The organism is Nostoc favosum CHAB5714, assembly GCF_020829495.1.
Lineage (GTDB): Bacteria > Cyanobacteriota > Cyanobacteriia > Cyanobacteriales > Nostocaceae > Nostoc > Nostoc favosum.
On the sequence record NZ_JAIVFQ010000003.1, the window covers coordinates 1 to 57,671 of the forward strand.

At 43.3% G+C, this 57,671-nt stretch carries 50 protein-coding genes and 1 pseudogene (1 of these 51 running past the window's edge); 25 read left to right on the forward strand and 26 right to left on the reverse strand.

Going from position 1 to position 57,671, the window contains the following annotated elements; genetic code table 11:
• Window positions 1-281: 281 nt before the first annotated feature.
• Window positions 282-716 (forward strand): lactoylglutathione lyase, encoded by a 435-nt coding sequence (gloA, locus tag LC586_RS02955; RefSeq protein ID WP_229482908.1) that lies wholly within the window; start codon window positions 282-284, stop codon window positions 714-716.
• A 597-nt stretch (window positions 717-1,313) separates the two neighbouring features.
• On the opposite strand, the gene LC586_RS02960 is transcribed toward gloA, so the two are convergent.
• Entirely contained in the window at window positions 1,314-1,535 is a 222-nt protein-coding gene (locus LC586_RS02960) for a hypothetical protein (RefSeq protein ID WP_229482909.1), read from the reverse strand.
• A gap of 37 nt (window positions 1,536-1,572) precedes the next feature.
• Between LC586_RS02960 and clpB the strand changes: the two genes are divergently transcribed.
• The 4 genes from clpB (at window position 1,573) to rpmB (ending at window position 7,480) form a co-directional block, all read left to right on the forward strand.
• Window positions 1,573-4,215, forward strand: a complete 2,643-nt coding sequence (gene clpB, locus LC586_RS02965; protein WP_229482910.1) for an ATP-dependent chaperone ClpB — start codon at window positions 1,573-1,575, stop codon at window positions 4,213-4,215.
• Window positions 4,216-4,542: 327 nt separating this feature from the next.
• A complete protein-coding gene (locus tag LC586_RS02970; RefSeq protein WP_229482911.1) occupies window positions 4,543-4,875 on the forward strand; it encodes a methyltransferase domain-containing protein in 333 nt (110 codons plus the stop codon).
• Window positions 4,876-5,089: 214 nt separating this feature from the next.
• Window positions 5,090-7,078 (forward strand): molecular chaperone HtpG, encoded by a 1,989-nt coding sequence (htpG, locus tag LC586_RS02975; RefSeq protein ID WP_229482912.1) that lies wholly within the window; start codon window positions 5,090-5,092, stop codon window positions 7,076-7,078.
• A 165-nt stretch (window positions 7,079-7,243) separates the two neighbouring features.
• Entirely contained in the window at window positions 7,244-7,480 is a 237-nt protein-coding gene (gene rpmB / locus LC586_RS02980) for a 50S ribosomal protein L28 (protein ID WP_100900070.1), read from the forward strand.
• Window positions 7,481-7,738: 258 nt separating this feature from the next.
• Here rpmB and LC586_RS02985 read toward each other — a convergent pair whose 3' ends face one another.
• From LC586_RS02985 to LC586_RS02995, 3 genes are all read right to left on the reverse strand, one after another.
• The gene (locus tag LC586_RS02985; RefSeq protein ID WP_229483225.1) at window positions 7,739-8,386 is read right to left on the reverse strand and encodes a Uma2 family endonuclease; all 648 of its coding nucleotides are present in this window, start codon (window positions 8,384-8,386) and stop codon (window positions 7,739-7,741) included.
• 487 nt (window positions 8,387-8,873) lie between these two features.
• Window positions 8,874-10,412, reverse strand: coding sequence for a M16 family metallopeptidase (locus LC586_RS02990; protein WP_229482913.1), 1,539 nt, complete (start codon window positions 10,410-10,412; stop codon window positions 8,874-8,876).
• 46 nt (window positions 10,413-10,458) lie between these two features.
• Window positions 10,459-12,069 (reverse strand): M16 family metallopeptidase, encoded by a 1,611-nt coding sequence (locus LC586_RS02995; protein WP_229482914.1) that lies wholly within the window; start codon window positions 12,067-12,069, stop codon window positions 10,459-10,461.
• A 303-nt stretch (window positions 12,070-12,372) separates the two neighbouring features.
• On the opposite strand from LC586_RS02995, the gene LC586_RS03000 reads away from it, so the two are divergent.
• Window positions 12,373-12,987, forward strand: a complete 615-nt coding sequence (locus tag LC586_RS03000) for a TetR/AcrR family transcriptional regulator (RefSeq protein ID WP_229482916.1) — start codon at window positions 12,373-12,375, stop codon at window positions 12,985-12,987.
• A 241-nt stretch (window positions 12,988-13,228) separates the two neighbouring features.
• Here LC586_RS03000 and LC586_RS03005 read toward each other — a convergent pair whose 3' ends face one another.
• Complete coding sequence (locus LC586_RS03005; RefSeq protein WP_229482917.1) at window positions 13,229-13,675, reverse strand: DUF4332 domain-containing protein; 447 nt, start codon at window positions 13,673-13,675, stop codon at window positions 13,229-13,231.
• A gap of 234 nt (window positions 13,676-13,909) precedes the next feature.
• Between LC586_RS03005 and LC586_RS40495 the strand changes: the two genes are divergently transcribed.
• A complete protein-coding gene (locus tag LC586_RS40495) occupies window positions 13,910-14,035 on the forward strand; it encodes a hypothetical protein (protein ID WP_267921640.1) in 126 nt (41 codons plus the stop codon).
• Between the two features lie 37 nt (window positions 14,036-14,072).
• Here the strand turns inward: LC586_RS40495 and LC586_RS03010 are convergent, their stop codons facing one another.
• Complete coding sequence (locus LC586_RS03010; protein ID WP_229482919.1) at window positions 14,073-16,184, reverse strand: M3 family metallopeptidase; 2,112 nt, start codon at window positions 16,182-16,184, stop codon at window positions 14,073-14,075.
• 535 nt (window positions 16,185-16,719) lie between these two features.
• On the opposite strand from LC586_RS03010, the gene LC586_RS03015 reads away from it, so the two are divergent.
• Entirely contained in the window at window positions 16,720-17,676 is a 957-nt protein-coding gene (locus LC586_RS03015) for a hypothetical protein (RefSeq protein ID WP_229482921.1), read from the forward strand.
• Window positions 17,677-17,920: 244 nt separating this feature from the next.
• Here the strand turns inward: LC586_RS03015 and LC586_RS03020 are convergent, their stop codons facing one another.
• On the reverse strand, window positions 17,921-19,741 hold the full coding sequence (locus LC586_RS03020) for an ABC transporter ATP-binding protein (RefSeq protein ID WP_229482922.1): 1,821 nt from the start codon (window positions 19,739-19,741) through the stop codon (window positions 17,921-17,923).
• An 87-nt stretch (window positions 19,742-19,828) separates the two neighbouring features.
• Complete coding sequence (locus tag LC586_RS03025) at window positions 19,829-20,626, reverse strand: DUF6816 family protein (protein WP_229482923.1); 798 nt, start codon at window positions 20,624-20,626, stop codon at window positions 19,829-19,831.
• Window positions 20,627-20,823: 197 nt separating this feature from the next.
• Here LC586_RS03025 and LC586_RS03030 point away from each other — a divergent pair.
• The 3 genes and pseudogenes from LC586_RS03030 to LC586_RS03040 all read left to right on the forward strand — a co-directional run.
• Window positions 20,824-21,229 (forward strand): annotated as a pseudogene (locus tag LC586_RS03030) (transposase); the annotation flags it as partial.
• 440 nt (window positions 21,230-21,669) lie between these two features.
• Window positions 21,670-22,845: a HetZ-related protein 2 gene (locus tag LC586_RS03035; protein ID WP_229482924.1), complete on the forward strand. Its 1,176-nt coding sequence runs from the start codon at window positions 21,670-21,672 to the stop codon at window positions 22,843-22,845.
• A 612-nt stretch (window positions 22,846-23,457) separates the two neighbouring features.
• A complete protein-coding gene (locus tag LC586_RS03040; protein WP_229482925.1) occupies window positions 23,458-24,141 on the forward strand; it encodes a Crp/Fnr family transcriptional regulator in 684 nt (227 codons plus the stop codon).
• Between the two features lie 515 nt (window positions 24,142-24,656).
• Here the strand turns inward: LC586_RS03040 and bcsA are convergent.
• From bcsA to LC586_RS03065, 5 genes are all read right to left on the reverse strand, one after another.
• Complete coding sequence (bcsA, locus tag LC586_RS03045; protein ID WP_229482926.1) at window positions 24,657-27,269, reverse strand: UDP-forming cellulose synthase catalytic subunit; 2,613 nt, start codon at window positions 27,267-27,269, stop codon at window positions 24,657-24,659.
• A 57-nt stretch (window positions 27,270-27,326) separates the two neighbouring features.
• Window positions 27,327-29,666, reverse strand: coding sequence for a cellulose biosynthesis cyclic di-GMP-binding regulatory protein BcsB (locus LC586_RS03050; protein ID WP_229482927.1), 2,340 nt, complete (start codon window positions 29,664-29,666; stop codon window positions 27,327-27,329).
• Between the two features lie 179 nt (window positions 29,667-29,845).
• Complete coding sequence (locus LC586_RS03055) at window positions 29,846-31,102, reverse strand: family 8 glycosyl hydrolase (protein WP_233715452.1); 1,257 nt, start codon at window positions 31,100-31,102, stop codon at window positions 29,846-29,848.
• Window positions 31,103-31,141: 39 nt separating this feature from the next.
• The gene (locus LC586_RS03060) at window positions 31,142-33,499 is read right to left on the reverse strand and encodes a tetratricopeptide repeat protein (protein ID WP_229482929.1); all 2,358 of its coding nucleotides are present in this window, start codon (window positions 33,497-33,499) and stop codon (window positions 31,142-31,144) included.
• On the reverse strand, window positions 33,496-35,346 hold the full coding sequence (locus tag LC586_RS03065; protein ID WP_229482930.1) for a carbohydrate porin: 1,851 nt from the start codon (window positions 35,344-35,346) through the stop codon (window positions 33,496-33,498). Before LC586_RS03065 ends, LC586_RS03060 begins: the two co-directional genes overlap by 4 nt.
• Before the next feature lie 201 nt (window positions 35,347-35,547).
• On the opposite strand from LC586_RS03065, the gene LC586_RS03070 reads away from it, so the two are divergent.
• The gene (locus tag LC586_RS03070; RefSeq protein WP_229482931.1) at window positions 35,548-36,354 is read left to right on the forward strand and encodes a hypothetical protein; all 807 of its coding nucleotides are present in this window, start codon (window positions 35,548-35,550) and stop codon (window positions 36,352-36,354) included.
• Between the two features lie 215 nt (window positions 36,355-36,569).
• Here LC586_RS03070 and LC586_RS03075 read toward each other — a convergent pair whose 3' ends face one another.
• Entirely contained in the window at window positions 36,570-37,373 is an 804-nt protein-coding gene (locus LC586_RS03075) for a hypothetical protein (RefSeq protein ID WP_229482932.1), read from the reverse strand.
• Window positions 37,374-37,946: 573 nt separating this feature from the next.
• Here LC586_RS03075 and LC586_RS03080 point away from each other — a divergent pair.
• The gene (locus tag LC586_RS03080) at window positions 37,947-39,593 is read left to right on the forward strand and encodes a cellulase family glycosylhydrolase (RefSeq protein WP_229482933.1); all 1,647 of its coding nucleotides are present in this window, start codon (window positions 37,947-37,949) and stop codon (window positions 39,591-39,593) included.
• Between the two features lie 83 nt (window positions 39,594-39,676).
• Entirely contained in the window at window positions 39,677-41,458 is a 1,782-nt protein-coding gene (locus tag LC586_RS03085) for a M61 family metallopeptidase (protein ID WP_229482934.1), read from the forward strand.
• A gap of 129 nt (window positions 41,459-41,587) precedes the next feature.
• Here the strand turns inward: LC586_RS03085 and pyk are convergent, their stop codons facing one another.
• On the reverse strand, window positions 41,588-43,357 hold the full coding sequence (pyk, locus tag LC586_RS03090; RefSeq protein WP_229482935.1) for a pyruvate kinase: 1,770 nt from the start codon (window positions 43,355-43,357) through the stop codon (window positions 41,588-41,590).
• Between the two features lie 380 nt (window positions 43,358-43,737).
• Here pyk and crtR point away from each other — a divergent pair, with 380 nt between their 5' ends.
• The 4 genes from crtR to LC586_RS03110 all read left to right on the forward strand — a co-directional run bounded on the left by crtR (window position 43,738) and on the right by LC586_RS03110 (window position 45,933).
• Window positions 43,738-44,628, forward strand: coding sequence for a beta-carotene hydroxylase (gene crtR / locus LC586_RS03095; RefSeq protein WP_229483227.1), 891 nt, complete (start codon window positions 43,738-43,740; stop codon window positions 44,626-44,628).
• A gap of 83 nt (window positions 44,629-44,711) precedes the next feature.
• Window positions 44,712-45,008, forward strand: a complete 297-nt coding sequence (locus LC586_RS03100) for a papain fold toxin domain-containing protein (protein ID WP_229482936.1) — start codon at window positions 44,712-44,714, stop codon at window positions 45,006-45,008.
• Window positions 45,009-45,089: 81 nt separating this feature from the next.
• Window positions 45,090-45,455 carry a hypothetical protein gene (locus LC586_RS03105; RefSeq protein WP_229482937.1) on the forward strand — a complete coding sequence of 122 codons (366 nt, stop codon included), beginning with the start codon at window positions 45,090-45,092 and terminating at the stop codon, window positions 45,453-45,455.
• A gap of 211 nt (window positions 45,456-45,666) precedes the next feature.
• Complete coding sequence (locus LC586_RS03110; RefSeq protein ID WP_229482938.1) at window positions 45,667-45,933, forward strand: hypothetical protein; 267 nt, start codon at window positions 45,667-45,669, stop codon at window positions 45,931-45,933.
• A gap of 336 nt (window positions 45,934-46,269) precedes the next feature.
• Here the strand turns inward: LC586_RS03110 and LC586_RS03115 are convergent, their stop codons facing one another.
• Genes LC586_RS03115 through LC586_RS03125 form a run of 3 tightly spaced genes read right to left on the reverse strand, consistent with a single transcriptional unit; the run spans window position 46,270 to window position 47,121 of the window.
• Entirely contained in the window at window positions 46,270-46,437 is a 168-nt protein-coding gene (locus tag LC586_RS03115; RefSeq protein WP_229482939.1) for a hypothetical protein, read from the reverse strand.
• A 25-nt stretch (window positions 46,438-46,462) separates the two neighbouring features.
• On the reverse strand, window positions 46,463-46,870 hold the full coding sequence (locus tag LC586_RS03120) for a type II toxin-antitoxin system VapC family toxin (protein ID WP_229482940.1): 408 nt from the start codon (window positions 46,868-46,870) through the stop codon (window positions 46,463-46,465).
• On the reverse strand, window positions 46,867-47,121 hold the full coding sequence (locus LC586_RS03125) for a hypothetical protein (protein WP_229482941.1): 255 nt from the start codon (window positions 47,119-47,121) through the stop codon (window positions 46,867-46,869). The genes LC586_RS03120 and LC586_RS03125 overlap by 4 nt, the downstream gene beginning before the upstream one ends.
• Before the next feature lie 81 nt (window positions 47,122-47,202).
• Between LC586_RS03125 and LC586_RS03130 the strand changes: the two genes are divergently transcribed.
• Window positions 47,203-47,388, forward strand: coding sequence for a hypothetical protein (locus tag LC586_RS03130; protein WP_229460353.1), 186 nt, complete (start codon window positions 47,203-47,205; stop codon window positions 47,386-47,388).
• The gene (locus LC586_RS03135) at window positions 47,369-47,734 is read left to right on the forward strand and encodes a type II toxin-antitoxin system PemK/MazF family toxin (protein WP_229482943.1); all 366 of its coding nucleotides are present in this window, start codon (window positions 47,369-47,371) and stop codon (window positions 47,732-47,734) included. Before LC586_RS03130 ends, LC586_RS03135 begins: the two co-directional genes overlap by 20 nt.
• Window positions 47,735-47,830: 96 nt before the next feature.
• Here LC586_RS03135 and LC586_RS03140 read toward each other — a convergent pair whose 3' ends face one another.
• The 4 genes from LC586_RS03140 to LC586_RS03155 form a co-directional block, all read right to left on the reverse strand.
• Window positions 47,831-48,382, reverse strand: coding sequence for an opioid growth factor receptor-related protein (locus LC586_RS03140; RefSeq protein ID WP_229482944.1), 552 nt, complete (start codon window positions 48,380-48,382; stop codon window positions 47,831-47,833).
• A 176-nt stretch (window positions 48,383-48,558) separates the two neighbouring features.
• Window positions 48,559-48,972 (reverse strand): chorismate mutase, encoded by a 414-nt coding sequence (gene aroH / locus LC586_RS03145; RefSeq protein WP_229482946.1) that lies wholly within the window; start codon window positions 48,970-48,972, stop codon window positions 48,559-48,561.
• 102 nt (window positions 48,973-49,074) lie between these two features.
• On the reverse strand, window positions 49,075-49,896 hold the full coding sequence (gene sppA / locus LC586_RS03150; protein ID WP_229482948.1) for a signal peptide peptidase SppA: 822 nt from the start codon (window positions 49,894-49,896) through the stop codon (window positions 49,075-49,077).
• Window positions 49,897-50,437: 541 nt separating this feature from the next.
• Entirely contained in the window at window positions 50,438-50,734 is a 297-nt protein-coding gene (locus LC586_RS03155; protein WP_100899994.1) for a hypothetical protein, read from the reverse strand.
• A gap of 301 nt (window positions 50,735-51,035) precedes the next feature.
• Here LC586_RS03155 and LC586_RS40500 point away from each other — a divergent pair, with 301 nt between their 5' ends.
• From LC586_RS40500 to plsY, 5 genes are all read left to right on the forward strand, one after another.
• On the forward strand, window positions 51,036-51,164 hold the full coding sequence (locus LC586_RS40500) for a hypothetical protein (protein WP_267921641.1): 129 nt from the start codon (window positions 51,036-51,038) through the stop codon (window positions 51,162-51,164).
• A gap of 27 nt (window positions 51,165-51,191) precedes the next feature.
• Complete coding sequence (locus tag LC586_RS03160) at window positions 51,192-51,986, forward strand: MlaE family lipid ABC transporter permease subunit (RefSeq protein WP_229482949.1); 795 nt, start codon at window positions 51,192-51,194, stop codon at window positions 51,984-51,986.
• A gap of 140 nt (window positions 51,987-52,126) precedes the next feature.
• The gene (locus LC586_RS03165) at window positions 52,127-52,513 is read left to right on the forward strand and encodes a DUF3119 family protein (protein WP_229482951.1); all 387 of its coding nucleotides are present in this window, start codon (window positions 52,127-52,129) and stop codon (window positions 52,511-52,513) included.
• 137 nt (window positions 52,514-52,650) lie between these two features.
• A complete protein-coding gene (locus LC586_RS03170; protein ID WP_229483228.1) occupies window positions 52,651-53,913 on the forward strand; it encodes a DUF3086 domain-containing protein in 1,263 nt (420 codons plus the stop codon).
• Between the two features lie 84 nt (window positions 53,914-53,997).
• The gene (gene plsY, locus LC586_RS03175; protein ID WP_229482953.1) at window positions 53,998-54,675 is read left to right on the forward strand and encodes a glycerol-3-phosphate 1-O-acyltransferase PlsY; all 678 of its coding nucleotides are present in this window, start codon (window positions 53,998-54,000) and stop codon (window positions 54,673-54,675) included.
• Between the two features lie 87 nt (window positions 54,676-54,762).
• Here plsY and LC586_RS03180 read toward each other — a convergent pair whose 3' ends face one another.
• The 4 genes from LC586_RS03180 to LC586_RS03195 form a co-directional block, all read right to left on the reverse strand.
• Entirely contained in the window at window positions 54,763-55,020 is a 258-nt protein-coding gene (locus LC586_RS03180; RefSeq protein ID WP_229482955.1) for a hypothetical protein, read from the reverse strand.
• Between the two features lie 63 nt (window positions 55,021-55,083).
• A complete protein-coding gene (locus tag LC586_RS03185) occupies window positions 55,084-55,323 on the reverse strand; it encodes a hypothetical protein (RefSeq protein ID WP_229482956.1) in 240 nt (79 codons plus the stop codon).
• 697 nt (window positions 55,324-56,020) lie between these two features.
• Window positions 56,021-56,593, reverse strand: a complete 573-nt coding sequence (locus LC586_RS03190; protein WP_229482957.1) for a hypothetical protein — start codon at window positions 56,591-56,593, stop codon at window positions 56,021-56,023.
• Between the two features lie 124 nt (window positions 56,594-56,717).
• On the reverse strand, window positions 56,718-57,671 hold the 3' portion of the coding sequence (locus LC586_RS03195) for a hypothetical protein (protein ID WP_229482959.1). 645 nt of this gene lie beyond the right edge of the window; 954 of the gene's 1,599 nt are visible here — the last part of the coding sequence; its start codon lies off the right edge, out of view — the gene reads right to left on this strand; it ends in the stop codon at window positions 56,718-56,720.

The window sequence follows — 57,671 nt, forward strand, 5'->3', positions numbered from 1 at the left end:
TCGTTTATTGAATTCGGGTGGTCGTTTATTGAATTCAAGCAGTGGTTAGGGTGGGGTAAAACCCAGATTCAAAGAACAACGTAGAGACTTGTGTGTACACCGTAGGCTTGCGGGGAGGGGTTAGGGGTGGGGTGTATTAAGGACTTTTGCAAGAGGTCTAATGTTTATCCTGCCCTTTCCCTTTTTATTCTTTCTTTGATAGCATTTCTACCTTCAGACTTTGAGCTAGGTAAAATATTGGCAGAGAATAACACTAAATCAATTACAGAGAAAAGGTCAATATGCGATTACTACACACAATGCTACGGGTGGGCAACCTTGAAGAATCTTTAAAGTTCTACTGTGAACTTCTAGGAATGAAATTACTGCGCCGAAAAGATTATCCCGGGGGAGAATTTACCCTGGCTTTTGTTGGCTACGGCGACGAAAGCGACAACTCAGTGATAGAACTAACCTACAACTGGGGGGTAGAAAAGTACGAATTGGGTAATGCTTACGGTCACATTGCCCTTGGCGTTGATGATATTTACGCTACGTGTGAGGAAATCCGCAATCAGGGCGGTAAAGTCGTGCGCGAACCAGGGCCGATGAAACACGGTTCGACAGTAATTGCTTTTGTAGAAGATCCAGATGGGTATAAAATTGAACTTATTCAACTGGGAACTCAAGGGTCAACAGTCAAACAGGAATCACAAGAGCAACTTGTGAGTCAGTAATTCTTATAATTAAGAATATTAAGTCAATATGCTTGGGTTAAGGCTTGATCTTCCCTAACCCTCCTTAGAAAGCTATCCATTATCCACATTTTGTAACAGTTAAGGTGTCGCATTAGCCGACATCCCGCCCAGAACTTAAGTTCTGGGCTGATAGCTCAAGTCCACTTAAGTGGACTGAAATTTTCCCTAACACACAGAGTTTAGCCATCTACATCGATTAAAATCTTATATTTAGTCCTCTTGAGAGGACAGTAGCTCTGAGCCTGGGAATAAATTCCCAGGCGGGTTAACAACGAAGCGTCAGATTTATTTGATGTTAGTTAATGATAAACCTTAAAAAGGAGCGAATTAAGCCACCCAGTAAAACCCTATCAAAGGCAATAAAGTTGTAGGGAAATTTACACCGATGTCTTGAAAAGTTGAGCTACATAGGGCGAAATTGCTTCTTGCTGCACATCGGCATTTCATGCAGGTAAACCCAGATGCGCGATACTTTTCGCTTTTTGCCTCCCCTTTTTAGGCGGGTTAGGGGAACTTCTCTGCATAAATCCTATTAATATTACGCCCATACTGTCGTTGATGAGCAACACTAACAGCTTAGGCGTAGCCCCTCGTAGACATCGCTCCAATATTACCATTTGGTAAAGTCCGTTCAGAACAGTGTTTTCGTTTTAAATTAGAAAATAGGTAATGGATTAAACTATCACCAATTACCAAGCCAACAATTGCCACTGGAGATACACGCGGATATACGCCCAGAATGTTTGGATAATTAGGGACTAGGGAAGAGTTTTCCAATACCCAGTCCCCAGTCCCCACTCCTTAAACTAAAAATCAAAATTCCAAAATTATAAAGATGCAACCTACAGATCCAAATAAATTTACTGATAAAGCCTGGGAAGCGATTGTTAAATCTCAGGATATAGTCCGTGCTTATCAACAACAGCAGCTAGATGTTGAACATTTAATTATTGCCCTGTTAGAAGAACCCACTAGTCTAGCAATACGTATCCTGGCTCGATCTGAGGTCGATCCAATCCGCTTGCAGCAGCAGCTAGAAGCCTTTACCCAACGTCAGCCCAAAGTTGGTAAAAGCGATCAGCTTTACCTTAGCCGCAATTTAGATATTTTACTAGACCGAGCCGAGGAAGCTAGAGCTAGGATGAAAGACTCCTACATTTCTGTGGAACACATACTTTTGGCCTTTGCTGAAGACGATCGCGTTGGACGAAAGATACTCAAAGGCTTTGGTGCGGATGCAGCTAAACTAGAAGCTACTATCAAAGCGATTCGCGGTAGCCAAAAGGTGACAGATCAAAGCCCAGAATCCCGCTATGAAGCCTTACAAAAATTTGGCAGAGATTTGACAGAACAGGCAAAATCTGGAAAACTCGACCCGGTGATTGGGCGGGATGACGAAATTCGGCGGGTAATTCAAGTCTTGTCTCGTCGTAGCAAAAATAACCCTGTATTAATTGGTGAACCTGGGGTAGGAAAAACTGCGATCGCTGAAGCTTTAGCGCAGCGAATGGTCAATGGTGACGTTCCCGAATCCCTGAAAAACCGAAAACTCATCTCTTTAGACATGGGTAGTTTGATTGCTGGGGCAAAATACCGGGGTGAATTTGAAGACCGTCTAAAATCTGTTCTCCGGGAAGTTACTGAATCTAACGGTGACATCGTACTATTTATTGACGAACTGCATACCGTAGTCGGCACCGGTTCCAACCAACAAGGGGCGATGGATGCCGGAAATTTACTCAAACCAATGCTGGCGCGGGGAGAACTGCGTTGTATTGGCGCTACTACCCTCGACGAGTTCCGCAAACACATTGAGAAAGACGCTGCCCTAGAACGCCGCTTTCAGCAAGTATTTGTCGATCAGCCAACTGTGGAAAATACTATTTCCATTCTGCGGGGGTTGAAAGAACGTTATGAAGTGCATCACAACGTCAAAATTTCTGATTCGGCGTTGGTAGCAGCAGCAACACTGTCAGCACGTTATATTAGCGATCGCTTCTTACCAGATAAAGCCATTGATTTGGTGGATGAAGCAGCAGCACAGTTGAAAATGGAGATTACCTCCAAACCAGCAGAATTGGAAACCATTGATCGCCGCCTCATGCAGTTAGAAATGGAAAAGCTATCATTAGCTGGCGAAGAAAAGGGTATCCCCCAAACGAGAGAACGTTTGGAGCGAATTGAGCAAGAAATTGCCGATTTAACGGAAAAGCAACAAATATTTAATGAGCAATGGCAAGGTGAAAAGCAGATATTGGAGGCTATAAGCGCCTTAAAGAAAGAAGAAGATGCGCTGCGAGTGCAAATTGAACAGGCGGAACGCGCTTATGACCTAAATAAAGCTGCACAACTGAAGTATGGCAAATTGGAGGGAGTGCAGCACGAGCGCGAAGCCAAAGAAGCGAGCCTTTTAGAAATTCAAAACCAAGGTTCCACGTTGCTGCGAGAACAAGTCACCGAAGCGGATATCGCCGAAATCGTCGCCAAATGGACAGGAATTCCGGTCAATCGCCTATTGGAATCGGAACGGCAAAAGTTGCTGCAACTAGAAAGTCATTTGCATCAACGAGTCATTGGGCAAGAAGAGGCTGTAGAAGCGGTAGCAGCCGCAATTCGTCGCGCCCGTGCGGGGATGAAAGACCCTTCTCGTCCCATTGGTTCATTTTTGTTCATGGGCCCTACAGGTGTGGGTAAAACCGAACTCGCCCGTGCTTTAGCTCAGTTTCTCTTTGATTCTGATGATGCATTGGTGCGCTTGGATATGTCTGAGTATATGGAAAAACACTCAGTTTCTCGGTTAGTGGGAGCGCCTCCAGGATACGTAGGCTATGAAGAAGGCGGTCAGCTTTCCGAGGCGGTTCGCCGCCGTCCTTACTCAGTGGTGCTGTTGGATGAAGTTGAAAAAGCGCACCCCGATGTGTTCAATATTTTATTGCAGGTGTTAGACGATGGGAGAATTACTGACTCTCAGGGAAGGACGGTAGATTTTCGCAACAGCGTCATTGTTATGACTAGTAACATTGGTAGCGAACATATCTTGGATGTATCTGGTGATGATTCCAAGTATGAAACGATGCGGAAGCGGGTAATGGATGCTTTGCGATCGCATTTCCGCCCAGAATTTCTCAACCGCGTCGATGACATTATTCTCTTTCATACCCTAAATCGCACGGAAATGCGGCAGATCATCCGTATTCAACTCAAGCGGGTAGAAAATCTCCTTCGTGAGCAAAAAATCTTCTTTGAAATATCCCAATCTGCCTGTGATTACCTTGTCGAATCAGGCTACGACCCAGTTTACGGTGCCCGTCCACTCAAACGGGCAATTCAGCGAGAAGTAGAAAATCCCCTTGCCACCAAATTATTGGAAAATACTTTTATCTCTGGAGACACGATTATCATTGATAAAAATGAAAACGGTTTATCTTTTAGCAAAAAAGTGCTGGTGAAGGTATCAGTACCACAGATTGCTACATAGTTATTAATTGCGTGGAATATATTAGGGGCGCACATTTGTGCGTCCCGACTGTGTGTTGTATCAATTTGCTTCTGATGAATTACGAATTAGAATGAGAAACTATTATTTTCAAAGTTTTTCAGGGAATCCTGTATAGGACTTACGCAAAAACCCTCTCAAACTCTCATTCCTCCGTGACGCGCCAGTTGCTTCAAGTCTCTTAACCGCAAGGGCGCACTGGCTTCTCTGCGCCCTCTGTGGTTCGTTTTCCGTTACCCGTGCGTAAGTCCTACTGTAGTTGTATACCCACCACATTTGTCAGTCCATCATGTTAGGTAGACATTGTTTATGCAACTCATCACCTCGTTAGATATTAGAAATTCGGAATATTTATCAAAAAATCGGCTCATCAGTTACCACCACCAGTTGCGTCTAATTTTTTCGCTGGGTAATCAGGTAAAAAAGGTTCTGGAAATTGGGATTTTTAATTCTTTGTTAACGGACATTTTGAAGAACAATGGATACAACATCACTACTGCTGATGTTAACCCCAATCTCAAGCCAGAAATAATTTTGGATCTGACAACAGATTTCTCATTACCGAAAGATAAATTTGATGCGATCGTCTTGTTTCAAGTACTGGAACACTTCCCTTACAGACAGCAGTCTCAACTAGGCTAATAAACCTGCGGTGAAAATCGGGAGTAGGGAAATCCGAATCACAAAATGGGGGCAAACAATGCTTAGAAAAGGAGCGATCGTCTAAGCTATGCTTTTAAAATCCTAATTGGTATCATGCTCTCCTGTGTTCTCCGGGTTTATTCTGGAAAGCAGAGAGCTAGGCTGTATTAACCACTATCATCATTTCAGATACTAAGATCGAAAACTACCAATTATGCTAGAACAAGGCACTATCAGTATTCATACTGAGAATATTTTCCCGATCATTAAGAAGTCGCTTTACTCAGATCACCAAATCTTTTTGCGGGAACTGGTATCCAACGCTGTAGACGCCATCCAAAAGCTGAAAATGGTATCCCGCGCCGGAGACTACGCTGGAGATATTGGCGAACCAGAAATTGAAATTGCCATTGACAAAGATAAGAAAACTCTTTCCATCTCCGATAACGGTATCGGGATGACCGCAGATGAAGTTAAGAAATATATCAATCAGGTTGCCTTCTCTAGTGCTGAAGAATTTATTCATAAGTATGAAGGCAAATCAGATCAACCTATAATTGGCCACTTTGGTCTTGGTTTTTACTCTTCGTTCATGGTGGCGCAAAAGGTAGAAATTGATACCCTCTCATACCAAGAAGGAGCGCAGGCGGTTCACTGGACTTGCGATGGTTCGCCAGCATTCACCCTAGAAGAATCGCCCCGGACAACTCGCGGCACTACTATTACTCTCAGCCTGCAAGGAGAAGAGGAGGAATTTCTAGAGTCAGCACGGATTAAGAATCTTGTCAAGACTTACTGCGACTTCTTGCCAGTACCGATAAAACTGGAAGGTGAAGTATTAAATAAGCAAAAAGCACCGTGGCGAGAGTCTCCAAGTAATCTGAGTCAAGAAGATTATTTAGAGTTTTACCGCTACCTGTATCCTTTTCAGGAAGAACCTCTGTTGTGGGTACATTTAAATACAGACTATCCCTTTATCATCAACGGGATTCTGTATTTCCCCAAAATGAGGCCCGATGTAGATGTTACGAAAGGGCAAATCAAGCTATTTTGCAATCAAGTTTTTGTTAGCGACAACTGCGAAGAAATTATCCCACAATTTCTGACTCCAATGCGGGGTGTGATTGATAGTACCGATATTCCCCTGAACGTATCGCGCAGTGCTTTGCAAGGCGATCGCACCGTGCAAAGAATCGGTGATTACATTGCGAAAAAAGTAGGCGATCGCCTCAAAGAACTTTTCCGTGATAACCGCGAACAATATATTAGTGCTTGGAAAGACCTCGGTACCTTTGTAAAATTCGGCGTTCTCAACGATGACAAATTCAAAAAACAAATCGAAGATATCATCGTCTTCCGAACCACCGCCAAGCTGACAGAAAAAGTTGCTGCTGAAACTCCAGTGGTTGAAGTACAGTCTTCAGACGGGGATGCTTGGGAAGATGTCACTCCCTCGCCCAGTTCTGAGAACTCAGCACCCAGCGCTCCTTACACCACGCTCAAAGAGTATCTAGAACGTAACAAAGAACGTAACGAAAACCGGGTTTTCTACAGCACTGATGAAGCAACCCAAGCTACATACATAGAACTGCACAAAAATCAAGGCTTGGAAGTCCTGTTTATGGACTCCTTCATCGACACCCACTTTATCAACTTCCTAGAGCGGGAATATCAGGATGTTAAGTTTACACGGGTGGATTCTGACTTAGATAATACCCTGCTGGAACAAGACAAAGCTACGGAAATTGTTGATCCTAAGACGAATAAAACTCGGAGTGAGAGCATCAAAGAATTATTTGAGAAATCCCTCAACAAACCCAAACTCAACATCCGCACCGAAGCTTTAAAATCAGACGATCCTCATGGAACACCACCTGCGATCGTTCTTTTACCTGAGATTCTCCGCCGTATGCGGGAAATGAATGCCATGATGCAGCAGCAGTCAGTAGAGTTTCCCGAAGATCACGTTTTGCTGGTGAATACTGCTCACCCGTTGATTCAAAATCTGGCAAATCTTAACCAAGGTAGTATTATTCAAGGTGACGGTCAATCGTCTACCGATCAGTTAGTGAACTTGATTTGTCAACACGTCTACGATTTAGCGCTGATGTCTCAGAAAGGATTTGACGCTGAGGGAATGAAATCTTTCGTCGAGCGATCGAATGAGGTACTCACCAAGCTGACGGAACAAGCTAGTAAGTAAGAATAGTTAGGAGTAGAGACGCGATTAATCGCGTCTCTACAGGAGTTAAGAGTTAGGAGTTATTTCTCCCCCTGCTCCCCCTGTTCGCATCTCCTTTCCTACTTCTGTTGCCTAAGACCTAAAATGGAAAGGCTGTATTAAAATAACAATCTGGAGATACTTGCTATGTCCCGTCGCTGTGAACTAACTGGTAAGAAGGCAAATAACGCTTTTGCTGTTTCCCACTCCCACCGCCGTACTAAACGCCTTCAGCACGCTAATCTGCAAAGCAAGCGTGTTTGGTGGGAAGGCGGAAATCGCTGGGTGAAGTTAAAGCTGTCTACCAAAGCAATCAAAACCCTACAAATTAATGGGTTAGAAGCAATGGCAAAAGAAGCTGGCATTAACCTGAATCATTACTAAGTGAAATACAGGTGATTAGTAGGGGCGCACAGCTAGCTGTACGCCCCTACTGCTTATTACATCTTGAATAGTACGCTTTTTATATTTTCAATACTGATGGCAGCAATAGAGAAATATGTAATTATTACACCACTGTTAAAACCGGGTGTCTTTGAATATAGATGCTTATCAGTTTTTTTATTTTTCATAACTGAACTTAGGCGGCTCTGTACCTAAAATTAATTACGAATTACGAATTACGAATTACGAATTATTCAGTCATTGCTGTTGTATCTGCTTTTGTACCCGAAAACGAAAAGCCTTGAGCGTTGCATTTCTGCCTGCTGTTGTACTTTGCTCCAGATATTGGGGAATCGTTTCAATTAGTTTAAATTTAGGAAAATTTAGGCTTTGCTGAGACTCTACATAATGCCCGTCTTGCAGAACATTAATTTGGAGCTTTCCTTTATCAAAACGCCAAAGCTCAGGCACTTTTAAAGCTTCATAGATATTAGGATGAGTGCGAGAAGTAATATCAATCTCTAGAGCTAAATCTGGAGGGGGGTCTACTGTTAAATCTAGTCGCTTCTTGCCGCGAATCTTGGATTCATTTTTGATATAGAAACACTGGTCAGGTTCTATACCTTGAGCCATTGCTTGGTTTTTGAAAGTGGTAGAACCAAGACATCTAAACTCAATATCTAACTCTTCCAAAAGCGCTTTGACTAAATCACCAATAATTTCTTTATCGTCTTCATGTTCTGGCAGTGGTGCCATAATCTCCAGTATTCCCCTGTTATAAGCAATTCGTGCAGCACGGTGTTCCCCTAAATCCTCTAGAATTGTTTCCAATTCCTGCCAGGTTACATCTCGCAGTAACACCCTTTGTCCGGGTGGAACATGGATGCGCTTTAATTCCAACAACATCATCTCCACTCCCAGTAGCTCAAACCTAAATTTAGCTTACTCCAGTTAATGCGACAATTGTTTGCTGCTTCATCACTAAATTGTCGGATGCTTGGACACGCAGCAGTTTGTCGTCGGATCTCGCCTGCTTAATAAACCCTTTTATTGAACAATACGGTTCAGTTCAGGACAGGACTTACCCAAAATTAAGAAACGAACCACAAAGGGCGCAAAGGACACAAAGGAATAAGAGTTTCAGAGAGTTTTTGCGTAAGTCCTGAAAGGTTTTTGGCACTAACCCAAGCGTATTGCTTTATTGAAGTGGGTGGGGCGATCGCTCCTAAAAAAGCGTAATTTAAAAAAAAACCTCTGGAAACTCCAGAGGTTTTGGTTCCTGATTTAGTTTCTACTGCTTACTACAATTTGTTCTCAGTCATTTCCCGATAACGAACGAAATTATTTGATTTGATTAGTTAGTCAGTTACTTGTGAACGCGGATTAGCAGAGATTAATTTTTCACCTGTGGCTGCGAACCAGGAATAGTTATATCTATTGGTGTCACCTGTGCTGCTAGCTTCGTCAATGGCGGTTGAATAGCGGTTTGATTCCCCACCACTAGAGTCACTATCTTTTCTGGTTTGAGGTATTCTCGTGCTACTCGTTGCACATCAGCAGCTGTGGTGGCGGCGACAGCTTTTTGATAGCGAAAGAGAAAATCAGCAGGATAGCCGTAATATTCGTATCGCATCAACCGTGATAAGGTTTGACTAGGGTCTTGAAAGTTGAATACAAAGGAGTTGAGTGTAGACTCTTTCGCAAAAGCGAGTTCTTTTGCTGTAACTCTTTGAGTTTGGATGCGCTTGATTTCATTTTGTAAGGCTTTGACAAACTGCACAGTAGCATCCGATCGCGTTTGTCCACCAGCAATAAACATGCCAGGATAGTCAAAACGGGGACTCCACTGGCCATAGACAGAGTAAGCTAAACCTTGACGCGATCGCACTTCATTAAATAAGCGTCCACCAAATCCATTTAACACCCCATTCAATACATCCAGCGCCGCATAATCAGGACTGTCAAACCGTCCGCCTAAATGCCCGATAAGCACACTACTTTGCGTCAGTTGTGGCTGATTGACAAAAAAGACTCCACCTGTATTAGCTGGCGAAACGTTTGGTAATTTGGGTTTAGCAATACCTGGGTTGCGGTTCCAGTCGCCAAACTTAGCTTGAATGAGCGATCGCATTTTCTTGGACTCAAAATCCCCCACAATCCCCAAAATCATATTATTGGGGTGGAAATATTGCTGATAAAAGTTGAGCAAATCCTCACGCTCAACCTGATTTACTGTTGCATACTCTATCGTGCGAGCATAAGGACTATTTTTTCCATAGATCAATTTCTTAAATTCTCGGCTAGCAATACTATCTGGATCGTCATTGCGACGAGCAATGCCACCCTTAGCTTGTGTCTTAGCCAAGTCTAGCTTTTCTTGAGCAAATACTGGCGATCGCAGCACCTCGGCAAACAGCCCAAACACTGTTTCTAAATCTTCACTCAGTGCGTCAAAGCTAGCACTACCAGAAGCTTCACTAATACTCGATTCTACAGATGCCGCGCGTTGTTCCAATATCTCGTTGAGTTCATCAGCCGAATGCTTCTTAGTTCCTCCAGTTCGCATCACCGCGCCTGTAAAACCAGCTAAACCAACTTTCTGTTGTGGTTCCAAGCGATTTCCTGTCCGTACAAATGCCGTCCCATTCACCAACGGTAACTCGTGATCCTCCATTAAATAGACAACCAAGCCGTTTTGGAGAACAAACCGTTCATACTTGGGTAACTTAATCTCAGGTAGCGGTGGAAGTTGCAATTCTGTATAATGCTTTGCTTGAGTCGTCGCCGCCAGAGAAAAATTACAAGTTAAAAGTAAACACGCAAAAACACTAACCAAAGCATAAATAAGTCTCTTCCCATTTTGAATCTTGAATTTTAGATTTTGGATTTTGAATGTGATCTGCCTTTTACCCTTCACCTTGTACCTCTGCATATCTCTCTACCTTTGCGCCCTTTGCGCCCTTTGCGGTTTGTTTCTCTTAAGCTTCTTTCGACAACAGCTTCCCAATCGTGCGATTTTTCGGCGTAAATGTCTCCTTTGCCACCCGCACAATATCAGCCGTTGTTACCGCCGAGATATCATCCAACTGCTTAAATAAATTCCGCCAAGAGCCAGTTTTCACCTCATATTCCAACAATTGTTGAGCCATCCCCATATTTGAATCGAGGGTACGTAACAAACCCGCCCGTGCTTGGGTTTTCACCCGTTCCAAATCAACCGTCGCTACAGGCTCAGTTTTTAATTTGTCAATTTCTTGGCGCAAAGCCACTGCCAACTCATCAACCCTATGACCAGGAGCCGTGAGAGCATAGAATAACATCAGGTTTGGGTACTTATCTCCAGGAAAACCGCTGAAACCTTGGGCATTTAGCGCCAAACGTTGCTTTTCTACCAAAGATTTATACAACCGCGACGTGCGCCCATCACTTAATAAACTGCCAATGATTTCATAGACTGCATTATCTGGATGGGTAATTGCCGGACGATGATAACCTTCTAAATACCAGGGTTGAGAAGGTAGCTGTAAAGTAACTTCCCGTGTTTCTTGTTGTGGCGGTTCCACCGGAATTTTTTCAACAACTTTGGTTCTTGCCAGATAGCGGCCAAAATAAGTTTGCGCCAGTTTTTTCACCTCAGCCGGGTTAACATCTCCGACAATAGCAATGGTCAAATTACTTGGTACATAGTGAGTATCAAAAAACTTTTGGACATCTTCTGGTGTCAGATTACGGATATCTTCGTCATAACCAATCACCGGACGTCTGAAGGGATGAACTTTGTAAGCAGTATCAAGAAATTTCTCCACCATCAGTCCAATGGGTGAATTTTCCACCCGCATCCGTCGCTCCTCTAAAATTACATCCCTCTCTTTATAAAACTCACGACGAATTACAGGATCGAGAAATCGTTCCGACTCCAGCGACATCCAAAGTTCCAGCTTATTGGCAGGAAAGCTGTACAAATAACGGGTAGCTTCGGTTGAAGTATTGGCATTTAAACCTACACCTCCCGCTTGTTCAACAATTTGCCCCAATTCGTTTTGCTTGACAAGCTTGGCTGCTTGCGCTTCCACTCGCTTAAACTCAGCTTCTAACCGAGCAACCTCATCTTTTTTGCCATCGGCTTTTGCTGTTTTAATTTGGCCATCTAATCGTTCTAAGGTTTCTAATAGAGGTTTTTCTGCCTTGTAGTCTTCTGTACCAATGCGCGTTGTGCCTTTAAACGCCAAATGTTCTAGAAAGTGAGCTACACCAGTTTTGCCATCTGGCTCATCCACACCACCGACATTCGCGTATGTAAGAAAAGAAACCACAGGCGCTTGATGTCGTTCTAAAACAATGAATTTTAGACCATTGTCGAGGCGAAACTCCGTTAACTGCTTGATAACTCGATTCAAATAAGGTTGGATCGAACTTTCAACTGGTGGAGTTTGAGTTTTTGTAGGTTGTAGAACTCTTTGGGGAGGGGGTGCTGTCTGAGTTTGAGCCAGAGCAATTTCTGGCTGCAATCCCCACCAGAGGATGATCAAAGCCAACAAAGCGACAAACAGCCGCCGCAATATGACAGATACTTTATCTGACCAATCCAAAATCGTTCGACTGAGCGTACCCCTACTCTTAAGCAAGCTACGCGTAGCGTCTCGTAGAGAAGTCGTACTCCTTCGGAGAAGCAAGCTACGCGTAGCGTTCCGCAGGAAAGTCCCCAATCTAAAATCTAAAATTGACTGACTGTTCTGGTTCATAAGCACAAATTAAGATAAAGTTACACTACCTAAAAAACAGGTTACTTAGCAAAATGACGTTAATCTTGTATTAAGCATGTTAGGCTTTTTGTTCTTGACGTTAGACAATAATGCTACCAATCGTGTTCCGCAAATTTCACCATAACTGTTATGCGAGTTTTTAATTCTTCCCCACCCTCAGAGGCTCAGACGCGCACCCGAATTTTACAGGCAGCACAACGGTTGTTCGCTGCTCAGGGATTTGACGGCACTACCACCCGTGATTTAGCACAGGCGGCAAGTGTAGCTGAAGGCACTCTATTTCGTCATTTTCCCAATAAAAAGGCAATTTTAGTGGAAGTAGCGACGAGTGGATGGGTGGAGATTCTCACAGATTTGCTGACAGAATTAAGTGAAATGGGCAGCTATAAAGCCGTAGCTCAGGTGATGCGTCGCCGGATGTGGAACTTCCAAAAAAATGCCGATTTAATGCGCGTTTGTTTTATGGAGGTGCAGTTTCACCCCGACTTGCGCGATCGCATCCAGTTAGAAGTCATTACCAAAATGACCGATGTGGGCGAAGCATTCTTTCAAACAGCGATGGATAAAGGCATTTATCGCAAAATGGACGCCAAGCTGGTAGCCAAAGTCTTTCTGGGAATGTTTGCGATCGCAGGTTTTTCTAACAACACCCTCATGGAACCTGATGCCTCACCACAACAAATGCAGGAAATGGCAGAAGGACTCGCCGATATCTTCCTTAATGGTGTTTTAGCTAAAGATTAGGGAGTGGGGAGTAGGGAGTGGAGAGTAGGGAAAAAACAAGTGAGACACTTCTTCAATAGACCTATTACAAAAATCCCTAACACCCCACCCCCAACCCCTCCCCGCTTGCGGGGAGGGGAGCGTTTGCGTTAGCAAATGCGGGGTGGGGTTCTTTATTTTTGATTTATGCAAGAGGTTTAATAATTATTCCTTGTCCCCTTGCCCCCTTATCCCCTTGTTCCCTTTCCCCACTCCTCACTCCCTAATTCCCACTCCCCACTATTTTCGCTTGCTGGCTCCACTGTTGTACTAATTCAATTGTTGGACACAAATCTCGTCGCTGCATTGTTGCCACTTGCAAGCGCATGATTTGTTGGTGCAATCTGTGAGTGGGAGTCTGAGCCAACTGCGCCACAGAACCAATACCCGCATGGAGCAATAAACCACAATATTGTATGCCTACACTGGGAATACGCGCCAAGTCAGCTAAAGCCATCCATTTATTTACATACTGAAGATGAATCTGTAGTTTATTTGCTAATGCTAGTCTTTTCTCTAGAGTTTTGCCTTGTTTGATTAGCGCTACTGTGCTAAGAATTCCACAATTGTGCAGTTGAGATTGTTCCTCGTGGCTCAGTCCAGGTAATTGCTCGATTGGCCAGTCACGAGATTGGATACGACTCTGATTATTTGTATTTTTAGCAGACATTTTTGAAATTAAAATATAGGCTTGTTTACATATTGTGAGAGTCGCTTCTTTGCAAAATAGGACTTACGCACGGGTAACGGAAAACGAACCACAGAGAAGCCAGTGCGCCCTTGCGGTTAAGAGACTTGAAGCAACTGGCGCGGCGCAGAGGTCACGGAGGAATGAGAGTTTAAGAGGGTTTTTGCGTAAGTCCTAGCAAAAAATAGAGGTAATATCATGTCTGGGTAATTGCTTATGATAAAACAACTGAGTGTAAAGATGATTAATTGGAGTTTAATCGTAACTAATTACCGGGACATGATATTAGCCTACGGCATAACACACCCTACACCTTATATTGCGCCGATTGGCGATCGCTAATTGTGGATTAAAAATTTGATGCGAGTAGGGACGTTGTTTAGTTTACAGCAGCACTAACTAAACCATTGTGCCTGAGTAAAGCGATCGTACTTGGTTCACGACCCCGGAAAGTTTTAAACACCTCCATTGGATGCTGACCACCACCAAGCGCCAGCACCGTATCCCGATAACGCCGACCTGTAGTTTTTATAGCCTCTTCATCTTCTAGCCCCGCTTCTTCAAAAGCGGCAAAAGCATCAGCACTTAGTACCTCAGCCCACTTGTAACTATAATAGCCTGCCGCATAACCACCCTCAAAAATATGTCCAAAAGCACATAAAATTGAATCTTCTGGAAGTGGCGGTAAAACGGTAGTAGTCTTGGCTATACGATGACGCACATCTGAGGGAGTTTCATTACTACCAGGGTGATAGCGGTAGTGTAGTTCTAAATCAAGACTGCTCAGGTGGATCTGCCGCAACGTGGCAGTACCACTCATGTAATTACGCGCCGCTAGCAGCTTTTGATAATAATGCTCCGGTAGGGCTTCACCAGTTTCGTAATGCTTCGCCATTCCAAAGAAAGTAGGTCGCTCATAACACCAGTTTTCCATAAATTGACTAGGTAATTCTACCGCATCCCATTCCACGTTATTGATGCCTGCGGCTCCGGGATAGTCAACCTTGGTAAGCATGTGGTGCAATCCATGACCAAACTCGTGGAACAAAGTCTCTACTTCATAGAAAGTCATCAAACTAGGTTTACCATCTACGGGAGGACTTTGATTACAAACCAAATAAGCTACAGGTAAGCGGATGGCAGTCACACCATTTTCAGTGATTTTGGCCCGATTAATGCACACATCCATCCAAGCACCACCGCGTTTCTCGGCTGGACGGCTGTAAGGGTCTAAGTAGAAGTAGGCTATGGGAGAACCAGCTTCGTCAGCAATTTGGAAATAACGGACATCCTCATGCCATACTGGCGCTTGACCATCAGCAGAGGTAACAGTGACGCCAAATAGCCGCTTGACTAGTCCAAATAAGCCGTCTAACACTTGGGGAAGAGGGAAATAGGGACGCAATTCTTCAGAGGTAAAGGCGAATTTTGCTTCTCGTTGGCGTTCTGCCCAAAAGCTGATATCCCAGTGTTTTAAATCCTCAGCTTCTGCTGCTCCCTGTGCTGCTGCAAAAGCTTTGAGTTCTTCCAATTCTTTGACAGCAGCATCATAACTAGCGCGGCGTAGTTCTTCTAATAGGGCGTTGACTGCCTCAACGTTGGGAGCCATTTTACTAGCGAGGCTCAATTGGGCAAAACTTTTAAAGCCTAGTATATCTGCGAGTTCTTGGCGCAACTTCAAAATGCGCTCAATTAAGGGGTTGTTATCCAAATCGCCAGCAGAAGCGCGGGTGATATGAGCTTTGTAGAGCTTTTCACGCAAATCTCGACGGGTGCTGTGCTGCATGAAAGGGCCATAGCTGGGGAAGTCCAAAGTAATCCGCCAGGGGCCATTTTCTGGTGTAGCATTGCTTTCGCCAGCTGCACGAGCAACTTGGGCTGCTAAACTCACTAAGCTTGGTGGTAAACCGTCAATTTCCGCTTGTGTTGTTAGGGTTAGGCTGAAGGCTTTAGTGGCATCAAGTACATGGTTAGAGAATTTGGTAGAAAGTTCTGCTAACTCCATTTGTATGGCGTTAAAACGTTCTCTTGCCTCTCCTTCTAAGCCAACACCAGAAAGTTCTGCATCTCGAATGGCGGCTTCTACAATGCGCTGTTGGGCTAATTCTAAAGTTGCCCAACTATCACTGGTACGGAGTGCCTTGAAAGCATTATAGATAGGTTTGCTTTGACCAAGCTTATTGATAAATTGTACAACTAGTGGCTGTACGATTTCATGAGCTTCGCGCAGTTCTGGGCTATTTTTAACACCCATTAAATGATTCACCACCCCCCAACTCCAGGTAAGCCGTTCAGTCAGCTTTTCTAAGGGTTCTACTAAACCACTCCAAGTAGGCTGTACATTAGCCTCTAATGTGGCAAGCTGCTGGTCAAGTTCTGCCAACAACTGATTGAAGGCTGGTACTACTCGTTCTGGTTTAATCTCTGCAAAAGCAGGTAAACCAGTGCCTTGGAGTAAGGGATTGTCGGAAATAATGGTACTTGCACTCATGGTTTTGTGTGAACTGCGGATGAATAAAAATCAACAATGATTTTGATTTATATATCTTCTAATGTAGCGATCGCTGTGCTAATTAGTCTTGCCATTATGACAAAAAGGCAAAAAAAGCGATAATTCCTCAGAAAATTATCCTAATACAGCTATTTTGTTTGCTTTATGAACAATATCTGACGGCGTGACAGTTCCAAAAATATCAAAGCGATCGCCATTTACGTAGTGGACGCACCATCGCAGAGTGCATTCACCTACCTCAACTTGACCAAAGGCGATCGCTAAAAGACATCATAATGTACTATGTCAAACAGGTAGCGCGTCCACCAGCATGGGCGTTATCCTGAAAGCGCAGTTTCAGCCCAAGAATCCCACGCTTTCAAGGCGTGGGAGTGTCAAATTAACTTAGTGCAACCAGCGTCCTTGCCAAACTGAAAAAGGAAGCTCTATATTTATGATTTTATTTGGCAACTCATCTTTTTACTCGTAAAATCGAAAACAAGATCAAGGTCAGTAGAAAAGAGTCCCTAAATTAATGAATACGTTAATCAGTCAGGGTGGAAAAGCTATCACTAAATTTCAGGTGGTAGACCGGATAAATGATATCGTTTGGCAAGCTCACCAAGGTAGCGTTGCTGCGATTATTCAACTATTGAACGAAAAGCTAGCCAAGTCTGGTGTTAGAACTAGAGCCATTTTTTCTGATGGTGTCTTACAACTTCTGTGCGAAGCGGCTAGGATAGAGCAACTTGAGCAATCTCCCCTCGTAGAACAAATCCAGCAAATTCTTGATTCCATCGCCCCGCGTCACATTCGGCGAGTCAATATCAACAGTCGGATTGTTCGGGAACAACAATTATTGTGGTTAAAAGAGATAGATAGCGATCGCGACAACCAATTGCTTTGGTCGCAGGAAATTACGTTAATTCAGCCTAATATTGTAAAGCAATTAATTACAGATTTCACAGAAGCTCAAGCTGAACTTGGAAAGCCAAATTTTCCTAAAACTCCAGTTTCTCGTCCTTTAGTACTTATTAACAAACAAAGACACAAAAAGAAGCCTAAAACAAAGATATTAGCTGCGGCTAGTTTCTGTTCACTGTTGTTGCTTAGTTGGGTTATTTATGCCCAGTTAGGTAATAATCTTATAAACCTAATGCAATTACAAAGTTCTAAATCTATAACTCCAGAAAATACGAGCTATAGGAAAGTTCAAACACCACTTAGTCCTGCTAAGAATGACCTTTCTGAACCGTCTAATGACCAATTTGCCACAGCCGTGCGAATTGCCAACCAAGCTTCTGCATCTGGTAAAACAGCCACAGTCTCAACTCAATGGTTAGAGATAGCTGCTAAGTGGCAACGGGCTTCAGATTTAATGGGTAAGGTGCCACAAAAACACAGCCGTTATCAGGAAGCCAAGATTCGTACTCAACTTTATAAGAAATACAGTGAGGCGGCGCAGAAAGAAGCAGATAAGACTAAATCTTAGTTTTTTGTTATTAAAAAACTTCGATTACTGAGCGGGCACAATTCAGTAGACAATGATTTTTACTTAAAATCTATTATCACATATTGTATACATCATGACTGGTGGCTCAGAATTTCGGTTTTTGTACCAAATACTGTTGGGGACAATTAGAAAAAAATCGACTTTATTGTGTTGTCAATAAGGTCGATTTAATCAAGCTGATTGATTCGTGGAGTCAATCTAAAATCCAAAATCTGTATGTCCCCTAACTCAGGAGTTCTCCTGTTTCTTGCAGAGAGTGCAAGCGGCGATAAATACCCTCGTGACGCAAGAGTTCATCGTGGCTACCCACTTCTACAATCTTTCCTTGCTCCAGAACCACAATTTTATCGGCTTCTCGCACTGTACTTAGACGGTGAGCAATAACAATGGTGGTGCAAGTACCCTGAATCGATCGCATCGCTAGCTGAATTGAACGCTCAGACTCATAATCTAAGCTAGAGGTAGCTTCGTCAAAAATCAGTACGTCTGGTTCCACTAACAACGCCCTAGCAATTCCTAACCGTTGTCTTTGTCCTCCAGATAACCTGACACCTCGTTCTCCCACGACGGTGTAATAACCTTTGGGTAAGTGCTGCACTACTTCATCGACTCTGGCAATTATACAGGCTTGTTGAACCTGCTCCAAACTAGCATTTGGTCTGCCGTACGTGAGGTTATCCAATATAGTACCGTTGAAAACGTCTACTTCTTGGTGAACGATCGCTAATCTCCGTCTATATTTACCCACATCCAAAGTCCGAATATCTTGACCATCAATCAGAATTTGACCTTCTTGAGGTTCAAAATATCGCAACAGCAACTTCACTAAAGTAGACTTACCAGAACCGGAACGCCCCACTAATGCTACTGTTTGGTATGGTTCAATCAACAAGTTAATATCTTGTAAAACTTGACGCTTGGCATCATATCCAAAACTGAGGTGCGACAACTCAACTTTTCCAGTAAATTTATAAGGTGATTCTGTCTGGTTGCTTTCTTCTAAAAGACTAGCTGAATCAGATGCAGTTGGCTCTTGCAAAAATTCGTGAAACCGCAGCATAGGAGAATAACGACGCGCAAAAACTTCTGCCAAGTTACTAATAGGTTCTAATTCGGCATAAGCCATGCTAGAAAGAGTTAAGGTCATGACAAAGTGACCGAGAGAAATTCTCCCATTTACTGTTGCTGCTAAAGTCAAACCCAGAATTGTAAACACACAAAACTGAATCACGGTTCTTTGCCAAGTACCCAGTTTTGTATAACCTTGGTGGATGCGATAATCAAGCACCAAGAATTCACGATTTAAACGTTGCTTTTGCCGTTTCAGTTCCCTAGCTTCTGTAGCAAATGCTTTCACCGTTTTAATATTGGTGATTAATTCAGAAGTGCGGCTTTCGGTGTCCTCTCCATATTTATCCAGACGACTTTCGTACCTAATTAGCTGTTGTAAACTCTTCAAGCTGAAGCTGAGAATAATTACAAAGGAAATTAGATATAAAATTGCAATCCGCCACTCAATGAACAAGATAAACACAAAAATTCCCAGAACACGAGCCAGTTTAGGAATCAACTGTCCGGCAACTTCAGGGTAACTAAAAGTGTGGTTAGAAATACCTCTAGCTACTCTTCCGGCAATACGTCCAGGGTTATTTTCATCATAAAATTCTAGTGGGAGAGTAAGAACTTTGGCGATCGCTGTTTCGTTTTTCTCTCGACGCGACCTGAAGGCTATATCCCAATGAAACCAATTGGTTAACCAGGGTTGTGTGGGCGCTCTGACTACCGTGACAACGAAAATTAAACCCAGTAATACACCCAAAGATAGAGTTTTATTAACTGGGTAATTGGTAATGTCCGAAAAACTTGCGATCGCACTTTCAAGTGGTTTATCCAATGGTTGATTAGACAAAACGTTTAAAATCTGCCCGATCGCGTAAGGGACAACCAAATCAATAACTTCGTAAATGCTAGATGCTGTAATACTGAAAACACTCAACTTCCAGTAAGAGCGAAAGTAATTGACGATATCTCGAAATTTTGCCATGATGCACACCGTCCAAGAGCGCGATCGTAAACTTGGAATTTATATACTACAAATGTATTACAAAGTAGTCAAGGGCTATAGATTAAATCACTCCTTTGGAGTAGTAGGCATTTGTGCGGGGATAAATTCTAGGCGATAGCGATAGAGGGCTACTGGTCGAGAACCAGCTTTAAAGTAATCTGGATCTTGCGGTGAAAGATAGACAGCAGTAACTTGATCTGCCTCAATCGCCGGATTCGCTGTTGAAAGTTTATGATAAGCAGTGGTGGATTCTACAGAGTTTAAATAGGGGCGTGAACCGCCTTTGAATAGTTGTTGAAACACTTCTGTAGTGATGAATTTGTCATCAGGGGTAGTTTCTGTAGCCCGTGCAGTCACAATGGAAACTAGTTGGCGACTGCTACGCAAGAACGTAATCTGACGATTAGGTGAATCTGGATCTACTTTGACTAATAGCACTGCTTCATCCCCTAAATAAGCTCTTGCCAAATTCAAGCTATTAAACGCTCTATCTGCTACTAAAGGGGATTTTTTATCTATCTGAGGTAATATTTTTAACTTAGTAATAGATGGTTGCTCTTTCACAAATCTTACTACAAAACTCACAGGCTGATTTAATTGTCGGCGATTACCTTCAAATCCTGGAGTTACTATATCTGGTGCTAAAGGTGCAGCTAAATCTACCAAAGTACTTGTAACTTGCCAAGTACCAGCCATCCATTCAGGGTAAACCAAATCACCCGAAGCAGGTTGTACTGAAGTTAATTTTTCCCATTGAGGAAAATTTGCTAACCGTTCAGACAACTCTCTTGCTAGAGCATCACCACCCCACAAAAGAAATAAAAACAGCAAGCAAAAACTCCAAATCGCCTTTATTGTAAGCATTAGCAGTTTTGTATTTAACGTTTATTATTATTTATCGATTAAAAATTAAGTAAGTTTGTGTAAAAAATTAAAAGTTTGTAGTAAGATATTTGACCTTACAATCCCAACTTATGGTTATCAGGACTTAAACAAAAAAGAAAATAAAAACAGGGTATAATGCTTTATCAGCATAGCTTTCACATTGAAGTAACTCCCAAATGAAAGAGACAACCCCCGCAGCCATGCCACCGTGCTTTGAAAAATGGTGTAAACGGTTTGATGACGTGTTTACTCATAAAGCTCAAAAAAGAGAGTTTAGGCATCCTCCACGGGGGATTATTGGGAGAAAGTGAAAGAAAAAACATATTCCAGCTCGCAGAGAACGCGGTAGGGGTAACTTACCATCGTTTACACCACTTTTTAACCGAAGCCCCTTGGTCTAGTTCCCTGGTTAACGAACACCGCTTGCAGATCATGAACAAATGTAGTCAAACCAGAATCAGCAGAGGTTTTAGCTTAATCATTGATGATTCAGGGCAAGTGAAAAAGCGCAAAGCCGGAGACGCGGAGCCTCCGGGTAATTTTACGGATGGAGTGGGTAGACAGTATATTGGAGAAATTGGCAATTTGGGCTTAATTTTTGTCTAAGTCCCGCTAAGTATTTTTATACGTAAGGCCTTGTAGAGCCTTGAAACTTATACGGGTGGAATTACGCCTGGCATTGAGTTAAATTAGATTCGTTCCTTGGCTCAGTTGCAAAATGTTTAGATTTTCTCAACCCATCTCGTGCAAAGGTGTATCCCGAGCACTGTAGGCAGATTTCTATCTCAGTTAAAAAACATAACTTTACAAAAAGGTTAAATTAAAAAATAGCCCCAAAAGCTTCATAGGTATGGGTTTGGTGAATTTTGAAATTGGAAGCTAAACATCAATATAGAAATTTCTGCATAATTCCAGTGAATTAAGACGTAATAAAAGTGGAATCACTGAGCTATTTTCATGAGACTCATGAAATTCGGGCAAGTTGCCAGTTAAACAATTAGGTGGGACGAACGGGGGTTGTGATGCAAACTTCAAAATTGAGTTTCGAGGAACGCAATCTCACTATGACAACAGATGTGGAACAACTAGCTCTAGATTGGCGAAAGCGCTTGGCTGCGGAATGTCCAGACCAAAATGAAGCTGCTAGGCAAAGTATTATTCTCTGGCTGTTGGGATCTGACTCAAAACGGTTTGATCTGTTTAACCCTAAGGAACTCGATATCGCCAAACAAGCGATGGAATATCGCTGGAGAATTTTACGTCAACGCTATTTGGGACTAGGGCGAGAACGTGCTTATCGGAACTTGATAACGCGATTGGGGAGTTTAGTAACATTACGGAATAAAATTCAGACTTGGGTTGCCCTCAGCCGCGATCGCCAGCGTAGTGTGATGGATGTGTTGCAAGAAGTACTCCAAGAATTACTGCAAAGCGACAGCCAGATGCAACAGCAAATGGCTGATATTGCCAAATATACAACTGATAGACGATTGGGGGATGCTCTGCTATTTGCCAGTGTAGAAGAATATTGTCTGCGACCAGTACGCAATCAACCCCTATTAGCTTATCGGTTTGTGAATTATTTGCGTCGCACTCAGCGCGGTGGCTTAACCCAAGTGCCAAGTCGTGACTTAATTAGACTGGTGTCAGAAGAAGTTCTCACAGACGACAATGACAATCGAGTTAACTTAGTCGATAGTCAGGCGATCGCAGAATTTATTGAAGCACAACAGCTACAGGAACAACTTGCCCTGCGTCAGTCAGTACAAAAAGAATTTGAAAATTATTTACAAGAAAATCTGGGAACAGACGCACTAGAGTGGCTACGACTGTATTTACAAGGTAAATCCCAAGAAGAGATTGCCCACAGATTAAATAAGCAGACTAAAGAAGTATACCGTCTGCGAGAAAAAATTAGTTATCACGCGGTGCGTGTTTTTGCCCTCAAAGGTAAACCAGAGCTTGTAGACAATTGGCTCTCAATTTCCTTGCAAGAGCATAACTTGGGTTTAAGCCAAAACCAATGGCAGCAACTTGATGAAAAATTGACTCCTCTGGGGCGGCAGATTCTAGATTTGCGGAAAGCAGGTAACTCAATAGAAGCAATAGGCCAACAGTTAAAACTCAAAACCCATCAAGTGTTAGGCGAATGGACAAAAATCTATCTTGTAGCCCAAGCTTTAAGAAGCCAGGAGTAGCCTGTGAGGCATTTAGTTGCTCAATTAAGGTGGTGTACCAAACTAGGAGATGGGGAGCAGGGGAGAATTCATAGGAAATTCCTCCCCTTTGCCTTTTCATCCCCTCATGCCTCAGTTACTAGAGTAGAACTAGAACTTTAGAAGCCAGAAGGCAGTCCCGATGAAGCAAGTTTCACAACCAAGCATGAAAGTGGTCTTTCCCCACTCACCACTCCCTACTCCCTACTCCCAACTCCCAACTTTCAAGTCAGGAGGCAAAAAGCAGAAGGAACTCACGCTTAAAAGCATGGGATTGATCTTGGACGCCTTGTGTCTTGTGGCACTTGACGCTCGATATATTTTTTTATACTAGTAGGCTTTATATCCACAACTAAAGTTTTGATTAATACTTCGGCATTTTGCCCTCTAATCATAGTTCTGTAAGTGCAATCCCTGATTCCAATTTTATACATAATTGTTATGTTGTAATCGAACTCTAGACTGATCAAGCTTAGAGTTCAACTTAAATAGGTAAAAATTTTGCTACCGTATTCTAAGTAAGATTACGGTTTAAACAAATTTATAGTGACAAAGTTAGTTTCCTGCTCTTGAATCCATTTTTACAAATATTTCATGCAGACTGAGGTTTTTAGTGAACTTTTCCCCTTAATGAGTACAGCCACCCCACAGACTTTGGAATGGCTGCTCAACGTTGCAATTGAACATGAATACCCATCTGGGCGAGCCGTTGTAATGGAAGATGCCTGGGGTAACGCCGTTTACTTCGTTGTTTCTGGTTGGGTCAAAGTTCGGCGTACCGTCGGGGAAGATTCAGTAGCTCTGGCAATTTTTGGTAAAGGCGATTTTTTTGGAGAAATGGCAATTTTGGATGAATCTCCACGCTCAACCGATGTCATTGCCCTTTCGCCCGTGAATTTGCTGAGTATATCCAGAGAGCGTTTTATTCAAATCTTGTTCAAAGACCCGCAGTTACATCACCGGATGTTACAACTTATGGTGCGGCGATTGCGGCAAATTAACTTGCGCTTACAAATGCGGTCTTCACCACCAGCAGTCAAACTCGCCCATACCCTAGTGACTTTAGGCGAAAGCTATGGTCAAGAATCGAATTTTGGAAAGGAAATTTTTAACATTCCCTTCAAAGATTTAGCAGAGGTAACAGAAATTGGTGTTGAAGAAACCACCAAAATTATGGAAAAGCTGCATGAGAAAGGGTGGATTAAAATTGACAGCGCCAATAACATTATTTATCTCGTAAACTTTAAACAGTTGATGAACTTGGCTGGCAAAGTGTGATTGCTAAGGGTTATTAAGGACTTCCAAATCAAAAAATATTCAATTACCCCTCTTCTGTCACTCTCCGAAAACATTTGCCATTTCTGCATTCTAGAGCTTTTGTATAGCAAGCGATGGCTCCGCCCGCCGCAGGCATCGCGCGATTATTTTCTAATAACAAATACAAGACCTATTTTTTCTAATAGTATAGCTTGTATTGATTGCCTCATAAGGCTTCTAGCGTTCGCCCTACCGGAGAGTGACAGAAGAGGGTTACAGCGTATTTCAGGTAAATGAAGTACACGGGTAGGGGCACAACATGTTGTGCCCCTACGATTATCTGTACCTCACGCCTGTTGCAATCTGCTGTATTTATTGTGGGATGGGCGACACGAACGCCATATAAACTGGGTGGGCTTTTCGGCCCACCCCATAAAAATTGAATTAAGTTTTGTAATTTAAAACACTCCCAAGCGCAAGCAACATCTGGACTGAAATGGAGCTTGCGCTGGTCAAAATCTAGTCAAGTACTTCTGCTACAGAACCTCCAACAGTTGTTTAATTTTTGTGTCTTGACGTTCTTTGAATTTTTCTGGAAAAACTAATTCGAGTGCAATCTTGCCATTTGTCTGTTCTTCTACTGCATTAATTTCGGCAACAAATCGGTTAGATGAGAGGTTTTCCTCATCCTCATTCAACAGTAAACCAACTAATGGTTTAACAGTTCGCATAGTGTGCAAATCCTGTTGTCCTAGCATTTTGTGAGAAGACACGGCTTTTGTATCCTCTATTTCCAAGCGCAAACCCGTTGTTCCTAATTCTGTGGCTACTGCAAAGAAGAAGTTACCATCCCAGTAGAGTCGGCTATGGCTATTTACCTGCTTGCGTACCTTTTTACGGCTAGTTTGTTTCACGTCACGCAAGGCGCGAGTCAGACTTGTGGCTAAGAATCCAAGAGAAGCGAAGGGTCGGTCTACATACTGGCCCTTTTGAGAATACCACTCCCGGACATCAGAATACAAAACTAGAGTTAAAGCATCGCGTTGGGCATCGTTGAGCTTCACGAAATCAACAGCCAAAAGCGTTTCTGTGTCATTAATAGGAGAGACTCGGACAATCTGCGCTGTTAAAGAGGCGCTAGCAGTATAATCTCCCATCACCTCAACTTCCGCTTCATCCAGTAAATTGGGCCAAGTTTCTAAAGAAATTAATGCCCCAGTTTCTGAAATATTCACCGTTTTGCCCATGATTGTTTGACCGTTACTGGTAATTAAGATGGGGAGGCGACGCTGTAAACGGTGAGCAGTACGTACTTGTGGTTGTTCAAAGCCAACCAGCAAAGCAGCTATCAGCAAAACCAGATTAAAAATAGACCACATGGTGTTGACTAAGACCGCTTGCCAATCTTCAGGATGTAGCAGCAGCCAATAGGGAACAGCTAGCAAGGAAGAGACTACAAGTGCTGTCACCACCAAAAGACCACGCATCGATTCCCAATCAAAGGTGCGTTTGGTTATTGACGTTCCTTTGTCGGTAACGTTAAATGAACCCAGCTTGGGATTAAATAGCGCTAACATCGTCACCCACCCAGCCTGGAAAGCCATCGCAAATTCAAAAATTTCATTCCAGAAGGAGAAACGGACGTTTTTGTAAATGATGTAGTTAGTAAAAAGGGAGAGGAGAATATGGGGTAGGGCGTAGGCTAAAGTTTCTAAACCCAAACCTTGGACAGAGTTAACGCCAAATAATAGAAATAGTGTCGGAGCGATCGCATATATTAGTCGAGGATAGCCATACAAAAAGTGTGAAGTCGCGCTAAAGTAACAAATCCGTTGTGCAAATGTCAGGTTCAGCTTCGGATTAAAAATGGGGTTTTCTAATCGCAGAATCTGCGCCATCCCCCTTGCCCAACGCACTTGTTGTCCCACGTAAGAAGAAAACGTTTCTGGCGCTAAACCAGCCACCATAATTTTGTCGTAGTAGACAGACTTGTAACCCAGCGAATGCAATCGCAAAGCAGTGTGGCAATCTTCCGTCACTGTTTCCACTGCAATTCCCCCAACTTCTAAAGCGTGGGATTTGCGGATTAATGCTGCAGAACCGCAGAAAAAGGCGGCATTCCAAAAATCGTTACCTTTTTGCAGTACCTTATAAAACAGTTCATTGCCTGCGGGTATTCTACCTTTGGTGAGCAAATTACGCTCGAAGGGGTCGGGGTTATAGAACCAGTGAGGAGTTTGGACAAACGATACTTTGGGATCGAAGAAAAAACCCATTGTATGCAAGAGAAATTGCCGCGATGGAATGTGGTCGCAGTCCAAAATCAACACTAAATCGCCGTCGGTTTTGTAAAAGGCGGTATTGATATTACCAGCCTTAGCGTGGTCGTTATTGTCCCGCGTCATGTGTATACAGCCAAGTTCTTGGCACATTTGCCGTAGCTGTTCCCGTCTTTTGCTAAACTGTTCTCGGCGTGGGTCGTTCTCTTTATACTTTTCTGGACGACCATCATCAAGGACATAAACCTTTTTTTTATCAGGAGCATAATCACAGGCCAAGGCTGCCACGGCAGTCTTACGAACAATCTCCACATCTTCGTTGTATGTGGGGATGTAGATATCAACTTTGAACCATTCCTGTTGAGGAATGTTTGTGAGATTAACTGGTTGGCGTTCTTGAATTTTCAGGGTTTGAAAGTATGCCAATACCAAGGTGAGGATGGCATAAAGTTCGGCGGCGAACAAGAATACGCAAGCGATGCTGTTGAGCCAACCATCAAAGTTGAGGGTGTAGCTGGTGCGGTAGTATAAATAACGCAGCGTTGTTACCATACTCAGCCACAGCAGAAACAAGTGGTAATACTGGCTGATTTCTGAAGATGACTCTTGAAACTCTGCGTGTATGACCAGTTGACCGAGTAGCACGAGAAACACTGCTACCAATCCCTGCTGCCAAACTTCTATCGGGGTAACAATCAGTGGCACTGAGAGCAACAATAGCAGCAGGATAAACCACTTAAACTGTTTCACACCCACCCTTTGGAGAGTGCGGTCAAAAAATCGAGGGGTAATATCAATCAGCCAATTGCTCAATTTTAAGCGCTGGCGATCGCGTGATTTCCGGGGCGATGTGTGTGGAGAAGAAGACATTGTGGATCTAAATTTTGAAATTTAAATTTAAAATGGGCGATACCTGACTGAAAGTGTCTACTTTTTGTCAGCAGTCAAGCGCTTGAGATACAACTGAAGAATTCCGTAAAGAATTAGAGACACACTGAAAATGCCCACAGGTAGCAATAGCCAATTTTCTTGTAAAAAGCGTGATGCTTTACTGAGGATAGTGGTATTTTCTAAGCGACGAGTGTTTGGGGCGCTTTGGAAAAACTGTAGTTGATAGGCATCAGCATCGTAGGAAACTGGGTCTTTTTGATCGCTACTAATTAGCACCGTATCCTTTTTGAGTTGGAAGAACCACGGGTCTTGATTGAGGACTTGTCGCACTCGCTCTAAACCAGTTTCGGTTTGAGAAGTTAAAGCTAGAACGACGCGATCGCTATTCCAAGGAGAGATAATTTGCTTAATCATCCCTTGGGTATCCTGCGGGGTCTGAACCACAGCATTGGCAGAGGAGCGCGAATATGCCTGACTCAAGTTGAAGCCAGTGGAATTAAATACTTCGGGAAAAGGAAAGTCTTCTCGCGTTCCAATTCCTACCAGATGGTCATTTTTGCGGACTTTTGTTGGCAAAGCATCCGGTGTATAAACATTTAGTTTGACAGCATCTGCTTGACTGAGCCTTCCCAAGCGTTCGCTAAAAGCCAACAAGGTCAACACATCTGTCTTCGAGGGGATTTGTGGCACAACAATCGCTGTCTGAGACAAATCCTGTGGTGCAGCAAAGGGAAAACCGAATTTCAGCAGGTTCAAGTCTGGTAGTTGTGTAGAGATTTCCCGCTTCAGGTCGAAGCTAGTATCAGAATGCACCGTACCTGTCAGTTGTTGATCTGGTGGCTGAAGACAGTTTTGTTTATCAAACGGTTCTCTCGGATTCATCCGCAAGAAAACTTGCAGTTTCGAGTTGGGTTTGATCAAGTTTTCCGGCAAATTGACTTTGAGGTTTTTGCGAGTTTCTCCCGACTCAGAATCAAGACGTGCCCCACCAATGAAAACTCCATCCAGTAAAACTTCGATCGCAGAAGTTCGCGGATTAACCTGTGGCCCGTAGCTGTACACCAGATTCATCGAACTACCCCGGAGAAATCTATCATCTGGTAAAGCCCGAAAATCAATTTCAACTGGCGGCGCTCCGATCCCACGTACAGTCACATCACTAAACGGCTCACCATTTACCTGGGTTTTGATGTCGCCCAGTTTAAAAGAATTTTGTTCTGGCAAATAACGAGGCCATTGGCGGAGTCCTGGTGTCGAGCCTTCCTTGAGGGTATCGACAAAAACCACCTGACCAGTACCCATTTTCCGCAAGTCTGGCTGTGATAAAAATTGGGTTGCCTTTTCCACAGCTTTTGCACTGTTGCCAGTAGCAATTAAAACCGGAATCCCGCTCTTTTCAGCTTTAGTTATAATCAACACTCCTGTTTCATCTGGTACGGGGTTATTATCCCGATCGAGAATTTGATTGCTGACGATTTTCAGGGGCAAATTCTTCCAAGTATTTAAGGCTGGTTGCTCATTTGGAGTACCAATGATCACCAAGCGATCGTTAGCCTTCACATTTGCGACATCAGACACCACGCTCGTCTGAATCGGGCGAAAATCTGCAATTCTCCCCAATGCCGCTTGTAAGCGAGCTGCTGCTGTCAACCAGGATTGATCGACTTGACTCGGTTGCAAATAAGCAATTTGGTTAGTTTCTAAGCCGAGTTCGTCAAAGAAAGGATAAGGATAGCGGCTGAAATTCAGGGGAATCGGCTGCCGTTCAAAGTTCAAGATTAATTTGGAATCTGGCAGAATCTCTGTCCACAAGTCGGGGCTACTAGGGTCGCTACATTCGAGGGTGTTATTTTGCTGTGCCACCAATACGAGTTCGTTGTAGTCTTGCAGCAGCTTTGGTGGGATATTGAACAGTACTTGACCTACTTGCGACTCTTTGCGATTGAGTGGTACGCTACCAACACTGATGCCATTCAATAGCACGGTCAGGTTAGAGCGATTGGCATACAGTGCTGGTGAGTGTTGAAAACGGATTAAAGCTTGTACCTTACCCCGATCTAGTTTCCAGCCACGAGGACGGGTAAAGGCAAGACGACCTTCTGAGTAAACCCCGCGCAAGCGCATCCGGTTGCCCACGATCGGACTACGATTAAATTCTAAGGTGTAACTTGTCAGGTTCTTAGCACTAGGAGCTTTTAAGTCTGCTTTACTAGTATTTTCTGATGTCGTTGCTTGAGCTAATAAAGTTACTTCTTGTTGCAGATCACCTTTGGTTTGAGCTTGAGCGCTCAATAATGAACTAGGAAACAAAAAAAAGCAAGAAGTAACAATAATTGCTTTTTTACTAATTTGGGAAAGATGAAACAATTGCTTCATGGTAGAGCGTGATTTTAGTGTGAATTTACTCAAATTGTTGACGTAAAAAGCACAAGTATTTTGTTGCTTTTAGAACTTCAAAATCATCCCATCGGATTTTAAAAAAATCAACGGAAGTCAGTCTGCGGGGAGTAAAAGCTATTTGGGAAGCTTGTACCCTAACTCAGCGTCAGGGAATGTCATTTAAACAATCGCTGGGGAATTGTCTTTGGAGGTAGCAATCCTAACCAAGCCAAATTCTGGGTGTAATAAGCAGATTGGTCTCCCCAAATTCCCTGCTTGTATTGAGGCAGTATTTTTTTCACAAGCAGTTCTTGAGCGATCGCTGGTTCCACTAACTGCATGGCGGCATACAACATAGCGTATTGGGATGTAGCTTCGTAATCTACTAATGGTTTCCCTTGGAGATCAATGCGTGCTGGTATTGATTGTTTACTCCATAGTTTTTGCAGGTGCTGAGTGGATGTCACTAGATAGCGCTGCGCTTGGGGTGAGTTGAACCAGGCAGCATCCAACGACAAACGCCACCAGACTCGATAGGAATCAAAACTATACAAACTCTTCAAAGTGCTAGATGCTGGTAGGGTTTGGTATTGTCCTGTTTTGGTATTTAGAGCTACCCAATCACTGGGTAAACCTACGCGAGAAAGCTTTGCGGAATTTTCTAGCACTTGATAGCTGCTGTCTACCAAACTCAACCAATCATGTTGGGGGTCAACTTGTGCAAAGATGCGAAAAGCATAGGGTGCAAAATAAGAGGGATTCAGGTAAACGGTAGATGCATCTGGGACAAATGCAGCTACAGGCCCTGGTAACAGGTAGCGCTCACCTTGGGTTTTTGAGATAGTGGACAAGTTCCACAAATCTTGCAGTTTGAGTTTTGCCAGTTCCAGGTATTCGGGTTGATTCCAACGCCGTGATGCTAAAATCAGGGCAGTAATCGCATCTATATCTCCATCGCTAGCAAAGTTGGCGTCGATGACACCCCAGTTACCATCTTCTTTTCGTCCCCACTTCCAAGCCCACAAACTATCTGTGCGTTTACCAGCTGCTTGGCGCTGGAGGTTATTTTCCGACCAGTTTAAAGTCAGGGCAAAAGTTGCCGGATCATTAATCAGTACTGCTCTTAGCAAAGCATAGGCTTGGCCTTCACTAGTTGAGCGATCGCTTGCTTCGTAATCAATCACTCGCCCATCTGACTGAATAAATCTTTGGCGGTAGCTATCCCAACTTTGGGCTAGTAATTCCCGGTTGGGGGTGGATTTAGGAAGATCAGTTAATAATCCAGTGAGATTTTGACTACTACCTTCAGTGGGGACGTTTGCCACCGGAGTTTGCTCATCCGGCGTTTTGGGGTTTGCTGCCGAGTAACTAGAGACACAGGCAGATAAACCAATCAGGCAGGCAATAGCTGCCACTTTTGGGAAGTGCCACATCCTAAGAACAGTTTGATTTGTAAAAGATTTAAGCGATCGCTAATTTCTGTTTCGACGTTGATAATCTTCCCAAGGGGGTTGAAATCCTCGTCGTAGCAGAAAGTCTGTTTGGATTTGCTGTATTTGCCGAGATGCATCGCTATCGTTTCCTCCTTCTGCGGCTGCTTCTAATTGCAGTTGTTCTAGCTGTGCCAGTGCTGTCAAAGGCTGATCTAAAATCGCATTCAATCCAGCAAGGGCGCGGCGTGTGCCTTTGTCTTCCGGTTTTTGTGCCAACACTTGAGCATAAATCTCCTGTGCCGATTCAAAGCGGCGCTGTTCAAAGCGAATTCCGCCTAAAGCCGCTAAGGCATCGATGTTATCTGGTTGCTGCGCCAAAATATTCTGATAGGTACTGCTAGCCAAATTCAAATCACCTACAGATCGAGCCAACTCTGCCTGCAACTGGTATGAGTCAGAAGTGTTAGGAATACGGGCAATCAACTGCTTCATCCGCGCTTGTGCTTGGGCAGGATTGCGTTTTGCTATCACCTGTAATAGGCGCAGTTGTAGTGGTATGGAACTAGGGTCAGTTTCTACCAGATAACTATATAAAGCTTCTTTTTGCGGATCAGTAGGCAACGCTCCTATCAAACTGTATAGTTCTGGAGGAGTATTGGTTGCAGGTTGTGTAGCTAACCAATTGTTGAGAATTGCCTCTGCTTCTGGTTGGGAGATCCGCTTGGCTTGATAGGCGATACTAGCACGCCCTAGTTGAATCGACAAATTTTGAGGATTGCGAGCTATCAATTGGTCATAAACTGTCACAGCCTCATCAAAACGCTTTTGTTGCAGTCGCACTCCAGCCAGTCCGCCCAAAGCAGCATCAATAATATCGCTATTATTTGGCTTGCTAGCAATCACAGCTTGGTAACGTTGAGCGCTAGCTTCGAGACTACCCTCACGACGCTCAATTTCTGCTGCTAGTAATTGGGGTGCGAGGTCTTTAGCACCTGCGGGGGTAGCTGTGTAAGCTGCCAAAGCTTGCCTTGCACCATTTAACTCTTGGCGCTGCACATACATTTGCGCCACCCGGAAATTCAAAAATGGTACGTTAACCCCCATTTGTAAAAGATTTTGGTACACAGGTAAAAATTCTGGGTCGGGAACATCAATGTTCACTAAGGCATTAGCTAGCTGTTGTAACTGGACGCGATCGCTCGGTGCTGATTGTATTGCAGTAGCCAAACGCTGTTTCAAGTCATTTTTACCGAGTAAACCTAGCTGATTTTCCAAAGCTAATTGTTGCACCACCAGACTTTGATCGTTGGGAAATTCTAACGCCACCCGTCGATACAGTTGCAGTGCTGTTTGTCGTCCTTCGGGGAACCCAGTAAAGACATCAGCGACTTCGCGCAGTAGTTTGGGGGAAGGGTTGGGATCGGTTTGCAGTGCTTGACGGTAGAGATTGAAAACTTGCTGGGTGAGAGTGGGGTTATTGGTGTACTTGCGAATTTCATTGAGCGATCGCGCTAAGGGCAAAATCGCATCTGGCCTTCCCTGTAATACATCTAAAACCGCCAAAGCTTGAGCTTGTTGTTGATTGGCAAGGTATGCTACAGCTAGTTCTTTACGGGTTTCAAACCCTATCTGGTCAAGTTTATTGGAGCGCTGCAACTGCGCTTCTAAAACCTGTACTGCCCCTCCAGGATTGCCTGTTTCTCGTAAGGTGCGACCGTAGGCTAGTGCTGCATACTCTGTAATAGCTTTGCCAGTGGTGCGGTAGCGGTTAAACAACTCTAGTGCTTTAGGAAAATCCCCACTGTAACTATAAGTTTGAGCCGCATCAACAACTGCCTTTGGCGTAGGGTTGTTGTTCAGCACGATTTGGTAGTCTGCCAGGGACTCGCTTAATCGTCCTTGATAAGAGTAGAGTAGAGCACGGTAATGACGACCTTCTGAGTCATTAGGATTTAACTCTAATAAAGTTGTTAGAGCCTCAATTCCTTTTAAGTTCCATTCAGGACGATAAGTAGCCAATAGACCAACTGCCTTTAAAGCTAGTTGGTTGTTGGAATCTACCGCCAGTACTTGTTGATAAGCACTCCAAGCTTCGGGAATACGTCCGGCTTTGCGATAAGCGATCGCTAATCCTAACCTAACTTGCGAAGATTGCGGTTGACTTTTAAGGGCTTGCTGGAAGGCTGCGATCGCATCATTAATCAAGCCTTTTTTTAAGAATGCAAAACCCTTTTGTGCCGATGCTGATAAGCTCTGTGCTTGAGCAGGGGCAATGCTGCCCAAAAATGGCACTGTTAGCAAGTAAGTAAAAAGGAAAAATGAACAAGTAAAAAGAGAACGATATTTAATTTTTTTAGCTTTTCCCTTTTGCCTTTTATCTATATTATTTTGACTCATTGAGTAATTCTCCCTCTGGGAGTGATATCAAATTCTGATTTCACCCTGATACCGAAGACTGTTTCTGAGAAATCATCACGCGCTTGAACCGAAAAGCCTAGCCGTAGATTGTCAAGAAATTTAAAATCATAGAACATTTCCAATACATCAGGACGCTCTCCACGACGCAGGCGATCGTTAGAGAGAGCGCGTCCATAGGCTATTCCTACTCGGTCATCGGGGGTGAACAGATCCACAAAACTAGCTCCTAAGACGTAAGTATTTGCACCCTCTCCTAAAGTGCGGTTTTCGTAGCGACCATAGCGCCCAAATAAACCTAATTTCAGATTGGGAATAAAAACTTCGGCGTTGACACCGTATGCTTCTTCGCGATCGTTTTTATCAGGGCCAAATTGATTGTTACCTCTGGCAATGCTAAAGCTTTCAAGGAAGCTATCACCAACACCAGCGTCGCGATCGCTGGCATAAGTACCACGAATAATTGCATTGCCGTAACGGATGCCGATTTCGCCAGCAAATCCATCTAAAGAAAAGTCACCGATTTTGTCTGCTGATGAAAAGACTGCCGCTTTCACTTCAATATTGTCGGTGACACTCCAATCGGCTAAAAAACCAGTGCGTGAACTAATCCCTGTCGCTGCCAGTGCTGGGTTGGTTTGAAACACCGGATTAAAGAATTGACTTGCTCCATCTTTGGCAAAGCTGTTGCGATCAAAATAAGACGTTAAATCTATTTGACCGATCACAAATCGCAGATTAGGTACTCCTGCTAGTGAAGTCGCCAAATAAAGCTCGTTGACGTTCAAACCATCGTTTCGGGAGTCATCCAAGTTGCGGTTGCTGCCTTGGCTTGTTAAGTCCAGGGTTGCCCCAATCAAAGCTTGAGGAGACAGTGGGTAGACTCCGCTGACTCTCGCCCGTGCTGAGGTGTCGCCACCTTGGTTAATATAAACTCCTTGGAATTGTAAAGAGGGTTCCCTTAAACTACTGCTAGGGAGCTGGCGGCGTTGTTGAGTAGTTATCGATGGGGTAACTGGCACTGCTGTGCTTGGAGTGGGAGTTGTACTAAGGACTGATGGTGTTGTCTGTGGATTGAGTAATTGTTGATTAAAAGTTGGTGCTGCTGGTGCAGTTGATTCTGGGGTTGCAGGCAAGTTGGGAAGTGGTGGCAGGGGGGCTGTTTGAGAACTGAGTAGTTGATTAAAAGTTGGTGCTACTCCTGGTGCTGTGAATTCTTGCGTTGCAGCCGAGTTGGGAAGTGGTGACAGGGGGGCTGTTTGAGAACTGAGTAGTTGATTAAAAGTTGGTGCTGCTGGTGCAGTTGATTCTGGCGTTGCAGGCAAATTGGCGAGTGGTGGCAGTGGGGCTGAACTACTTGGTGGCTCCGAGCCGTTCATCTGTCCCTGCAATCCTAAATTAAGGTCAGAAGTGTCCCCACCTGCTGCCACTCGTGGTGCTGCCGGGGCTTTTCCAGTTACCTGCTGCTGGATAAAGACACTCTCCATTTGTTGGAGATCGTTGACTGGTTTGGGTTCCACAACTTTCAACACTGGATTAGCGATCGGTGCAACTGCTACACCAGTCGTTACACGTGGAGGAGGCAATGTTTGCGATCCTGGCTGAGATTGACTCTGATTGACGGGTAATTTAGGCACTGGTAGCGGTTCTGCTAAACCCAATTGGTAGTCAATAGTCTTTAGCTGAGATGGGTTGACTTGAGCTGAAGATTTTTCGCTCAATGCCAGTACCCAGCAAATCGAGACGGCGACAGTACAAAGCAGTGGATAAACCTTGTGGTACTGGCTTGGAAAAGTAAATTTATAACAATCGAGTACTGTTTGCCTCATCAGCCTAGTTGGGTAACAACTACATATTTAGGTTATTAGATGTCGCTACTTTAGCAAACTAAATGAGTATTAACCACTAGGTTGGATAAAATTTTTAATTTTCAATTAATTGATTAAGAGTCGATAAAACTTGTTAGTTTTAAAAATAAATTGGGCATAATAGGTAAAAATCTGAGTTAATTGGCAAATAAACAAAAAAATATGCTTTTTACCATGCAAAATCTTGATTCAAAGACTATTTTGACCAAATTAAAAGCTTTATCTCCTACTAACCTCCAGGCAGGTATTTGCCTAATGCTTTTAACTGCCAGTTATGGCTGTGTTCAAAAAGCACAAGAAAAGGTGGATATGAAAATTGGAGATGTACAATCTATATCAAGTAAAGGTGTATACAACGTCGTCGGTAGTACCAATCTGCCCGAATCTAGCAAGATTACAGTGGCCGCTGTGCGTTATTTGCGTCCGGTATCAGGACAAACAGAAGCTTTACTGAATTCAGATACAAATACTAACCGTTCAATTTTGGCTCGTCAAATTGTGGAAGTGAAACAGGGAAAATGGGAGGCTGCGCTGAATCTGTGGCAAGTTTCACCCGATGGTAGTTTCCAAGAAGTCTGGCAAGCAAATCCAGCACAAATACGACTATTTCCAGAAGGTGGCGTTACATTTGTAGCTATTTTCGATCCTGCTACTCAGTCGGAACAGCCAAATAATCAAAACTCTCAAAAGTTGAAGTTAGAAAATCAACAGCTTGAAAAGCTTGAAAGTAAGTTGATTCGCTTTACTAACGAAGGTGAAAAATATTTACAAGTTAGCCAAACCTTAACAATACCCATACCTACGGGGAAAACAATACCACCTCGTCGGCAACCCGAAGACTTGAACGGTGGTTGGGGAAACCGATATCAAATCCCGCCGCAATCTATAGCTTCTAAAAGTACCTTACCTCCACCCATTAAAAATAGGCAAACGAATGCCTATCTAACTCCTTCAGAGTTTCTCAGGTGAGAATTAAGATGGGTATCAAACCCATAAAATAATCCTATCTAGGTCTATGTACCCCTACCCTACTTCTTACTTGATTGAGGGCGGGGTACTGTAGCCCTCAATCGCTCTCTTTTTGATAGATAAAAACTAGAATACCAGCCTCAATATGAGCGCTGGCATCCAGATATTAATTACCCAATAACCACCAATTCAGTGGGCATTGATTTGAGTAGATTTTAAAGGACAGTATTATAGTAAATCTGAAATTTAGCTGGGGATTCTACCTCAGCATTTGTTGCTTGAGACGTTAGTTGCAAATTCTCCTGCATTGCTTGCATCTGTAGCATCATCTCTTTAATTTGGTTTTGCAACTCTTCAAATTCTGATGGCATAATTGCTATTTGATTCACTTCACCAGCAGTAATTTCTTTGATATTGTTGGGATTCTCTTGAGCATAGCCAAGGAAAGTTTGGGCAGATGCAAACGCAGAAGTAGCGGCAATATCTCTGATAGTGGTAGTGGTATTTTTTTGAGTTGCAACCTTTGGTACAGTATTTACTGGTTGTGTGTGCGCTGGCGTCGGGATTTGCGCTCCAATAGGTTGAGATGCAGTTATTGCAGAGTTTTTTGAATTGAGAGCTTGGTCAAAAGGTACCTCGTCATCTAAAAAAGCGCTCAATCCAGAAATTTGCAGTCGAGGCTCGGAAACTTGCCATTCTTTTAGTAATGTCTCTTTTTGCTGTAGGTGTTGCTCTAGATTAGATAATTCCTGTTGAATTTTCGCTGATTTGGAAGAAGAATTTCGCCAACCACAGAAAGCGAGTGCTGAAATTCCAGACCCTATACTAAGTGCTGTTGCAAAGACTACGTAAGGAATAGCAATATCTCTAAGTTTGCCATAAAAAATAGGTTCTTCCTGGAATTTGATAGCAATTTGTTTATCACCTAGTGTAGCAAGGGGAAATGACATTAAAGAAAATACACTTAGAGAAGCGATCGCAGGTGGTAGTAAAAATTTTTGCAGTGCAGAAAGTGTCATATCAGAAGCTTTTGTAAAATAAAAGACTATGAGGAGCTTGCAGCAGATATAATTACCGCTTATAACATCTAGCTTGTATAGACTTTTCGCGGTGACTCAATATGTGTACTGCCTTAGTATCTAAATTATTCTGTATCCGAGATATTTTCAATAGACAACTCATGAAGAACTCAGTAGATTACGTAAATTTTTTGTAAATTAAACAACTATCTAAAATTAAATAAAGGGAAATACAAAACCTAGATACAAGTTTATACGTATTGGTAATTAAGGTTTTCAGCGTTATTGACTTCCACTATCCAATTTTTTAGGGTACAGAAACAATAGTAGCTAAATATTGCTCTAATATTACTAGGATGGTCAGAGGTATGGAAGGTTAATTAAGTAATACAAAAAACTGTAATATGAATGCATTGTAATCAGACTACAAATATTTATAGTCGGCTAAAAATCATCTTTACAAAAATCATGCTTAAGTAAAGATACGGTAAAAGTTTTTTGCCAGAAAAAACTATTGCCTATATTTTTGCGTATTCAACTTAGATATTCTTCTACAATAAAAGTAATAATAGTATGCTATTTGTCGATAAAAATAAATCAAGAACATTGAAATTACATAAGCAATTACTGATATTTTTTCTAAGTATAACAGTATTTTTAGTAATTATTTTTACTAAAACACCTGTTAGTATTCGTTTAGATGTTTCTAGGGCTGCGACGCCAATGGTTTTACCACTTTCAACAATTGGTAGAACCATTGTGGATGCCCAAGGCAAGGTTGTATTGCTAAGAGGTGTTAATTGGTTTGGTATGGAAACTGATACACACGCCCCTCACGGTTTATGGAAACGAGATTATAAAGAAATGCTGGCACAGATTAAGAACTTAGGATATAACGTCATCCGGTTACCTTATTCTGTGGCAGCCTTGCGATCGCTTGATGTAAGTGGCATTGACTTTGGAATTGGCAGCAACCAAGAACTTGAAGGTAAAACCCCCTTGGAGGTAATGGACTTAGTTATTCAGGAGGCGGAACGTCAAGGATTGCTAATTCTGCTCGACAGCCACCGCCTCAACGACCTGCAAATTCCAGAATTGTGGTATGGAGACGGTTTTACGGAAGCAGACTGGATCGATACTTGGACAATGTTAGCAATCCGATACAAGAATCAAACTAACGTTATTGGCGCAGACTTAAAAAATGAACCTTACGGGAAAGCTAGCTGGGGTGATAACAATATAAGTACTGACTGGCGACTAGCAGCAGAACGTGCAGGCAATGCCATTCTCAACGTTAATCCTAATTGGCTAATTGTTGTTGAAGGAGTGGAAAAGAATGTCCCCGGTCAAAAACTGCCACAGCATTGGCATGGCGGAAATTTAGAAGGTGTGAAACGCTATCCAGTATGTTTATCTCGTTCTAATAAGCTAGTCTATTCTCCTCATGAGTACGGCCCTGGGGTGTACAATCAGCCCTACTTTTCTGCTTCTAACTTTCCTAAGAATCTGATTGATCGCTGGCAAATAGGATTTAACTATATCGCTAGTCAGAATATTGCTCCCATCTTGATTGGGGAGTTTGGGGGACGGGAAGTAGACTTAAATTCCAAAGAAGGAATTTGGCAAAATGAGTTGGTGAAATACATTCAAAAAAATAACTTGAGCTTTACTTACTGGAGTTGGAATCCTAATAGTAGTGATACAGGCGGAATTTTACTAGATGATTGGCAAAGTGTTGATCTACCCAAGCAGCAATTACTGTCCCAACTGCTCTCATCGGTACAAGTTCAACCGCCAGATCAACCGAGTAATCCTCCTGCTTCCCCAACTCCTACTCCTTCTGTCTCCCCATGTACTACTCCTTCTATCTCCCCAACTCCTACTCCTTCTGTCTCCCCATCTACTACTAATATTGCCCAACTAAAAGTCACTACTGACATCAATTCCAACTGGGAAACTGGATTTTGTGTCAGCTTCAAAATTACAAATCAGGGTAATACCAAGGTTAACAACTGGCAACTGGCATTTTACATGAATCAAACTAAGATTAATAACTTTTGGAACGCAGATTTTAAACAGCAAGGAGCTATACAGTATGTAGTGGCTCCTTTGGACTGGGGAAAAACAATTGAACCAAATCAAGTACGGGATACTGGGTTTTGTGCCAACAAACTTGGTTCTGACTACCAACCGCAGCAAATTAGCGCCGTCTCGATTTGAAGTCAAAACTTAAAAGGCGAATTTGTCATGATAGGAGAAATCACCAATCCCATTAACCATTGAGTATTAACTCAGCACACAAGATGACTGAAGCAACAGCAACTCGTCCCAATACCCACTTCCAGGAAACCAGGCCAACGATTCATTACGTGGTGGCAATGTCCCAACCAGAAACCCATCTGTTTGAGGTGACTTTACACCTTGTCGATTACCCCTCGCCGATTCTCGATTTAAAACTACCGGTGTGGACACCCGGTTCCTATTTAGTCCGGGAATACGCCAAGAATTTACAGGATTTTGGGGCTTTTGCAGAGGGTAAGCCTTTACCTTGGCGGAAGATCAGTAAAAATCACTGGCAGATAGATAAAAAGGGTGTTTCAGAATTAACTGTACGTTACCGCATTTTTGCGAATGAGCTATCGGTAAGGACTAATCACTTAGATGCTACCCACGGTTATTTCAACGGTGCGGCACTATTTTTTAGAATAACGGGCTGGGAGAACCAACCTATTCGCGCCACCATTGTACCACCACGCCCGGAATGGCAGGTAACTACTGCCTTGCCACTCGTTGGTGAGGAAACAAATACTTTCTTGGCTGGCGATTTTGATATTCTTGTTGATACTCCCTTTGAGATTGGTCGCCACCAATTGTATAATTTTGAGGTTTTGGGAAAACCCCATGAACTGGCAATCTGGGGGCAAGGAAATTTCCAAGCCCAGCAGATGATTGCTGATATTCAAAAAATTATTCAGGTAGAAGCAAAGATGTTCGGTGGTTTGCCATATCAACGATACGTGTTTCTACTACACTTATTTAGCCAAGCTTTTGGCGGTTTGGAGCATAAGGACTCTTGCTCCTTAATTTACCAGCGTTTTGGATTTCGCGCTCAAGATAAGTACAATCGCTTTATCCAATTGGTAGCACACGAGTTCTTTCACTTGTGGAATGTCAAGCGAATTCGTCCAAAAGCATTAGAGGTTTTTAATTACGACCAAGAAAATTACACACCATCATTGTGGTTTTGTGAGGGTACTACTAGTTACTATGACTTATTAATTCCTTTGCGGGCAGGAATTTATGATGTTCAATGGTATTTGAATAATTTGGGCAAAGAAATTACCAGATATGAAATGACACCGGGGCGCAAGGTACAACCCGTTTCTGAGTCGAGTTTTGATGCCTGGATAAAACTCTATCGCCCGGATGCCAATAGCGGTAATTCCCAAATTTCCTACTATTTAAAGGGAGAAATGGTATCGTTATTGCTGGATTTACTGATTCGCTCTACTCACGACAATCAGCGCTCCCTTGATGACGTGATGCTGAAAATGTGGCAGCAATTTGGACAAGCTGAAATTGGCTATACCCCAGAACAGTTGCAGGAAGTTATAGAATCTGTAGCAGGAATGGATTTGACTGATTTCTTTAAACGCTACATTGATGGCACTGACGATTTGCCCTTGAATCAGTATTTAGAACCCTTTGGCTTGCAGTTGGTAGCTGATCAGCAGGAAGAACCTTACTTAGGTGTGAGAATAAATACAGAGAATGGGCGGGAGATTATTAAGTTTGTGGAAACAGGTTCACCTGCACAAATAGGGGGAATTGATGCAAGTGATGAATTACTAGCAATTGATGGAATTAAGCTAATGGCGGGTGGCTTAAGCGATCGCCTGAAAGATTACCAACCAAACGATAAAATTGAAGTCGCAGTTTTCCACCAAGACGAACTCCGTACTTATTCCATCATCCTCACCTCACCACATCCCACTCGGTATCAGGTAAAGCCTGTTGAGCATCCTAACTCCACACAACAGCAAAACTTTGCTGGATGGCTTGGGGTAGCGATCGCAACTGTTTGATAAAGGAATTGGGGATGGGGCATTGGGCATTGGGCATTGGGCATTGGGCATTGGGCATTGGTTACACCCCTCTCCCTCATCTCCCTCATCTCCCTCATCTCCCCAATCCCCAGTCCCCAGTCCCCAGCCCTAAGCCGTTCTCACTGCCCCAGAATAAATCAAACCCCGTTGCAGATCCAGGGTTATAATCGCCCCGTCCCGAATTGCCTGCGTTGCGTGCTTCACACCGACAATCACTGGCACACCGAGACGCAAGCCAATGACTGCTGCGTGGCTTGTAAGACTTTCCTCTTCAGTAATAATTCCGGCAGCTTTACGAATTGCCTCGACGAAATCGGCACTAGTGCGGGGTGCAACTAATATGTCTCCAGGATTAAAGTTACTCACATCCATACCAGTATTAGCCACCCTTGCGCGACCACTTACTGAACCTTGTCCCAGCCCTATTCCGTGACCTAATATTGCCGTTACCACCTCTACCTTTATCAAATCTGTGGAGCCGGAAATTCCCTGGAGTGTGCCAGCAGTCATTACTACTAAATCTCCCTCAGACAGCAATTTAAGCTCCTGAGCCACGTTGATCGCAGCTTGAAATGTCTGACCAGTGGAAGGTAATCCTAGCACCAACAGGGGTTTTACTCCCCACACCATTTGTAGCTGTCGCGCCACATTCACATGGGGTGTCACTGCCAAAATCGGTGTATGGGGACGGAACTTAGAGACATTGCGAGCTGTTGCCCCCGTTTGCGTTAGGGTCATGATTGCTGCTGCGCCTAGTTGTTCGGCAATTTGACCCACAGCTTGACTAATAGCATTGGGAATGGAGCGCCGGGCATCTCTCGAAGAACGTAAGTTTAAGTGTTGGGCTTCCTCCTGCTCCATACGCTCGGCAATTCGTGCCATCGTCGCCACTGCTTCTACAGGGAAGCTACCCACAGCAGTTTCATTGGAGAGCATTACCGCGTCGGTGCCGTCTAAAATCGCATTTGCCACATCCGATACTTCCGCGCGAGTGGGGCGGGGATTGCTCACCATGCTGTCTAACATTTGGGTGGCGGTGATGATGGGAATTCCCAAGCGATTTGCTGTAGCAATTAGCCGCTTTTGGAGTACCGGAACATCTTCAGCTGGCAATTCCACCCCTAAGTCACCTCTGGCAACCATTACGCCATCACACAAAGCCAGAACCGCCTCCATTTGTTCAATGGCCTCGTGCTTTTCAATTTTGGCAATCACTGGCACTTGCTTGCCTGTACTGGAAATTAGTTCTTTAATTTCGATCATGTCCTGCGGATTGCGGACAAAGGAAAGTGCCACCCAATCTACACCTTGATCTAGACCAAACATCAGATCCTCTCGGTCTTTGTCGGTCATTGCCTTAATTGACAGGTAAACGCCGGGAAAGTTTACGCCTTTGTTGTTAGAAAGTTTTCCAGGCACGGTGATTCGACAATGCAAATCCCCTTTGTCCCGGTTAATCTCCTGCACAACCATTTCTACTCGTCCATCATCAAGGAGGATTTTTGCGCCAACCGGGACTTCTTCGGCTAAATAATCGTAGGTGACGCAACTAATTTCCTGCGTACCTACAACTGGACGATTTGTCAAGGTGAAGCGATCGCCTTTTGCCAAAACTATAGACCCGTTGTCAAACTTTCCCAAGCGAATTTTTGGGCCCTGCAAGTCTTGGAGAATAGCCACTGGCTGATTTAGTTCAAAGGCGGTTTGCCGAATTAAGCGAATACTACGCTGATGATCGGCATGAGTTCCGTGGGAGAAGTTTAGCCGCAGCGTCGTGGCTCCCGCTTCAATAATCGCCTTGAGCATTTCAGGACTGCTAGTGGCGGGGCCAATAGTAGCGACAATTTTTGTCCGGCGTAGAGAATCTCTTAATTGCATAGGGGCTGAAGTTAGGGAGCTATCTGGGAAGTCATCGTAACTTAAATGGCATCTCCTTTTCAGTCACTGCTATATCAATAGATATAAGCAGTTAGAGAGGGCTTATGGGAGAGTGGAGGCTGTGGGATAGACTAGATATAGTACATCAATCTTGTATCCATCCTCCTAACAAACGTTGTTTATCCCATCAACTTCTTGCCAATTGTCACACCCCACTTATCAGTAAAGACTAGTCCTCGTCTGGAATCATAGCGTTATTCATCTACTGATATGCAAAGCTATGGATAAATATTGCTATACAAAACTTTACAAAATTTTATTCTTTCCTAATCTTTATCGTATATTTGTAATGTTTGATTAAGAAGGAGTCAATGTTAGAGATGATCGCATCGGAGGCACAAAAGCCACTGACAATCCCGCCAAAGGAATTTTTAGCGCCTCCTGGTGATTTTAATCCCACGCTACTACTTTTTTTGATAGCTGTAGCAATGCTGGTGTTATCTAACTTTGGTTACTGGCTTTGGGAATGGCCGCACTGGCTGTGCTTTAGCGTTAACACTGTTGCATTGCATTGTGCTGGGACGGTAATTCATGACGCTTGTCACCAATCTGCCCATCGTAACCGGGTGATGAATGCGATGTTAGGGCATGGCAGTGCATTGATGCTAGCTTTTGCTTTTCCAGTGTTTACGCGGGTGCATTTACAGCATCATGGACATGTCAATCATCCCGAAGACGATCCAGATCATTATGTCTCTACGGGTGGCCCGCTATGGCTGATTGCGGTGCGGTTTTTGTACCATGAGGTATTTTTCTTTCAACGGCGACTGTGGCGTAAATATGAGCTATTAGAATGGTTCATCAGCCGCTTAATTGTTGGTGTAATTGTTTATATATCAGTGCAATACCACTTTTTGGGTTACATTCTGAATTTTTGGTTTATACCAGCTTTTGTGGTGGGGATAGCACTGGGATTATTTTTTGATTATTTACCGCATCGTCCTTTTGCGGAGCGCGATCGCTGGAAAAATGCTCGCGTCTACCCGAACCAAGTTCTCAATATTCTGATTATGGGACAGAATTACCACTTAATTCATCATTTGTGGCCTTCTATTCCTTGGTATAATTACCAACCTGCATACTATGTCATGAAGCCCCTGTTAGATGAAAAAGGATGTTATCAAACTTCAGGATTGTTGCAGAAAAAAGACTTTTTTGAGTTTGTTTATGACATCTTTCTAGGAATTCGGTTTCATCATCAAAAAGAATAAAGTTGTTGCGTAAAGCGATGCCTACGGCGGGCTGCACCTACGCAAACGAATGGCTAGTACTGGGAAATTGATAAAAGTAGATCATGACCAAGGCTAGCCTTCAGAGTCAACTGAGTGCGATCGCTAGACAGTTCCAGATTTTTGAATGTGTTCCCTGTGCGATCGCCTTGCGCCAATTCCTCATTGCTCAAAACATTTCTGGTAAACAGGTTAGCCTCTTTACGGGTAGCACAGAAGATCCTTTCTGCAATATCTACCATGAACGCCTCCGACAAAACATTTCCATCAATGGGCGACATGAAGCGATCGCCGTTGAAATTGATGGACAAGAATTCATCTTTGACAACATCCACCCCGAAGGAATTTCCAGAGTAGACTGATTAATAATCTATACTGCCCTGCCCAAGATTTAGGCGGCAATTTCCAAATCACCGAAACCGAATTTTAAGCAAGAGGGACAGATGGTTGATTTATATGACCTAATCCACAATATACGGAAACGTCCTGCCATGTATTTAGGACGAGCTTGTATATCCAACCTCCGCACTTTTCTAGCAGGTTACTGCTTTGCTCGTCGCCAGATAGGAATCCCTCAAACACAACAAGAACAGCAATTTTCCGAATTTCAAACCTGGATTCAGCAAAGATTTAATTTAACTTCCAATCAGACTTGGGATCAGATTATTTTATTTTTTTCCCAAGATGAACACACTGCACTAGAGCAGTTTTTCAAATTGTTTGATGAATTCATTCAAACAGAACATCCTAGAGAACTTCAACCGAATACAACGAATAATTTGATAATGGTTTCAGGAACCCAAGATTAAAAGAAGCTTGAAATGGATGCTTTAGTGCAAGAACTCTACACAAATCTTTGATTTGAACGCACCACCAACTAAACCTGCGGTTATAGTTGGGGATTCATGCGATCGCAGTAATTAAACTCACGTTATATTAAAGGCGGAAGCTGCTACAGGCTGCGCGAAACACCCAAACGTGAAGGCGGAAGCTGCTACAGGCTGCGCGAAACACCCAAACGTGAAGGCGGAAGTTGCTACAAGCAAGACGGAAGCTACTACAGGCTGCGCGAAACACCCAAACGTGAAGGCGGAAGTTGCTGCAAGGAAGGCGGAAGCTGCTACAGGCTGCGCGAAATACCCAAACGTGAAGGCGGAAGTTGCTGCAAGGAAGACGGAAGCTGCTACTCTTAAGGCGGAAGTTGCTATAGGGAAGATAAACAGAGGAAATTTTTTGGTATACGAAGGATTTTACACCCTTGCTTTCTCTGGTTTGTTGAGGGTTTAAAAAGCAAGCTACGCCATGACATCTATTCTTCTGCTTGTTGTATGAGGAACTGAAGTGAACTACTCACACTTGCCTACGGCTGAAGTTGATCGCTCCCAATTCATCAGGAATAGCCTCAAAAACTCCGTAGTTTTTTTGGTCTTACATTCCCTCCAAGGGCAGGAGTCCTGGTTCCCAAGACCCAAATCTTTTACCCTGAGCGAAGTCGAAGGGTTCTCTTGCAACATATACTTATTAGCTTGGTTTTCGCTTGTGGCATTGATGGTCAAGATAGTAACTATCTTACCAGAAAATGCTGGGGATTCGTCAGGGTCTTTTCTGAGAGCAGAAAAAACGCTATCTGGAAATTCGATAGATATCGTTTTCATAATGTATTTGTTGTTGATCGCTGAATTTATTATATAAATCAAGACCATGCGATCGCAGTAGTAGTAATTGATTTACGGTTGCAAAGCTAATTAACACCATCGCAGAGAGTGCGTAGGCGCAGCCCGCCGCAGGCATCGCTATTTTTCTTGCGATTTCTCGCTCAAGGTACAACTTCAAAAGACTGATTACCACGAAATCGATAGATGTGGAAATCTCGATCAAGAGTAAAAATTCGTCTCTGATTTAAGGTTTCAGCAGTGGCTACCAATAAAGCATCTGCCAAATCCATTGGGATATCTCGATATTGCTCCATTAGCGATCGCATTCTTTCTTGTTCTTCTACATTATTGTGGTGCAACAAAAGAATCTGATCGGCAACATAGCCCCATAGCTCCTGCTGTGCAGACCATCCACCATAGCGACCTAACAAATACATGGCTTCTGTAAAACAAGACCAAGTTGTTAGTAAAGGGGCTAATAGCTGAGGTAATATATCAACACAACGTTGGTGATTGGCATCGCTTTGGTTAATTAAAGCAATCAGGGCAGAAGCATCGCAGAGCGTCACTGGTTTAACCTTGAAGGGTCATACTTAGCTGACAAAATATCTGCAAAAGCTTCCCTTGTACGTTCAGACAAGTTTGATGGCTGGAAATTCACTTGCCCTACTCTTCCTTGCAACGACTTGTCTAAGGTATCTGTAGATGCGTCACTTGAAGTTTCATTAGTCAGGATTATTAATTTTACTCGTCGTCCAGTCAGTTCAGAAGCACGCAGGAGAATCTCTTCCCACGTTCCTTCAAAAGTTTGCTGTTCCATAATTACTCTATTCAAAGTTAGCTTTCTGGCAAATACCTTAACATAGAAGCAAATACGACATCTTGATTATGGGAACTTGAAATGGATGCTTTAGTCCAAGAACTTGACACAAAACTACGTCAATGGCAACCTGACATTGCTCAACAAGTGCGACAATGCCTTGCAGAAATTATTGAACTGGCAGACCAGGATGCTCTAGATATTCTTCGCTCTAGAGTGGTTGAACAAGAAGTATTGGATTTGATTGATGAACCTGAAACCTGGTGAAGTGTGGCTGGTTGATTTAGGACTTGCAGCCAAGACGCGCCCCGTCGTCGTTGTGTCTCGCTATGACCCCACTCCGCCGCGTGCTTTGGTTCTCTATGTACCAGTAACTACGCAAAATCGGGGTAGCGCATACGAAATTGAACTGCCTGCATTGCGGTTTTTACGACAAGGCTCTGTTGCTAATGTTCAAGGTCTAGGTTCAATTCCTGCTGCAAGACTGGAGCGTAACCTGGGCGAACTGCCAGATGAAACATTACTCAAAATCAAACAGGCTTTGATGTTTGCTTTGGATTTGGAAATTGAGGAACAGCAGGACGATTCAAGAGATGTGGATACCACTTCATAATAGACGCGATCGCGATCGCCTACAGATAGCATCAAAGCGCATCAGGGTGTCAGTCTCAACCAACCATCTCATTCACATCAAAATCCAACGAGATTGTTACATTATCGCATTGGGTTTGACTGCAATTGTCCAATACTTAAATGTTTCACCCCCAATCTCCTCACTATTCTCACGGTAGATTTGCCGCAAGCATTCATAAAATGCTTGGGCTTCATTCTCCAATCCAAGTGTCATTAAGCATTTTAAGATACGGGTTATACGAAGATAATTGTGGTCAAATATACAGACCCATTCACGTTTACGATTCGGATAGTCTTTTGACTGGCTGACAAGTATTTTTCCGTCATTACTCTCGTGGCGTTGCAACCCATAAAATTTAAGCATAACTGTGAAGGAACGCAGCAAATTTTGACGTAGGTGTGGGTTGCTTTGAAATGCTTGAATTACTTTCTCATCAACAATGGGTGCATCACGATTGAATGCACTTCGCTCAGGTAAAGGGAATAACCATTGAATGTAATTGTGGATGTACTCCAATTCTTCAAAATCCCAAGTCCACATCTCTTGAATTGTGCGACCTTCTGAATCTCGTTGCTCCCCTAAGTAGAACGGAACAAGCATTGCACTGAGTTGTTTTTGATGATTCATTGCAAACTCCCTTCACAACTCAACATCTTGATGTTAGGCGCGATCGCCTCACCAATAGACCTTAAATCACTACGGCAAACTTAGTAATATTCTCCCACCAGCAGCAGGTTGAGCAGCCGCGTCAGCACAAAAGTATAATTATGTGCTGTTTGTTACATATATTTTATTTAAATAATTTACACTTTTGACTTAACTGTTGGCTGTGATGTTTGTAAAGACTGGGGCAAACTCCAGTCGGGACGCAAGCTGGCGGCGTTGCGTAAATAGATATGATGAATTGAGGCGGAGGTTGGCAGATAGGCGTGGATTAAGAACCGAATGCAGCGCTGTAAACTGCCTTCGACATGCATTTGCTGCACATCCAACATGGCCACATTATCCCAACCAGGACGCGCTCTAGCGATCGCAGCTGGAAAAATAGCATCCAAATCGCGTGTCACTGAGAAAGTCACACTAATCATGTCCGTCGGCTGGAATTGATTCCGGTTTTCTAGTTCATCTAGAAGTTCTGTCACTACCTCTCGCATTGCCTCAACGGTATTTTCTGAAACGGTTGTTGCTCCGCGAATAGCCCGCATTTGCCACTCCACGCCCAAATCCTCCTTAAAAGAAAAAAGTTAGGGATTAGGAGTTAAGAGTGAGAAATTGAGAGTTTTAACTCCTAACTCCTCACTCCTAACTCCTAATTCATATTAGGGTCGATATAACCACAAGGGTAAACCACTAGTAGACATTTCAAATTCGAGCCAATCAATTCCAGATCGAATTCCTGATGAAACTTGACGACTTCCTGGTAAAAGGCGACTCAATAAGGGTTTACGTTCTTCTAGGGTATAGCAGAGAGTTTTTTCTGGATCAAGTCCGACTAGTTCTGCTGTCCAGCGGCGGGCATCTTCTTCTGTGCCCAGGCGATCTACAACACCCAATTCTAGGGCTTGCTGTCCAGTAAAAATCCGGCCATCGGCGAAACTTTTCACAGCTTCTACTGTTAAAGAACGGCCATCAGCTACCGTTTGGACAAACTGCTGATAACTTGTGTCAATCAACTCTTGCAGGATGTTTTCTTCTGGTTGAGTCAGTTCCCGATCAAAAGACAATATGTCTTTGTAAGGGCCAGACTTAATTACTTTGAAGGAAACACCGATTTTTTCTAGCAAGCGTTCCAAGTTATTCCCACGCAGAATCACACCAATACTACCCGTAATCGTACCTGGGTTGGCTACGATGTGTTCGGCTCCCATACCGATGTAGACTCCTCCAGAAGCCGAAATATTGCCAAAGCTAGCGACGATTTTGATTTTTTCGCGCAGACGCTTCAGGGCGCTGTAGATTTCTTGGGAATCTCCGACTGTACCGCCAGGGCTATCGATACGGAGCAATAATGCCGGAAACTTTTTTTCTTCTACAGTTTTCAGGGCTTCTAGGACGCGTTTGCGAGTAGCACCGGCGATCGCACCAGTAATTTCAATCCGCGCAATTTGTTTTCTAAACTTGGGCTTAAACGGCCAAATCATGAGCTGTCAACATACCTCGTAATAAACTCAATATAAGATGCCCAAAGGTCAGACGACCTCTTTTGCTCTGTTAAGAAACATGAGCAGGCATTGTGAGCATCAGGATTTTAAGGAAATTTTTATATTTTGCAGTGAGTTTTATTTGATATTCTCAATGAATACTAATCAAGTCCTTCAAAATTGCAGCTAACACAAAATGCCAAACTCTAGTCTAGCGTCCAGCATGATGATTTAGCACAGGCTATTTTAGCTGTTTTGCGGAATTAAAATTCTACAACCCTTGTTATTCTAACTTTTTGACCTTTTAAGGATTGGTTTACTAGGGTCGCGCACCTGTACTAGTTGTCAGTAATTAATAACTAATAACTAATGAATAATAAATATTTAGTCAATAACTCCGGCACTCAATTTAATTAATAAAATTCATTGAGCAACACTAATCCCTATTTAGGTTAAAACCAGTAGGACTTTCACTTTTGGCAATATCACTTTTCCCTATCTTGTACAGCCCATGAGCGCCTGACGAAGCTATTTCTACTGCTTATGAATCAATTCGTAAAATTTGACACCGATAGTAAACGTACATATCAAACAGTGCGCCGACGAAACTACAGGTCAAACTAATCACAAATAGTCCACGTAGGGGAGTTCCACTGCCAAAGGTGGCGAGAAAATGCATAATCTGAGTAGCGATCGCCTCAGTTAACTCTTGTAAACCGGGGAAGTAACCGATGAGGGGTAAAAGGAACAATCCGCCGCCAACAAGTAGCATGGGAGCGACAAAACTAAAAATGATTGTCAGTAGTAGGGAGCGGAGAAAGTTAGTGAAAATAGTCATTTAAGACAAACTCCGTAAGTAGACATGACAAGAACTAGATAGCAGTTCGTCATTTTCTACAATACGTGCGATCGCTCCTGACCAGCCAATTTGTCAAAAATCTTAAGTTTTCATTAAAATAAACGGCTACCAGTTACAGCACATGCTAAGGAACTAGAAAAGGATTTTAATGTACAAAACCTTTGCACAATCAAGGTTATAGCCAAGGTTAGCACCTATTTATTGGTTTGCAGCACCTTTAATAACAATTTCATTTTCTGAGAGCATCTTTAATCTAAGTTAATATTCAGCGCCGTGGGGAGTGGGGAGTGGGGAGTTAGGGGATGAGGGGGATGAGGGGGATGAGGAGGATGAGGGAGCAGGGGAAGAAGAACTATTGACCAATGCCCCATTCCCCATTCCCTATCCCAATGACTTCCGCTATTCTTAAGGCAGTCACCGAGTTAGCTACAGAACATTGAACCAGACTACATCCAAATCCAGTTTAGGAGAATGGAGTCAGCGGCTGCTGGCGGCGATTTTTCTGGGTGGGCAAGTACTAGTTCACCTATTGAGGGGCAAAATCCATCGGCGCAACACCTTGCAACAAATGGCAGCAGTTGGGCCAGATTCCTTATTTATTGCTTTATTGACGGCTATTTTCGTTGGCGCAGTGTTTACCATTCAGGTGGCGCGGGAATTTATCAACTTTGGCGCAGGAAACATTATCGGCGGAGTGCTTTCTGTCGCGTTGACACGAGAACTCTCTCCCGTGTTGACAGCAGTGATTTTAGCTGGGCGAGTCGGTTCTGCCTTTGCAGCCGAAATCGGTACCATGCGAGTCACAGAACAAATCGATGCCATGTTGATGTTGAGAACAGATCCAATCGATTACCTAGTTATCCCCCGCGTCCTTGCTTGCTTTTTAATGCTACCAATTTTAACCCTCCTGTCTTTGGTAACAGGGATGTTTGGGGGATTAATAATTGCAACAAATATCTACAACCTGTCTGATACGGTATTTCTAGACTCAGCCCGTAACTTTCTTGGTATCTGGGATATTATTAGCGCCATGATTAAGGCGTGTTGCTTTGGTATTTTAATCGCCGTAATTGGTTGCAGTTGGGGGTTGACGACAACAGGAGGAGCCAAAGGTGTAGGACAGTCAACCACAACTGCTGTTGTGACTGCCTTGCTAATTATATTTGTTAGCAACTTTTTTCTTTCTTGGTTAATGTTTCAGGGGACTGGCAGTGCATTCTTAGGGGTGTAAAAGTGAGGAGTTAGGATTAGAGACGCGATTAATCGCGTCTGTACAGGAGTTATGAGTTAAAACTCCTCACTCTTAACTTCTAACTCCTGACTCCTAAAATAGGAGAGAGATGCCTAGTAAATAAAGCAGGATTTAAAACTGTGACCAGTTCATTTGCTCCTAACTCCACATCAACTGTGGAACTCAAGCCTAGTTACAATCTACCTATAGTGTTGGTGATTGCCGCTATTCCACTACTGTTGGTACAACCGTGGGTAGGCTCCGTTTTTACACTGTTTGGTTTATTTCTCATGTTTCAGGCGTTAACGCTGCGTTTGCAATTTACCGTCACCGACTTAGATATTTACAGAGGCGAAAAATTGATTCGGCGCTTTCCCTACCAGGAATGGCAAAACTGGCGGATATTTTGGAATGGAGTTCCCATTCTCTTTTACTTTAAAGAAATTAAAAGTATTCACTTTTTGCCGATTTTATTTGATCCCAATACCTTGAAAACTTGCTTAGAACAACGTTGTCCGCGTATTTAGTCTTGAGTTCGATCTGTGCTGAGTCGTTTCGATCTAGACTCATAACTCAGCACTCATAACTCAGGACTTTTATGGCAGGTCAATTGTAATATTTCTGAAAGCTATTTATTCGCGTCATAGGAATTACACTATTGTTTATGAACCCAGAGGCATCTCAAACCCCAGAACCAATTGATGAGCGGTTGGCAAAAAAACAAGAACAGAACAATGCAGTTGAACATCCACTCAATCCATCTGTTGAGTCAGTGGGAGAAACAGGAGCCATTAGTTCGTCAGAAGACTACACAGCTTTTGAGCCACTCATTTCCAATGCAGAAGTGGTAGATTTTACACTAGAGCTAACAGAAAATTCAAATGGCGAGTTTGTAGCGCAGTCGGAACCGGAAAATACCGCACTGGGATCAGAAAACCATTCATTATATGCACAAGCAGAGCAGCGAGTAGCAGAGTTGCAGAGCGCTGAAGCTGCTCTCAAGGAAGAAATAGCCAAGCTGCAAGCTTTTTACAAAAACCTTCAGGCGCAAGTGGGTGAAACTCAGACATCATTGGGACGACTTGTGCAAGAGTCACTGGTGCAGTTAGAACAACGCAAACAAACCCTGCAAATTTCTGTAGAACAACTAGAACGCCGACAAGAACGTATCCGCAACGAGATGCGAACCACTTTTGCTGGTACATCCCAAGACTTGGCAATTCGGGTGCAGGGTTTTAAAGACTATCTCACGGGTAGCTTACAGGATTTGGCCGTTGCTGCTGAACAGTTGCAACTAACGCCAAGTGTGGTGGAACGAGAAAAACCATCTGTAAAAGAGGCTAAACCAGTTGAACCCCAACCTGGAATACCTCAATTTGCCCAACAGCAGTTTCAAGATACTACAAAGCAAATTCGCCGCTTAATTGACCAATATCGCAATAAACCCGATTACTATGGGCCAGCGTGGCAACTACGCCGTACCTTTGAGCCAATCCACGCGGAGCGAGTCTCTAACTGGTTTTTTACCCAAGGGGGACGGGGTGGTTTGCGGACAATGGGTAGCCGCTTACAAAATATTTTGATTGCCTCAGCTGCAATTTCGATATTACACAAGCTGTATGGCGATCGCGTCCGTACTTTAGTCTTAGCTAATACACCGGAGCGATTAGGTGAATGGCGGCGCGGCTTGCAAGACTGTCTGGGAATCGGTCGCCCAGATTTCGGCCCAGACCGGGGTGTGGTATTATTTGAGGCATCTGATGCTGTTGCTCAGAAAGCAGACCGATTGACCAAAGCCAATCAACTGCCCTTAATTATCATTGACGATTCAGAGGAGCAAATCAGTTTGTCACTGCTGCAATTTCCCCTGTGGTTAGCCTTTGCTCCTGACCCCAAAGCCGTGAGAAACTATGATGATGACTTTTAAATTAGTCATTAGTCATTAGTCATTGGTCATTGGTCAAGAGGTATTACTCTTGACTTTTTTAAATTTTGAATTTTGAATTTTATTATGGCTATTTGGTTAACCGCATGTGGGGCAATTATCGTCATAGCTTACCTGCTGGGTTCTTTTCCCACTGGGTACATTGCTGTGAAGCAGTTAAAAGGTATTGATATTCGGGAAGTTGGTTCAGGTTCCACTGGAGCAACTAATGTACTAAGAACCTTGGGGAAAGGGCCAGGAGCATTCGTTTTAGTACTTGATGCCTTAAAGGGAGTATTAGCGATCGCTCTAGTTTACTGGTTATTCAATTTTAAACCAATTCAAAATTATATCCCCCCAACGGTAGATGCACAAGTGTGGCAACCGTGCGTAGTAACCTTAGCTGGGTTAGCTGCCATCCTGGGACATAGTAAATCAATTTTTTTAGGCTTTACCGGTGGTAAATCCGTTGCTATCAGCCTGGGGATTTTGTTAGCAATGAGTTGGCAGGTAGGTTTAGCAACAGCCAGTGTGTTTGCCATCGTCGTGGCGATATCGCGGATTGTCTCTTTGAGTTCAATTGCAGGTGCGATCGCAGTTTCCATTTTCATGGTAATTTTGCATCAACCGTTACCATATATTCTGTTTGGGATTGCCGGTGGATTATATGTAATTTTGCGCCATCGCACTAATATTGAACGACTGCTGGCGGGAACGGAGCCAAAAATTGGGCAAAATGTAGCGGCACCAGAACAAACTACATAATGAGTTTTTGGTACATACCTCGCCCCAAGCGATGCCCTGAGCAAGCCGTTAGGTGAACGTGGTATCTCTTGGCCTAATGACAAATGACTAATGACTAACTTTGCCTTTAATTAAACGGTGAAAAAGGCGGCAAGGCCACAAAAAAGCTCCACATATACTTACTGAGGCGATGGCGGCCACAACTCGCCAAGTCGAACTAGACTCAGTGGCAGAATCTGATGGGTGAGCTTGTGTGTTTTTAGCTAATTCTGGCACTGAATGAGATAGCTGACTGGCTGTACTCACCCCTTCAATCGCTGCTCCAATTAGATAAGCTACTAGGGCAATTACTAGCCAGTTATTCATAATATTCAACTGTTTGAACTCTGAGCGTATGCTTGGCAGTAAGGAATCATTTGATTTCTCGTACTAATGATTGCCGCCTTGCCCGAAGGATAATCGACCTTCAGCCGTATCACGAATGAGGGGCAGTTTAGATTTTATATAAGTATTGAGGCTGCTATCTGCCTGGGGATCAATAGACTGCTTTGCTTTTAACTGCTGGAGAAGCACTTGTACTAAAGCAGCATCGTCAAACTGGAGCAGGGTGCTGACCTGGGTAGACTCGATTACAGCCCAAAGCTGTTGCATCATTTTGGCAGTGACCATGAGTCTGTAACCTCTTAAGCTTTTCTTTATATTTACACAGATTTGGAATTTGTAGTTAGTTTTTATCTGAAGATTTATAAACATAGAGGCTGAAAATGCCTGAGTCAGTTAAACCAGTTGAGTTATAGCGTTTTTCAATTGGATTGAAATTTTTTTAAGACGGTGCTGGCTCTCCTTAAAAAGGCTTGTAATTACCAACATTTTTTTGTAACAGTCAAAGTGTAGCACTGACCCACATCCCGCCCAGAACTTAAGTTCTGGGCTAATAGCTCAAGTCCACTTAAGTGGACTTAAATTTTCGCTTTCACAAAGTCGGGCCATTTACATCGCTTAAAATCTTGTATTTAGTCCTCTTGAGAGGACTTTAGCTATTAGCTTTGGAATTTATTCCCAAGCGGGATAGCAACGAAGCAAGTGATTAGACCTTTTGCAAAAGTCCCTAATACCCCACCCCCAACCCCTCGCCAAAGCATCGGGGAGGGGAGTAAGGGGTGGGGTATTAGGGGTGGGGTTCAAATTGTTTGATTTATGCAAGAGGTCTATTGAAGATTGAAAAGATGTGGGTAATAACAAGCCTTAAAAACGAGGGAATTAGAGCAAGGCTTTTGAAAAGCCACAATGCAGACATACGTAGGCATTAGCGCTTTATGGAGGTAAACTTCAGTCGTCTTCGCTGTCGGGTACTTTTGCTAGAAATTTATTGTGGAACTCTAGCACAAGCTCCTTCTTGACCAGAAGGATCGGCAAAAACTGCTAAAGTGTGATATTCAGGGTTATCTGTTTTATATATCACACGAAAAGTATACAACTTATTTCTACCTTGCCCTTCAGTAACAACTGTTAAAAGTGTATTGCTAGTGGGAGGAAGCCCAGGAATATTCAGTTTTTGAATTCGTCTGAGTTGAATTACATTCGCTGCGGAGCTTTTACAATCTCCTGCACTACTATTAGAGTCTTGACCAAACTGCATACATACTGGCCCATCAAAGTCTATAGTTACCTGTGATGGATCGTTTAACCAAACTTTTTTAATTACTTCTCCAGCCGGAATAAAGCTTAAGTTTGTTCCTTGTTGATACCAAACGTCGATCGTAGGTATCGCTCCTCCTAAACCCTGTGCTTGACAGGAAAATATGGAACGCAGAACAGCGTTATTAGCACCAGCGCGGCCTACCAACAAGAACATAGCAACCGAGAAAATTAAGGAAGCTATAGGTAGGAAATAAGAATTACCTGGGGTATTTCCTGACAAGTTAGGATTATTTTTCATGGTTGCAAATGGGGAAATTGGTAGATAGAACAGGAGAATATGGTAAAGATAGAAAGAAAACTAATTACCAATTACCATTACTCAATCCAAAATCTAAAATTGGTATAAATCCTATCTCCTAAAACTAGATTGGTTGATTAACGTATAATTCAACAGTTGTGCCGGCTTGCATAAACCAAATATTAGTTGGTTGTGACATTTGGGCGATCGCCTGTTGATTACGTTGTCCAATTTGTTGTGCTAGAGACTCAGTACCACCTTGCAGAACCGCAGCTGCAAGGTCGCGTCTGTTCTCAGTGATAGTACCAGTAGTAGAAGTAGTGACGGGGGTGGTGCTGCCGTCGCTATTAGTGGTGGTGGTGGTGGTGGGTAAGGACACGAGTGTGGTATCGGGGAGATTTATTAACCCTGCTGCTCTACTAATACCATTCAAAACGAATGATCCTACATCCATTGATGCTATAGACGAACCTTGATCGGGATATTTACTTGCTACTAAAGGTTTACCTTGGCTACCGCGAACAATAATTGCATTGTTGGGTAAGCTTTGTTCGGTAGGGTTGCCATCATTTTGCGAGATAAGTTTAACTACGTTCATCTGCACAAGACCTTGTTCGTTAATCGAACGAATTTCAGCTAGGAATTCGGTGTTTGCAGCTATAACGGGAGTACCATCCTTAGATTTTAGGGCGTCTTGCAATCGGATCACAAATACATTTTTCGCTTCGCTTGTTTCATCACCACCGCCTGACCTAGTAGTAGTTTCCCCAAATATCGCTGTTGCTAACACAGCTTTAGCACTAGTCCCTACTGCTAAAGATTTTTGTCCCAAGGGTTGCGCTTGGCTCACCGCAGGAGCAGGAGTTTCCGGTGGTGGTGTCTGTTGCTGCGGCTGCAGATTGTTTGCAGGTTCAGGAGCAGCTGCGATGTTATTAGGTTGACTGGTAGCATTTACTTGACCGTAGCTACCTAATTTTGCTAACCTTCTCCACTCTTCAAATACGCTTGGTGGAGATTGTGGAGTTATATTGGCTACAGTCTGAGGTTGGGTGTTTGGCTTCACAACTGGTAGTTGGGG

Excerpts from the sequence above, each read along its gene's own strand:
- plsY (WP_229482953.1), top strand. The coding sequence starts at position 53,998 with ATGGCTATTTGGTTAACCGCATGTGGGGCAATTATCGTCATAGCTTAC.
- clpB (WP_229482910.1), top strand. The coding sequence starts at position 1,573 with ATGCAACCTACAGATCCAAATAAATTTACTGATAAAGCCTGGGAAGCG.
- LC586_RS02985 (WP_229483225.1), bottom strand. The coding sequence starts at position 8,386 with ATGTTGTTGGAATTAAAGCGCATCCATGTTCCACCCGGACAAAGGGTG.
- gloA (WP_229482908.1), top strand. The coding sequence starts at position 282 with ATGCGATTACTACACACAATGCTACGGGTGGGCAACCTTGAAGAATCT.
- LC586_RS03085 (WP_229482934.1), top strand. The coding sequence starts at position 39,677 with ATGACTGAAGCAACAGCAACTCGTCCCAATACCCACTTCCAGGAAACC.
- crtR (WP_229483227.1), top strand. The coding sequence starts at position 43,738 with ATGATCGCATCGGAGGCACAAAAGCCACTGACAATCCCGCCAAAGGAA.
- LC586_RS03155 (WP_100899994.1), bottom strand. The coding sequence starts at position 50,734 with ATGACTATTTTCACTAACTTTCTCCGCTCCCTACTACTGACAATCATT.
- LC586_RS03100 (WP_229482936.1), top strand. The coding sequence starts at position 44,712 with ATGACCAAGGCTAGCCTTCAGAGTCAACTGAGTGCGATCGCTAGACAG.
- LC586_RS03115 (WP_229482939.1), bottom strand. The coding sequence starts at position 46,437 with ATGCCTGCGGCGGGCTGCGCCTACGCACTCTCTGCGATGGTGTTAATT.
- LC586_RS40495 (WP_267921640.1), top strand. The coding sequence starts at position 13,910 with ATGATAAAACAACTGAGTGTAAAGATGATTAATTGGAGTTTAATCGTA.
- LC586_RS03015 (WP_229482921.1), top strand. The coding sequence starts at position 16,720 with ATGAATACGTTAATCAGTCAGGGTGGAAAAGCTATCACTAAATTTCAG.
- htpG (WP_229482912.1), top strand. The coding sequence starts at position 5,090 with ATGCTAGAACAAGGCACTATCAGTATTCATACTGAGAATATTTTCCCG.
- LC586_RS03065 (WP_229482930.1), bottom strand. The coding sequence starts at position 35,346 with ATGAGGCAAACAGTACTCGATTGTTATAAATTTACTTTTCCAAGCCAG.
- pyk (WP_229482935.1), bottom strand. The coding sequence starts at position 43,357 with ATGCAATTAAGAGATTCTCTACGCCGGACAAAAATTGTCGCTACTATT.
- LC586_RS03170 (WP_229483228.1), top strand. The coding sequence starts at position 52,651 with ATGAACCCAGAGGCATCTCAAACCCCAGAACCAATTGATGAGCGGTTG.
- LC586_RS03040 (WP_229482925.1), top strand. The coding sequence starts at position 23,458 with ATGCAGACTGAGGTTTTTAGTGAACTTTTCCCCTTAATGAGTACAGCC.
- bcsA (WP_229482926.1), bottom strand. The coding sequence starts at position 27,269 with ATGTCTTCTTCTCCACACACATCGCCCCGGAAATCACGCGATCGCCAG.
- LC586_RS03080 (WP_229482933.1), top strand. The coding sequence starts at position 37,947 with ATGCTATTTGTCGATAAAAATAAATCAAGAACATTGAAATTACATAAG.
- LC586_RS03050 (WP_229482927.1), bottom strand. The coding sequence starts at position 29,666 with ATGAAGCAATTGTTTCATCTTTCCCAAATTAGTAAAAAAGCAATTATT.
- LC586_RS02970 (WP_229482911.1), top strand. The coding sequence starts at position 4,543 with ATGCAACTCATCACCTCGTTAGATATTAGAAATTCGGAATATTTATCA.
- LC586_RS03075 (WP_229482932.1), bottom strand. The coding sequence starts at position 37,373 with ATGACACTTTCTGCACTGCAAAAATTTTTACTACCACCTGCGATCGCT.
- LC586_RS03105 (WP_229482937.1), top strand. The coding sequence starts at position 45,090 with ATGGTTGATTTATATGACCTAATCCACAATATACGGAAACGTCCTGCC.
- LC586_RS03135 (WP_229482943.1), top strand. The coding sequence starts at position 47,369 with ATGAACCTGAAACCTGGTGAAGTGTGGCTGGTTGATTTAGGACTTGCA.
- LC586_RS03140 (WP_229482944.1), bottom strand. The coding sequence starts at position 48,382 with ATGAATCATCAAAAACAACTCAGTGCAATGCTTGTTCCGTTCTACTTA.
- LC586_RS03025 (WP_229482923.1), bottom strand. The coding sequence starts at position 20,626 with ATGCTTACAATAAAGGCGATTTGGAGTTTTTGCTTGCTGTTTTTATTT.
- LC586_RS03005 (WP_229482917.1), bottom strand. The coding sequence starts at position 13,675 with ATGTCTGCTAAAAATACAAATAATCAGAGTCGTATCCAATCTCGTGAC.
- LC586_RS03185 (WP_229482956.1), bottom strand. The coding sequence starts at position 55,323 with ATGGTCACTGCCAAAATGATGCAACAGCTTTGGGCTGTAATCGAGTCT.
- LC586_RS03130 (WP_229460353.1), top strand. The coding sequence starts at position 47,203 with ATGGATGCTTTAGTCCAAGAACTTGACACAAAACTACGTCAATGGCAA.
- LC586_RS03125 (WP_229482941.1), bottom strand. The coding sequence starts at position 47,121 with ATGGAACAGCAAACTTTTGAAGGAACGTGGGAAGAGATTCTCCTGCGT.
- LC586_RS03070 (WP_229482931.1), top strand. The coding sequence starts at position 35,548 with ATGCTTTTTACCATGCAAAATCTTGATTCAAAGACTATTTTGACCAAA.
- LC586_RS03055 (WP_233715452.1), bottom strand. The coding sequence starts at position 31,102 with ATGTGGCACTTCCCAAAAGTGGCAGCTATTGCCTGCCTGATTGGTTTA.
- rpmB (WP_100900070.1), top strand. The coding sequence starts at position 7,244 with ATGTCCCGTCGCTGTGAACTAACTGGTAAGAAGGCAAATAACGCTTTT.
- LC586_RS03020 (WP_229482922.1), bottom strand. The coding sequence starts at position 19,741 with ATGGCAAAATTTCGAGATATCGTCAATTACTTTCGCTCTTACTGGAAG.
- LC586_RS03035 (WP_229482924.1), top strand. The coding sequence starts at position 21,670 with ATGCAAACTTCAAAATTGAGTTTCGAGGAACGCAATCTCACTATGACA.
- LC586_RS02990 (WP_229482913.1), bottom strand. The coding sequence starts at position 10,412 with ATGCAGAGGTACAAGGTGAAGGGTAAAAGGCAGATCACATTCAAAATC.
- sppA (WP_229482948.1), bottom strand. The coding sequence starts at position 49,896 with ATGATTTGGCCGTTTAAGCCCAAGTTTAGAAAACAAATTGCGCGGATT.
- LC586_RS03000 (WP_229482916.1), top strand. The coding sequence starts at position 12,373 with ATGCGAGTTTTTAATTCTTCCCCACCCTCAGAGGCTCAGACGCGCACC.
- LC586_RS03180 (WP_229482955.1), bottom strand. The coding sequence starts at position 55,020 with ATGAATAACTGGCTAGTAATTGCCCTAGTAGCTTATCTAATTGGAGCA.
- LC586_RS03010 (WP_229482919.1), bottom strand. The coding sequence starts at position 16,184 with ATGAGTGCAAGTACCATTATTTCCGACAATCCCTTACTCCAAGGCACT.
- LC586_RS03190 (WP_229482957.1), bottom strand. The coding sequence starts at position 56,593 with ATGAAAAATAATCCTAACTTGTCAGGAAATACCCCAGGTAATTCTTAT.
- LC586_RS03060 (WP_229482929.1), bottom strand. The coding sequence starts at position 33,499 with ATGAGTCAAAATAATATAGATAAAAGGCAAAAGGGAAAAGCTAAAAAA.